Raw genomic sequence first — 57,671 nt, 5'->3', positions numbered from 1 at the left:
ACTCGTCGCGGTCGCCCTCATCACGGCCGGCTGCGTCGAACTGGCGCGCTCTCCCCTGGCGTCGGGCGCCTCGCCGCGCAAACGCCGCACGCGCTGACGGATGCCGGGCAGCGCCCGCGGCGTTCAGGTGCCCTGGGCGATGTCGGTCAGAGCGTCGAGACGCGTGGGCACCCAGCCGAGTTCACCGCGGGCCCGGTCGCCGGAGAGCTGCTGGTCGAGCGCGAACGCCTCCGCGATCGGACCCATCCGCCGCACGGCCTCCTCAAGGGTCAGCGGCTCGATCTTCCCCGGGACTCCGGCGGCCCGGCTGAGAGCCTGGACGATGTCCGCCAGCAGGGGGTTCTGGCCGCCGGCACCGATGTAGACGGAACCCGCGGGGGCGTTCAGCGCCAGGACGTACAGCTCGGCGATGTCGTCCACATGGACGATGGCCCAGTGGTTGGAGCCGTCCCCGATGGAAGGCACGGCGCCGGCGGCCCGCCCCGGCTCGACGAAGTACGCCTGCGACAGCCCGCCGTGACGGCCGTAGACCAGTCCCGGCATCACCACCACAGGGCGCCCCCCGGTCTCGGCACGGGCGAGCACGCGCTTCTCGTTCTCCAGCCGCCAGGCGGTGACGGGCGGCGGGTTCATCGGGGTGTTCTCGTCCCCGGTCCCGTCGGTGTCGCCGTACACCCACGCCCCGCCGGTGTGCACGTACGGGCGGCTGCCCGCACCGTCCTGGAGTGCCTCCGCCGCGGCGCGGTCGATGCCGGCGGTGTCCTCGGTGTACTCCACCCCCAGGTGGATCACCCCGTCGGCCTCGCCGGCCGCCCGCCGGAGGATGTCGGTGTCGCTCAACGACCCCGCGACCGGGGTGGCACCCAGGTCGGACACGGTGCGTGCGGAGTGCTCGCTGCGCGCGAGCGCCGTCACCTCGATGCCGTGCCGGATCAGGGCCTGGATGGTGGGGCGGCCGAGGTAGCCGGAGCCGCCTGTGATGAAGACCTTCATCGTCCTCACGGTCCTTTCGGGTGGTGGCGGGAGATCCGCCGGTCCTCAAGGCTCAGCCGGTCGTGGAGGTCACGCCACTCGGGGAAGGCGTGGCACCAGGCTGGTTCCTCCGTTCGCGGGACCGGTGCGTGACAACCCCGGCGACAGGGAACGCTGGAAGCTGACCGCCGGGCACGAGACCACAGCACACCGGAACACGGGGGAAAGATCATGACGGCGACGACTTCCGTACGCACGCCGCGAGGACGGCATACGAACCGGTGGCGAGCGGGCATCCCGCTCGCCGCGCTGGCAGCTCTGACCGTGGCCGGGTGCGGCGGCTCCGACAAGACCGATGGGGCGGGCGGGACGGGCGGGGCCGACACGGCTCCCTCGGCCGAGCCCGGGACCTCGAAGTCCCCTTCCGCCCGGCCCACTTCCGCGCGGCCGTCGGTGTCGGCGGCGGACGGGAGTGATGTCGGGGCCTGCGAGGACGGCAACTGCGAGATCGCGGTGAGCGAGCCGGTGACGTTCCCGTTCAAGGGGCAGAGCGGTCCGGCGACACTGGCCGTGACCGAGATCGGCAAGAACAAGATCGAGTACACGATCAAGTCGGGCAACGGCCGGTCCCAGGGCGGGGCGACCGGCCCGGGGCAGGGCTGCATCACGGTCCTGCGCCCCAACGGCAGCGGAAACTCCTGCGGCGGACTCGGTGCGGCCGAACGGCCGGACAAGGAGCCCGGCGCCGTGGTGATCCAGGTGGCGACGGGCGAGAACGGTACGGCGATCGTGCACATCGTGTCCGGCTGACGCGGCATTCCGGCCGGCCCGGTCCCTTCCGGGATCGCCATGTCCCGTGATCGCGGCGTCAGTCCAGCGTCGCGTAGACGATCAGGTTGTTCACCGGGTGGCCCTCGGCGTCGAACTCGCCGTCGCAGGTGATCAGTCGCAGGGCGTGCTCCTGTGTCGGGCCGTAGACCTTGTCGGTGGGGAACGAATCCTTGCTGACACTCTCGGAGCCCGTGACGGTGAACCGCGCGGACTCCCCGAGGCTGTTGCCGACCACGATGTCGGCGCCTTTGGCGACCTTCTTGAGGTCGTGGAAGACGGCCCTGCCGAACCGGGTGTCGTTGTGGCCGATGATGACGGCGGCGCCGGGCTCACCGGGCGCGGCACCGCCGGTGTACCACCCGGCGGTCATGCCCTTGTCGGGCGGCGGCACTTCGACCGTACCGTCGGTGTTGAGACCCAGCTCCATCAGTGAACTCCGCACGCCGATGGAGGGGATCTCGACCTCCACCGGAGCCGCGGGCCGTCCAACTGCGGCCGGGGTACGGGGAGAAGCGGATCCGGTGCGCGCGGCCGATTCCTCGGAGGCCGTGCCGGGTACGGACGAGCAGCCGGTCAGCAGCAGGGCAAGGACCGCGGGTACGACGCGGGTGAGGCGGGCGACGCGGGCAGGGGACACAGGGGGCTCCAGAACAGGACCGGTGGGACTGGGGGGCCTGTCGTCGGAACGGACCCTCGGTACTTACGAGATGGCGCCGCCCGGCGAAGGACGGCGCCACTGTCGTGCCTGGTCAGACTTGGCGCCGCCCGGCGGAGCGGCGGCGCACCACGAAGGTGCCGGCGCCCGCGAGCAGCAGCGCTCCGGCGGCCGAGCCGACGAGGGTGGTCGTTCCGCTGTCCGCGGCCGGGGCCTCGCCCGCGGCCACGCCGCCCCTCGGGGCGGGCTTCTCGCCGGCCGAGGCCCTCTTCGCGGCATCCTGTTTCGCCTTCTCGTCGGCGGTGAGCTCCCGCGGCCCGCCGTCCTTCGCGGCCTCGGCCTTCTTCTCCGCGAGGGCCTTGTCCTCCGCCGCCTTCTTCTCGTCGGTGGGCGGCTCGTCGGCCGCCGACGTGAACGGCCTCTGGGCCGCCTCGGAGGCGACGGCCGTGGAGACCGGGACGAACATCGCGCCGGCCACGACGGCCGGCAGGACGGCGAGACTCAGGTAGTGACGATGTGACATGTATAGCTCCAGTTCCAGCCCGGAATCGGTGGTACCTGGGCGCCGAATCGCGTCAGGTTCCGGGCAGGGCTCCAGGCTGTCCGCCACCTGTGAAGAAGCTGTCAGAGCGTCATGTCGATCGCATCAGGGAGCGGCGGGGCGAGCGTCCTGGCCGTCCGGGGGCGCGGCCGGCAGCCGCAGGGTGAAGACCGACCCCTGCCCCTCCGTGCTCACGACCTCCGCCGTACCGCCCTGCGCCTCCGCGAGCTTGAGCACGATCGCCAGGCCGAGGCCGCTGCCGCCGGTGCTCCGGCTGCGGGACTTCTCCGCCCGCCAGAAGCGGTCGAACACATGGGCGACGTCCTCCGCCGGGATACCCGCGCCGGTGTCGGCCACCTCCAGCGCCACCTCGTCCCCGGCACCGGTCACGTACGAACGCAACGTCACCCGGCCCCCGGACGGCGTGTGACGTACGGCGTTGGAGACAAGATTGCTGACGGCCTGGCGCAGCCGTACGGGGTCGGCGTACAGCGACGGCCCGGGTCCGCCGCTCTCCGCCGGGGCGACCGTGAGCGCGACCCCGGCGGTCTCCGCCGGGCCCTGGTACGCCGCTGCCACCTGGCCGAGGAGTTCGCCGGCGTGCACCGGCTCCGGATGCAGGCGCAGCGCGCCCGCGTCCGCCGCCCCCAGGTCCTGGAGATCGTCGATGATGTGCTGGAGCTGGACCGCCTCCTCCAGGAGGGAGGAGACGAACGCCGGGTCGGGGTCGGCCAGTCCGTCCTGTGCCGCCTCCAGCCAGCCGCGGATGTTGCTCAGCGGCGTACGCAACTCGTGGGCGACATCGCTGACCATCACCTTGCGCTGCTCTTCGAGCCGGGCACGGTGTACGGCCATGTCGTTGAAGGCGGCGGCCAGCCGTCCGATCTCGTTGTCCGGGCCGACCGGCACCGGTGCCGAGTCCAGGCCGTCCCGCATCCGCTGTGCGGCGCCGGTGAGAGCGTGCAGCGGCCGTACGAGCCGGGCTCCGGCGATCACCGAGACACCTACGGTGAGAGCCAGGACGAGGGCAGTGACGCCGACGATACGTGCGGTGTTGGCCGGGGAGAGGTCGAAGCCGGGCACGCCGACTGTGTCGGTGCCGTCGATGAACAGCAGTGCGGGCGCCGCGACATAGGCCGTGAGCTGCTCGCGGCGGGCACTGCCGACGCACGAGGCGATGGCCCGGTCGTACGCGCTGTCGTGGGCTCCGGCCACCTGGTCCTGAGGGCCGGCGGCCTCGGCCGCCCTCTTCTTGTCGGCCAGCATCTTCTCGGCGGCGGACAGTTCGGCCGGCGTTTCGCCAGGCGTTCCGGCAACGCCGGTGCCGGTGCCGGGTTTCCGCTCGGCGATCCCCGCCTGGTCGCGGCCCCGGTCCCAGGACAGGTCCAGGTTCAGCGTCACGCCCGTACGCCCCTGGCGTTTCAGGCAGGCGTCGGCCAGTTCGTCGAGCTCGTCGAGGGCCTTCTTCTCGGTCGGGGTGGTGCCCGACTCGGCTGCCAGGCACTTGAGTTCCAGGGAGCGGTCGGTGTCGTTGCTGACGAACTCGATACGGGGCCGCCCGCTCGGGCTCTCGACCACGTCGGCGGCGATGCCCACCGCGCTCAGGCACGCGACGCTCCTGGCGGTGGTCTCCCGCAGTTCGGTACGTTCCGCCGCGGGGAGCAGGAAGGGGCCCACCGCCCGTGGATCGACCCGGTCAGCACCGGCTGGCACGGCCTCGGGCACCAGCACGGTGTCGACGGACAGCGGGTCGACAACCGCCGAAGCCTGGGCGGGCAGAGGCGGGACGGACGCGGTACCGGCGGAGGAATCGCCAGCCGAGTCGAAGAGCAGGCGCCGGTCCTCGGTGGTCAGCGCGATCCGGCGTTCGGACTTGGCGGCCAGTTCGCGCACGGTGTCCTCGACTCCCGCCCAGCCGGGGTGAGTTGCCGCGTACCCCAGCAGCGTGTCGTAGATCTTCGCGTCGGAGGTGAGGTCCTGCCCCTGCTCCTGACGGATCGCCCCGGAGGTCGTCTGGACCGCGAGCCAGGCGGTGGCGGCGACCGAGCACGAGGCCACCAGTACGGACACGGTCAGCAGTCTGCCGAGCAGACTCCTGCGAAGCGGCGGGCGCGGCCTGGCACGTGCTCGCAGCCGCTGCCACCGGCGCTCCGGTCGCGGCTGCGACAGCGGCTGTTCAGGGCCGGGCATGGCGTACGTTCTTCGCGGGGTCCGTGAGTTTGTATCCGACGCCGAACACCGTCAGCAGCCGGGTCGGTTTCCGTGGCGCGTGCTCGATCTTCTTGCGCAGATTCATGATGTGCACGTCGACCGTGCGATCACTGATGTACTTGTCGAAGCCATGCAGTTCCTCCAGGAGCCGCTGTCTGGTGAAGACCCGGTCGGGCTCCATGGCCATGGCGGTGAGTATGCGGAACTCGCCGGGGGTGCAGACGACCGGCGCTCCCCCGACCGACACCTCGTGCCGGGCCTGGTCGATCCTGAGCGTGCCCACGGACAGCGCCTCGTCGACGGCGGGCGGCGGGGCAGCGGGGGCGGAACCGGTGGAACGTCGGTTGCGGCGCAGCAGTGTACGTACCCGGGCCGCCAACTCCCGTGGGCTGAACGGCTTGGTCATGTAGTCGTCCGCGCCCAGATCGAGACCGAGCAGCAGATCGTCCTCGGTGCTGCGGGCCGTCAGCATCAGCACCAGCACGTCGCGGGACTCTGCGCGCAGGATCCGTACCACGTCGAGGCCGTCGGTGCGGGGCATCATCACGTCGAGGACGAGCAGATCGGATGCCCCGCGCCGTACCTCTTCAAGAGCCGCACGGCCGTCCCCGACGACCGTGACCGTATGTCCCTCGTGCTCCAGGTAACGGCGCACCAACTCGGACTGTTTCACGTCGTCTTCGGCGACCACGATGTTTGCGCGCACACCGGCGATGTTAGCGACAGTGTTGCCTGCCGGGTGCCCGCGGTCAGCCGGTGCGCTCGCTCAGGGGACGGCGGCGCAGTGCCGCGTCGCGCAGGGCCGGGGCCACATGCTCCTGGTCCAGGGAGCCGATCTCGGTGCCCGGCGGGACGATCCTGTCGATTCTCGCCGGGCGCCTTCTCAGGCGCGTTCGCGTTGGTGGGCCGCGAGGAGGAAGAGCCAGATCTCGCTGACCGTCGGGAAGCAGGCGATGGCGTGCCTCAGCCGCTTGAGCGGGACTTCTCCGGCGACAGCGACCGTCGCCGAGTGGAGCAGTTCGCTGATCCCCGGGCCCACGAAGGTCACTCCGAGGAGGACATCGCGGTCGAGGTCGACCACCATCCGGGCGTGGCCCTGGTAGCCGTCCGCGTGGAGGTTGGCGCCCTGGGCGGCGTTGAAGTCGACGTCGACGGCCTTGACGCGGTGACCGGCGTCGGCCGCCTGCTGGGCCGTCAGACCGACCGCGGCGGCTTCGGGGTCGGTGAAGAAGACCTGGGGGACGGCGTGTTGGTCCGCGGTGGTCGCGTGGTCGCCCCACGGCGCGTCGTCCAGGGTGTGCCCGGCGGCACGGGCGGCGATGGCGTCGCCCGCGGTCCGGCCCTGGTACTTGCCCTGGTGGGTGAGGAGGGCGCGGTGGTTGACGTCGCCGAGCGCGTACAGCCACCCGCCGTCGGCGCCACGGACCAGACACGTGGTGTCCACGTCCAGCCAGGCGCCCGGCGTGAGGCCGACCGTGTCGAGGCCGATGTCGTCGGTGTTGGGGGCACGGCCGGTGGCCAACATGACCTCGTCGGCCTCCAGTTCACCGCCGTCGTCGAGGGTGAGTGTCACGGGCCCCTCGGGATCCGGCCGGCGCAGCGCGGTGAGCCCCGCGCCGGTCCGTACGTCGACGCCGGCGTCGGCGAGGCTGCCCGCGACCCGTTCACCGGCGAAGGGTTCCATACGGGGGATGAGGCGGCGGCGGGCGAGCAGGGTGACCCGGGAGCCCAGCCCCTGCCAGAGGGTGGCCATCTCGACACCGACCCCGCCGCCGCCGACGATGGCGAGCCGCGCGGGTACGGCGCTGGAGTCCGTACCCTGCCGGTTCGTCCAGGGCCGGGCCTCCTGGAGGCCGGGGATGTCGGGCAGGGCCGGCCGGCTGCCGGTCGCGACGGCGACCGCGTGCCGGGCGGTGAGGGTGAGGTGTGCGCCGTCGTCGCGGGTGACCGTGACGCGGCGGGGGCCGTCGATCCGGCCGTGGCCGCGGAAGAGGTCGGCGCCCATGGACTTGACCCCGTCGGCCTGCCCGGAGTCGTCCCAGTCGGTGACGTAGCGGTTACGGCGGGCGAAGACCCGGCCCGTGTCGATCGTGCCGCTGACGGCCTGCCGCGCACCGTCGACGCGGCGGGCGTCGGAGACCGCGATCACCGGCCGCAGGAGCGCCTTGCTGGGCACGCAGGCCCAGTAGGAGCACTCGCCACCGACGAGTTCACGCTCCACGACGGCCACGGTGAGACCGGCGGCGCGGGCGCGATCGGTGACGTTCTGGCCGATGGGACCGGCGCCGAGCACGATCACGTCGTAGGTGGTACTGCCTTGGTTCTGGGTTGTCTCAGTCATTGCTCCCTCGATTCCCGACCGGGCGCGCCACATCTCCACGGAACCACCGCTCCGAGCCCCACGCAGCTTTTCCCGGACGCGCCCGCCGGGGCGCCGAATCCCCTGGAAGCCCGGCGGTTACGGGCTGTCGCCCTCCCAGTCCCATCGCCACGGATCACCGACGCGCGGCCCGTAGCCCGCCCGGCCTCCTGGGCCGTACGCTCCGATCTCCGTCACCAGCATCGCGCCGGTGCCGAGCTCGTCGTCCGTCCAGCCGGTCACGTCGAGCAACAGCCCGTCCAGCGGCCCCGCGCACAGCTCCCGGTACACACGGCCCGGCCGTGGCCCGGGGTCAGGATCTTCGTGGTCGGCGCCGTACACCCGCCGCCGTATCAGTTCGTCCATCAGGGCAGCATCCCAGCCACCACTGACAATCCCGGGGGGAGCATCCGGCTCCGGCGACGCGTACCGATCCTCAGACCCGGGCGATGAACTTCACCTCGACCAGCAGCTCCGGGAAGGCCAGCCGGGGGGTGCCGATCATGGTGCTCGCCACCATGGGGTCCGGGCGGCCGTAGGCTTCCTTGCGGACCGGGCCCGCCGCGGCGTCGCCCGCGTCGGCGTTCACGACGTAGAGGACTTCCTCGACCACGTCGTCCAGCGATGCGCCGAAACGCCCCAGCAGCTCCGCCGCGTTGGCATAGCACTGGCGCAACTGCCTGCCCATGTTGGTGAAATCGGTGACCTGGCCGTCTTCATTGACGGGCGCGGGGGCGACCAGTTTCTTTCCGCTGTGTGCCACTTGGCCGGAGAGATAGATGGTGTCGCCGCGCTTGACCGCCTGGGCGTATCCGTAACTCTCCTCCCAGGGGACTCCGAAGCTTTCGACCTTGTTGGCGTTGCTCATGGCGCTCCGATCATCAAATGGTGAGTTCCTTCAGAACGTTATTGGCGGCGGTGGGGGCGGGCCAGACCTGGTCGTGCCACTTACAGCAAGGATCGTGCCGGACGGACGCCACGGCTGATGGCCTCGCGCGTGGGCTACCCTGGGCGTGGAACGCGGAGACAGGGGAGAGCAATTGCTGTCCGGAGATGCCAAGATAGTTGTCGCCATCCTTGCGGTACCGCGACTGTATGCGCTGGACGTCAGTATTCCGGCGCATGTTTTCGGTCAGCACGCCGGCTATCAGGTGATCGTGTGCGGAGAAGACGACTTCGAATCCGCCGACGCTTCGAGCGACAGTTCGCCGTACGTCGATGTCGCCGCCGACATCAGGCCGACCCACTCGCTGGCCGATATGGAGCGCGCCGATATTGTCTTGATTCCCGGTTATGAGGACCCGCATCACCCGATCCCGGAAAGCTATCTCAAGGCGCTGCGTGCTTCCGTCGAACGGGGCGCGCGTATCGTCGCCGTCTGTACCGGGGTTTTCGCGCTGGCGGCCACCGGGACGCTGAGCGGGAAAACGGCGACGACTTACTGGAAATATACCGATCTTCTTCGGACGACGCACCCCGGGGTCGATGTCGTCGAGAATCGGTTGTTCGTCGAGGACGGGGCGATTCTCACGTCCGCCGGCGCGGGCGCGGGACTTGATGTGTGTCTTCATGTCGTCCAGACCGACTTCGGTGTCGCCGCCGCCGACGAGGTGGCGAAGGATGTGGTCGCCACTCCCGCCCGTACCGCGGACCAGCCGCAGTACGCGGACACGGTCAGCCCTTCTCGCGACGATCTGCGTGCGACACGGGAATGGGTGATCAGGAACATCGGTTCGCCCATCACGGTCCAGCAGATGGCGGACCGCAGTCTGCTTTCACGCAGAACCTTCATCCGCCGTTTCGCACGTGAGACAGGCATGCCTCCCATGCACTGGGTCGCCCTGCAGAGACTGACCGGTGCGCGACGGCTCCTTGAGGAATCCGACTGGTCGGTGGAGAGGATCGCCGGGGCGACGGGTTTCGGCACGGCCGCGAATTTTCGGAGCATCTTCCGGCGGGAAGTGGGACTGACCCCGACCGGCTACCGGAAGCTGCACACCCGGAGCCGTCAGCACAGTCGTTGAGGTGTCGGTCCGGGCTGCGGCCGGTGTGCGGCCACCACCCCGGAGACGCCGTCAGACGCTCGGACCGTCCCGATCCCCCCTGTGGACACGTGATCACCGTTGTCAGTGGTCGCCAGTAGGTTGATTCGTGTTCCGCCGTTCTGGCGGCGCCCAAGTCCCCCCTGCGAAAAAGGAGATGGTGCGGTGTCGGATTGGGAGAGGTCGAGCACGGCACGGGTGGTGCCACCCGCGCGACCGCGCAAGCTCGCCAAGGTCCCGTTCGTCGAGCTGGCCGACGGACGTGTGCAGGGTGTGGTGTCCAGTGGGTCGGACATCGAGCGGGTCTACGTGTCGTCGGTCGCGGCCGGTACGTACGCGTTCGCGTGCAGCACCAACAACAACCGCCCCTGTGGTGGCGCGCGCGGTGGGTTCTGCAAACACATCCGGACCCTGGTCGGCGAGGCTGCGCTCCAGTACGGCACCGAGCGCGTCGCCCGCTATCTCCGGCTCGACGCCGAGGTCGAGAGGACGAGCGGGGACGCCCTCGCCATGGCCATGATCGCCACCAATCCGCCGCAAGGAGGCAACGAGGCAGCCGCTTCCGTCTTCAGCCGGTTCCTGCGGCACCTGGCGTATCTGGAACTCGCCCCAAGCACCGCGCCGTTGCCGGAGATGCAGTGGTTCCCGCCCACCAGGGCGGTGGCGTGATGCGCGTCGACCTGCTCACCGAGACCGTCGCGGGCCTCGACGAGGCCCTCGCGGCCGTCGACTCCTTCGACCGGGCTCTGGTCGTCGGGCTGCTCCGCCCCCACGCCGTCCAGGCCGCCGGTCTGGCCGAGCTGGCCAACGCCGTCGCGGGGACGCCGTTGGCCGGCAGAGTCGCCGAGGCGGCCGAGAAGGCGGCGGCCGGTGCCGCCGGCGAAGACCACTTCATGGCGCTCGCCGCCGCCCGCGCCGCCCTCGTCGGCTCCGTCCATGACGCGCTGGCGGAACGCGTCGAGGAGGCGACCGGCCGGTCCCGCTCCGGGGAGAGCACCGGGGAGACCGTCCCGGAGCCGGCCGCGCGGCAGGCGGCGAACCTGCTTGCCGCAGCCCGTTCCTGGCTGGCCGATCTGGCGCGCTGCGGCTGGAAGGGCATCGATCACGACGTGGTCTCCGGGGCGGCGACCGTCGTCTCCGCGATGCTGCCGGATCCGGACCTGCGCCGCCTGGCGACGGTTCTCGACGGCTTCGCCGCCGAACTCGCCGCCTCCTGTCCGGGCTCCGCGCTGGACCGGGTGCCGGTGCGCCGCTGGGCCGACCTGTGGTCGCGTGCGATGGTGCTGACGGTGCCCGGCGCTGCCGATGTTCCCGTGACCGGTACGGCCACCGGACGGCTCCTGCCTCTGGGTGTCGACGTGCAGGAGCACGCGACCGCCGTGCAGGCCCAGGTCCACGCGGTGTTCGAGCCCGCCGACGGTGCCGCGTCGCGCCTGGTGCGCGCGAATGTCTCGGTGCCGAAGCCGGACACGGTCGTCGGCGCCGGGCTGTGGCAGCTGCTGCGACCGCACATGTCGCTCCTGGCGGCCGTGAGCGAGGGCCGCTCGATGGATCTCACCGACATGCCGGTCACCTCCGAGGGCGACCTGCTCTGGAGCGACGCGCGGGCACGTTCGGGCACGCCCGCCGACCCCTTCGCCACCGCCCGCGTCGCGCTGTCCACCGCCACGGCCTTCGCGACCGCACCCCTGGACCGGCATCCCGCGCGGATCGCGGCACCGGTCTTCCTTGAGGGATACAGGGCCCAACAGGACGACGACGGGCTGACGTTCACCGTCGCGGGACATCGCCTGGCCGTGGACACGGACCGTATTCCGACGGCCGGACCGCTCACCCCCGAGGCCGTCGCCGCGTCGCAGGCGTGCGTCGGGCTGCTCCGCTGGGACGCCGGGGTGTTCGTCGTCCAGCCGCTCGCCGCCGAGACCACCGTGCGGAAAAAGCCCGTCGCGGTCCACGCCGGGGCCTGGGCGGGCGGCACGACCGACAAGGCCGGTGCCAGGGCCGAGAAGGCCGCCACCGACGCGGGGGCGGTGCTGCGCGAGCGGGCAGGAAGGCTGTTGCGGAAATGACCGGAGACAACACCGAGGTGAGTTCGCACGACAACCGCCGCCAGGTCCTCTACTGGCGTCTCCTCGCCAACCTCTTCGACCCCGAGGAGCAGGCGGCGCTGGAGTCGGCGAGCCTCGCCGTCGTCGAGGACATCGGGCTGCCGTCGGCGTTGCTCGACCCGAAGGTCTCGGTGGGCTCGACCGTACAGCGCCACCCCGAACTGGCCGCCGAGTTCGACGGTCTGATGGTGCCAGGCACCGACGCCACCCCGGAGCCCGGCGAGGACGACAGCGAGGGTGACAGCGACGACGAGCGACGTGACCGGGCCGCCGAGGTACGGCGCGCGGCGCTGGTGTCGAAGGTGCTGCTGAACATCTATGCCACCGGCTCGGGCACGGTCACCGCCGACCAGCTCTCGCGGTGGCAGTCCGACGCGGGCTGGCTGGAGCGTGCCCTGGGCTGTGAGCCCGGCGCGCTGCGCGGAGGCCGCCCCGCCCAGGGCGGAGAGGGACGCGGCGACAGCCCGTACGGCTCCGGTGGTGGTACGACACCGGACCTGAGCCGGCTGATTCCGACGATCGGTCCCGAACTGGGCGCCATCGAGGCCGACTTGGTCAGGCGGATGCATCTGCGTGAGGTGCTCGCCGACCCGGAGCTCGCCGCGCGGCTCACCCCGAGCATGTCGCTGATCGAGCAGTTGCTGCGCGACAAGGACAATCTGTCCGGCGTGGCGCTGGCCAACGCGAAGGCCCTCATCAAGCGCTTCGTCGACGAGGTCGCCGAGGTGCTGCGTACGCAGGTGGAGAAGGCCTCGGTCGGCGCCCTGGACCGCTCGGTGCCGCCCAAGCGGGTGTTCCGCAACCTCGATCTGGACCGCACGATCTGGAAGAACCTGACCAACTGGAGCCCCGAGGAGGAACGGCTCTATGTCGACCGCCTCTTCTACCGCCACACCGCGCGGAAGACGACGCCCCAGCGGCTGATCGTGGTGGTCGACCAGTCGGGTTCCATGACGGACTCGATGGTCAACTGCACCATTCTGGCGTCGATCTTCGCCGGGCTGCCGAAGGTGGACGTTCATCTGATCGCGTACGACACCCGGGCGATCGACCTGACTCCCTGGGTGAAGGACCCGTTCGAGATGCTGCTGCGCACCAAACTCGGCGGCGGCAACGACGGTCCGGTCGCGATGGCCATGGCGCTCCCGAAGATCACCGATCCCCGCGACACCGTCATGGTGTGGATCTCGGACTTCTACGAATTCGACCGCTCCCAGCCGTTGTTCGAGGGCATCGAGGCGGTCCATCGGTCCGGGGTGAAGTTCATTCCCGTCGGCTCGGTGACCAGCTCGGGCCGCCAGGAGGTCAATCCCTGGTTCCGGGAGCGTTTCAAGGCGCTCGGTACGCCGGTGATCTCCGGTCACATACGCAAGCTCGTCCACGAACTCAAGACGTTTCTCGCTTAGAAAGGCCCTGCCATGTCTGACCTGTTGCGCGCTCCCGCCGAGATCAAGTACGCCGAGGAGCTGGACTGGCTGGAGTCGGTCGACGACGGTCCCAAGCCGTTCTCCTGGCGCCTTTCGCCGAAGATGGTCCGTCTGTTCATCCTGGGGTCCGAGCGTTCCGACGGTCTCGACCGGGAAATCCCGCAGAAGTGGTTCGGTGACCGCAGCCTGGTCGAGCGCGCCGTCGTCACGCTGGCGTCGGACCGCGGGCTGCTGCTGATCGGTGATCCGGGAACGGGGAAGAGCTGGCTGGCCGAGCTGCTGGCCGCCGCGATCTGCCGCAGCTCGACCCTGGTGGTGCAGGGCACGGCCGGCACCACCGAGGACCACATCAAGTACTCGTGGAACGTGTCGATGGTGATCGCCAAGGGCCAGTCCCGTGAGTCGATGATCCCCTCGCCGATCATGACCGCGATGGAGACGGGCGCGATCGGCCGGTTCGAGGAGCTCACCCGTTCCACGAGCGACGTCCAGGACGCCCTGATCTCGATCCTGTCGGAGAAGTACATCTCGGTGCCCGAGCTGGACAGCGACAGCATCGTCTTCGCCAAGCCCGGATTCTCGGTCATCGCCACCGCCAACAGCCGCGACAGGGGCGTCAACGACCTGTCGTCGGCGCTCAAGCGCCGGTTCAACTTCGTCCGTATCCCGGTGGTGACGAACAGGAAGAGCGAGGCGGAGATCGTCCGCTTCCGTACGGAGGAACTGCTGCGCCGTCACCAGATCGAGCTGGACGTGCCGCCGACCCTGCTGGACGTGCTGCTCCAGAGCTTCGCCGATCTGCGCGCCTCCGCGGCCGCCGCGGGCAGCGACGACGAGAAGCTGGAGTCGGCGCTGTCGAGCGCCGAGCAGATCGGCGTACTGGAGGACGCGATCCTGCACAGCAACTTCTTCGGCGAGCGCGAGCTGACCGCGCGTGCCCTCGCCTCCTCGCTCGTGGGATCCCTGGCGCGTCGCGAGCCGGAGGACCTGGCCATCCTCAACAAGTACCTGCACGGTGTCGTGGAGCCGCGCAGCAAGGAAAAGGGCGGGTCCTGGCCGGAGTTCCTGGAGGGCGGTCGGGACGCGATCGCCACCCTCTCATGAGCCCCGTGCGGGAAGGAGCGGCCTTCGAGGCGCTGCGGACGCAGTTGCAGGAGGCGGCGACATCGCTGGCCGACGGGCCGGAGGCGCTGGAGGGCATCCTCCTCGGCATCGTCGACGACGTCGACCGCGCGGTACGCGAACCGCTGGAGATCTTCCCCGTCTGCCACCACTCGCCGGCCTCGGCGATCGCCATGGCGCGGCGGCTGCGGGAGAAGCGGCCGAAGGTCGTCTATCTGGAGCTGTGCGAGGACATGGCCCCGCTCCTGTCGGAGTTGCGCAACTGCCGCCTCCCGGTGGCGGTGCAGGCGTTCGCCAGTGAGGTCGACGGATTCCCGGCGGAGTGGGCGCCGCTGTCGGTCGTCGCTCCGATCACGGAGGCGTCGGCCGAGTATCAGGCCATCGCCTACGCGCTGGACACACCCGGCGTGGAGCTGGTCCTCGTCGACCGCTCGTCGGACCATGTGTTCCAGTGGCAGACGGCCAAGACGGAGCCGACGGATTCCGAAACTCGGACGCAGCCGGCCGAGGAGGAGGCGGGGCTGCACGGCGACGCGGTCGGTGTGGAGATCGGGGATCTCCGCCCGCGCTTCGCCGAACTGGAAGGGCATCTGCTGCGCCACGGCCGGGTGCGGCACTGGTCGGAGTGGTGGCACCAGTACGTGGAGCTGCCGCTCGGCGACAGCGACCACGACACCTACCGGCAGGTCATGCTGCTGATCGGCAGCCTCTTCCGGCGGCTGGCGCCCGGCGACGCGGACCGGGTACGGGTGGACGAGGAGCGCGAGCGCTACATGTGGACCAGGATGCGCGAGCATCTGGCCGCGTCCGGCACCGATCCCGGGGACTGTCTCTATGTCTGCGGCGCGTTCCACGCGGCCAGCCGGGTCGCGGAGTTCGGCGTCGAGGGCACCGACACCTTCGAGATCGGCCCGCCGAGTGCGAGCGTGTGGCAGCACGGTCTGATTCCCTCCAGCCACGCGGCGATCGAGGCGCAGTTCGGCCTCGCCGCCGGCTCGGTGTCCATCGCCGCGACCCAGTGGGCGAAGAACCTCAAGCGCACACGGGTTAAGCCGTTCCGGCTCGTGGGGCAGGCGGGTGCGAAGAAGGCGGCGAAAACCGCGAAGGCCGCGGTCCCGGCCGTCCCGGAGGCCGAGGACGCCCTGTCGGACAAGCTGTCCGGGTTCCTGCGGCGTGCGCCGGTCCTCGATCCGCTGGACGAGGCCGAGTTGCTCGGCTGGTCGGTGGAGGTCGTGCGCGCGGCGCGCCGCAACGGCTATCTCGCCTCCACCGCCGACGCCATCGCCGTGTTCGAGACGTCGATCCTGCTGGCCGCTATGCGCGACCGCGCCAGGCCGACTCCGTACGACTTCCAGGACGCGGCGATCACCTGCATCGAGAAGGACTCGGTGCCGGGCCGGCGCGACGTACGCCGGATCGTCGAGATCATGATGGGCGGCGACCGCATAGGACAGGTCGGGTACGACGCCCTGCCGCCGCTGGCGCGCGATGTCCACGACCGGCTCGCGCCACTGAATCTGAAGCTCCAACAGCGCGGTGTGCAGCGGGCGTTGCTGGACATGGCCGCCAATCCGGAGCTGGGGCGGTGCTCCGACGTGCTGTGGATGCTGCGCCATCTGCTGCCGTGGGGCGCCGCGCGGGCGATCATGGGCGAACGGCGGCTCGGCGAGCAGCCCATCCAGGAGTCGTGGGACCTGGCGCTCGGCACGCACCAGCGGGCGCTGATCGAGCTCGGTTACGAGGGCGTCAGCATCGAGCAGGTCCTGGAGCAGCGTCTGCGCCGCCGGGCGTACGACCCGCAGGCGACCACGGCGGCGGTCCTGGAGGCCGTCGAGGACGCGACGCTGTATCTGCGCAGCCGCCGCCTCGCCGACGAACTGGGCACGCGCGCCCTGGAGGTGCTGGCGACCGAGCGGAGCGTCGACGGTGCGCCGGAGGTGCTGCGCCGGGTGCGCCGGCTGCTCGCGTACTACCGGACCAGCGAGCCGGTGCTGCCGCCGTGGATCGAGTCCTTCGTCAAGACGGGTTACGCGCACTACTGCACCCTGCTGCCGACGGCGTTCACCGACGAGGACGCGACCGTCCGGCAGGTCGCGGCGACGCTGGGCTTCCTGTTCAGCATGGAGAGTCTGGCGCTGTCTCTCGGCTGCGACCGGACGCAGTTGGAGCTCGCGTTCGCGCAGTCGCATCCGCGGGAGCCGGCCAAGCTGGCGCTGCTTTGGGCGGCTCAGGTGCAGCTCGGGCAGCTGTCCCGGGGGGAGTTGCGTACGCGGTGCGACGAACTGCTGGGCAACCCTCTGGTGGTGCCGGCCTATCCGCGCTATCTCAGCGGGTTCCTGCACGCGCTGGAGCCGGTGCCGCAGCTGGCGGACTTCGTCGTTGAGGCAGTGTCCAACGCCTTCGCGCGGCTGCCGGATCCGGTGCTGCTGCCGTGGCTGCCGACCCTGATCGGCACACTGCGGTCCGACGGGGCCGACTTGGCTCCGCTGCTGATCCGGGAGGCGGGACGGATCTTCCCCGGCCGGCTCGCGGAGCTGGACGAATGGGTGCCGCCCTGGCGGGAGTCGACGGAGGCGGGCGCCGCGCCCCTGTCGGCACGCGCCGATGGCGGGGGCGCGAGCGGTGCCGCGCTGCTGGCCGCGTACCCGGCGACGTGCGACGCGGTCGCGGATCTGCTGGGCTGCGAAGGTACGTGGGAGAGGGCGGACGTCCCCTCGGGCGCGGTGCTCACCGTCCGCCACCCCGAAACGGCCACAGCGCTGGAGGTGCTGCTGGCGGGCTCATGACGGAGGCCGACGGCCCGCGAGACGCTGCCGGGCCCTGTAGGGGCCCGGCAGGATTCCCGCTTCCGGAAAGCCGTCAAGTCCGGCCCCCGAGCGTGCGCGCGAAGGAGTCGAGCGCCCGGAAGTCGGGGTCCAGCAGGCCGAGCCGTGGGTCGATGTGAAGCAGGAGCGCGGACCCCTCGTGATGCCCGGCGACGTAGGCCCGGTCGGCGTCACCCAACTCGTCGTCGACCCATGCGAAGGGCCGGCCGGCGGCGTACGCGACGAGGTCCCGTGTCTTCCAGAACGTGTCTTCCGCTCCGGCCTCGTATCTCACCGGCCAGTCCACCGCGGGGAGTTCGGGCAGTCCGAGAACGGGCCCGATGAACTCGTTCGCCTCTGTCCCCCACGTGGTGGCCCACACCAGGTCGTACAGTCCGGCGAGCTCCCTGAGCCTTCGCCCGTGGTCGGGGTTGAGCCAGACCCGCAGGGGCCTCACGTACGCCGCCGGCATGCCCGGGTGCTGGGCGATCCAGCCCTCGGGCTTCATCCGGTGGGTCCTGTAGCCCATCGGGCGCCGATGGGGCTTGGCGGCGTACGGGTTCAACGGGCCGTCCACGTCGAGATAGAGAAGGGGGCGGCTCATCAGGGGTCCTCTCGGGGCACTCGCCAGTGCGGTGAGAGTAGCCCCGATCGATGCGGCGATCCCGCGCATTCTCCGGCGCCGGACAGGGAGAACGGGCCGGGGGCGGCGTCACGCCTCACACGCTTCGCGCGCCCCCGGCCCGCTCGGATCACGCGTTCGGGTCGAACGGGATACCGGCCGGCTTGGCCTTCACCAGGTGGCCGTTGAAGTTGCCGTCCTTGAGGCCGAAGACGGCGCTGCCGAAGTTGGCCTGGCTCAGCTTGTCGCGCAGACCGGCCGGGTAGCCCTCCCAGCCGACCAGCCTCGGGAACTGCCAGGTCCCGTAGTGGTTCTCCGGCGGGTCGTCGTTGCTGTTCGCCGCGCGGAAGGCGTGCGTGCCCGCGCCGTCCTTGTGGTAGACGACCTTGGCGTGCGTCCCGTCGAACCGCATCTGGTCACGGGTGTGGATGTCGAAGTTGCCGTGGGCCGAGGTGGAGACGTACTGCACCTGGTCGTTCTGCACCCACACCACGACATGTTCCCAGTCGTTACGGTGCCCGCCGAGCCCGCTGCCGATCACGGCCTGGTCCTTCTCGAAGTACAGGCCGTACATGATGGCGCACCAGCCGTTGTTGCACTTGGCGCGCGAGTATCCGTTGGTGTTGTCGAGGTCCCAGGAGTCCCGGCACTGGCCGTTGAGGGCACCACTCGGGTTGAGGCCCGGGTTGATGGTGCCGTCGGGGCCGATGGCCGGAGTGGGGTAGCAGCCGTCCGTGTCGTAGTCGAACGCCGGCTGGAATGTCTGCTCCAGACCGTCCGCGTTCGCCGGAAGGGCGCTGGGGGGATCGGCGAGCGCGCTGCCGGGAAACGCGATGACAAGCGCGAGGGCGCTGCCAAGGGTGAGTGAGACATTCCGGATGCGCGAGGTTTTCTTCACTGCGTCCTCCTGATCGACCGCAACGTGGGGGCGTCGGTCATTTTGACATGCTCGGATCAGCCTCTAGGCCGTTGTTGACATACCGAGCGTCAGGAGATGTCAGCGCGATGAAAGATCAACCAATAGCGGGTGCAGGCGAGTTGGGCCCCTCGGGGAGCCCGGCCGGCGGACGCACCGCCGGACCACCGCCGAACGCGCTCCGGCTCCCCCGGCCGCCGCCGGCGCTTCGCCCGCCGCGAACCCGGCGCACGTTCAGCGCCATTCGCAGGTTCGGCGCCCTTCGCATTCCCGAAGGAAGCCCTTCGGGTGACGACGCGCGGAAACGGACGGGGGAGAGGGCGCTCAGGACTTCAGAGCCTGCGCGACCGACTCGGCCAACGGGGTCGTGGGCCGGCCCACGAGACGGGAGAGGTCGCCGGTCGTACCCGCCAGAAGGCCGCGTTCGATGGCCTTGTCCACATCCACGAGGATCGCGGCCATCGGCTCGGGCACTCCGGCGCCCGTGAGAATGCCCAGCAGCGTCTCGCCGGGGACGTTGCTGTAGACGATCGTGCGGCCGGTCTGCCGCGACAGCTCCGCCGCGTACTCCGCCAGGGACCACGCCGTGTCGCCGCTGAGTTCGTACACCTTGCCGAGGTGGCCGTCGCCGGTCAGCACGGTGGCCGCCGCCGCGGCGTAGTCCGCCCGCGCGGCGCTGGCGATCCGGCCCTCGCCCGCCGCGGCGAGCACCGCGCCGTGCTCCAGCACGGGGGCCAGGTTCTCGGTGTAGTTCTCGGTGTACCAGCCGTTGCGCAGAAACGTGTACGGCAGCCCGGAGTCCAGGACCAGTTGCTCGGTGACCTTGTGTTCGGCGGCCAGTTCGAAGTCGGCGTCGGGGCCGCCCAGTACGCCGGTGTACACGAGTTGCGCCACGCCCGCCGCCCGCGCGGCGTCGATGACGGCGGTGTGCTGCGGTACGCGGCGGCCGACCTCGTCGGCGGAGATGAGCAGGACCCGGTCGCCCGCCCGGAAGGCGTCCTTCAGTGTCGCGGGGGTGTCGTAGTCGGCGATCCGCACCTCGACACCGAGCGCCGCCAGGGACGCCGCCTTCTCACTGTCCCGCGCGACGGCGGCGATCCCGCCGGCCGGCACACCGGCGCTCAGAAGGGATTCGATGACGAGACGGCCGAGGTGTCCGGTCGCTCCGGTGACGACGATGCTCATGAAGTTGCTACCCATTTTCTGTGAATTGCCCTGCTTGGGGCTGTTTCGTAATGCGCGAGATCAACGATATGCATCACACTAACTCAGAGGAAGTACCCACCTTGAAGTAAGGTACCTGAATGGACGAAAGCAGCTCCTCCCCCAACGTCAACCGGCGGATGTGCCCCTCCCGGCTCGTACTGGAACACATCACGAGCCGCTGGGGCGTGCTGGTGCTGGCCGCCCTGCTGGAGCGCTCGTACCGCTTCAGCGAGCTGCGCCGCGAGATCGACGGGGTCAGCGAGAAGATGCTCGCCCAGACCCTCCAGACCCTTGAGCGCGACGGCTTCGTCCACCGCGACGCCAAGCCGGTGATCCCGCCGCGCGTGGACTACTCACTGACGGACCTGGGCCGCGAGGCGGCCGAGCAGGTGTGGCGGCTGGCGCGCTGGACGGAGCGACAGGTGGACACGGTGCTCACGGCCCGCGAGGCGTACGACGAGGGACGCGCGCCCGCGCCGCAGGCCGGGACCCGCGCCGGGGCGCGGACGATCCACCAGTAGGCCGGACCCGCCGGACCGCCGGGCTGACCTCGCCGGACCGCAACCCGCCTGTCGCCGGAGTGCGTTGACGCCGAGCACCTGCTTCGCGACCGCGAACACCGTGGCCCGGCGCCGACGTTGTGCGCCCTCCCCCACCCATCGCGCACTTTATCGCCCTCTCCATCAATCCTTCACGTCTTTTGATGAATCATTAGAAAGTTCCAGAGATTCCTACCGAACCTCTGGACAGTCCCCACGCGGCGCTCTAATGTCTCGGCCCACCGAGACATGTGTTTCGTCGCGGTAACCCCGCAGCCCACCGGCGCTCACCCGAACGCCCTTGACCCCACCAGCCTTTCCACGTCTCTCCCCCCATGGCCGGGCCACCGCCCGTCACGAGGCGCCGCGCGACCGCCGTCACGGCGGTCGTCGCTCACGCACCGTGCAGCACCCCCGTTGGACGACGGGGTAACCGGCCGGGTCACCGACTCTGCCGTGACCGCAGCGGAAGGGAAGCGACATGAAGATCCGTACGTTCATCGCCACGGCCTCACTGGTGGCATCCGGGAGCCTGGTGGCCTTCTCCGGCTCCGCCCAGGCCGCTCTCTACACCACCTGCGTCGGTGACGGCGGGGCTGTGACCGTCACCAACGACCTGGTCGTACCGGCCGGGAAGTCATGCACCCTCACCGGAACCAGAGTCAAGGGCACGGTGACCGTCGAGGCCGGCGCCGACCTCGTCGCCGCGGGCGCCACCTTCAACAGCGCGGTCACCGTCGAGGAGGACGCCTACCTCGACCTCACCGACACCACCGTGAAGGGCACGCTGACCACCGAGTCCGCGTTCGGCGCGCACCTGGAGAAGTCGAGCCTCAAGTCGGTCGAGACCACCGAGGGATTCCTCTACACGGTCGACTCGACCGTCGGCGGGAGCATCAACAGTGAGGCCGGCGAGCTGTACGTCTCCGGCAGCACCCTGACCGGCTCGGTGACTGGTGAGGGCAACCAGTACACCGACGTGTACGACTCCACCGTCAAGGGCGCTCTCACCGTCAACAACAACACCCTCGGCGGCGTGTTCTGCGCCGGCGAGGTGTACGGCGCAGCGAAGTACTCGGGCAACGCCGACGTTCTCCAGATCGGTGGCGAGGGCCTGCTCGGCAACTGCACGGGCGCCTCGTACTTCGGCGGCAACCTCACCGTCACCGACAACACCGCCAACGCCGTGCTCGACAACTCGATCGTGCGCGGCTCGCTCACCGCGACCGGCAACAACCCCGTCCTGGTCGTCGGCGAGTCGGCGCGTGTCCGTGGCACGGTCACCGGAGAGACCGCCGACGCCGGCGCGTCGGCCTCCCGTTCGGCCCAGAAGGCCGCGCCGCAGGACCGTGGCGCCGACCTCGCCGAGAAGGCCGCCGAGCGTGCCGCCGCCGCTCGGGCCGACGCCCACGAAGCGGGCAAGTCCAGGCTCTGACACCGGACCGCACACGCGGCGCGGCACCGAACCGGCGCGTCTCCAGGCGCACTCAGAGGCGGCATTCCAACCGCACACCCGCACGCACCACCGTCCGTACCGCGATTCGCATCACCATCCGCACCGCCAACGGCACCCGTAGCGACACACCCGGCAGGAAACGGCGACCGCCCCCGTCGCCGTTCCTCCTCCCCCACCGCTCGGCGACCTTCCCCCTCCCGCCGGTCAACCGGCCGGAACATCCGCCGACGCGCACTCGCCACGCCGCCCCTCCGCCGTCGCGGCGCGCGCACCGCAGAGCTGCCGCTCCGGTCGCGCGCGCCCCCGGTCCTACCCTCTTCTCCTCATTCCCAGGAGTGACCGTGAGCCATATTCGCAAGTCCTTCGACCGCAGGGACTTCCTGCGCGCCACCGCGGGCACGACCGTCGCCCTCGCCGCCGCCTCCGTCGCCGGAGCCGCCACGGCGTCCGCGGCCCCGGCCCCCGCCGCCGGGCGGAGCAATCTGTCCATCCCCAAGGACCGGATCGGCATCCAGCTCTACAGCATCCGCGACAAGGTCAGCTCGCTCGGCTTCGCCGTCGTCCTCGCCGAGCTGGCGCGGATCGGCTACCAGGAGATCGAGTTCGCCGGATACACCCAGAGCACCTCCATCCTGGGCCGGCAGATCACCCTCCCGGAGATCCGCACACTGCTCGACGACAACGGGCTGCGCGCGGTCGGGAGTCACGTCGGCATCGGCAACCTCCGCTCGAACCTCCAGGGCGAGCTCGACGCCGCCCAGATCCTCGGCATGCCCCACCTGGGCACGGCCAACGCGCCGTCGAACATCAACACCGTCGCGGGCTACCGTGCCGCCGCGGATGAGTTCAACGTCTGGGGCGCCGCGGCCACCGCGCGCGGTCTGAAGCTCTACCAGCACAACCACGCGGGCGAGTTCGCGTTCGCGACGGACCAGCCGTCGGTCCGGCTGTACGACGTGTTCCTCAAGAACACCGACCCGCGCCATGTCTATCTGGAGCTGGACATCTACTGGGCGTACGTGGGCCAGTACCGCTGGCCCGGATTCGACCCGGCCGCGTACGTGCGCAACCAGCCTTACCGCTACCCGCTGTTCCACATGAAGGACGGCGACGCCAACTCGGCGAACGCCAACGGATTCGACATCGTCGAGTTCGGTGCCGGCGACCTCCCGTACGAGAAGTTCGTCCGCGACATCGGGCCGCGCGCCTCGCACGTGGGCATCTGGGAGCAGGACACCGCGCCCAACACCCTGCCCAATCCGCCGGGTTCGCTCGGCGCGGCGGAGCGCAGCTTCACGGCGCTCAAGGGACTGCTCGGCTGACCCGAGCCTCCCCCCGGACAACGGGCCGGGCGCCTCCGCGCGTTGAGGCTCCTGGCCCGTTCCGTCCACCCTGCCTCCCGCACTCCTTACCGCCAGCGACCGAGGAGACGCATCACCGTGCACCGCACACTGAGACGCCTGATGACAGGGGTCCTGCTCGTGGCACTGCCCGCGCTGGGCGGTGTGGCCGTCGCGCCCGCCGCCCAGGCGCACCCGGGCCACGAACACGCCCTGGACTGGTCGAACTACGAGAAAGTCACCCTGACGAAGGACACCGGCGAGCCGATCGACCTCGCCGTCCTCCCCGACAGCCGAGTCCTGCACACCGCCCGCAACGGCGATGTCCGGCTCACCGACCCCGGTACCGGTGTCACGAAGGTCGTCAACCACGTCGACGTCTACCAGAACTCCGAGATGGGGTTGCAGACGGTCACGCTCGACCCGGACTTCGCCACCAACAAGTGGGTCTACCTCTACTACTCGCCGCCGCTGAACACCCCGACCGGCTCCGCGCCGCAGCAGCTGCCCGCCGGGCAGACCGACGCGTACTGGAAGCAGTGGGAGGGGTACGACACCCTGACCCGCTTCAAGTGGACCGGCGACAAGCTGGACCTCTCCACCGCGCAGGAGATCATCCGCGTCGACTCCAACCGTGGCCAGTGCTGCCATGTCGCGGGTGACGTGGACTTCGACAGCAAGGGCAATCTCTACCTCGCGACGGGCGGCAACACCCCGGCGTCGGGCCCGAACGTCAACGGCTACACGCCGATCAACGACGCGGCCGGCTACAACCCGGGGCTGGACGAGCGCCGTGGCGCGGGCAACACCAACGACCTGCGGGGCAAGATCCTGCGGATCGACGTCCAGGAGGACGGCAGTTACCGGATCCCGGAGGGCAACCTCTTCGCGCCGGGCACGGCCAAGACGCGTCCCGAGATCTTCGTGATGGGTCTGCGCAACCCGTTCCGGCTCGCGGTCGACCAGAAGACCGACGCCGTGATGTGGGGCGACTACGGCCCCGACGCCGGTACGGCCGACCCGAACCGCGGCCCGATGGGGTACGTCGAGTGGCAGACCACGACCAAGCCCCTGAACAGCGGCTGGCCGTTCTGCACGGGTGACAACACCAAGCCCTACCGGGACTTCGACTTCGCCACCCTCACGCCCGGCCCCGCCTTCGACTGCGCGAAGCCGGTCAACGACTCGCGGTGGAACACCGGTCTGACCGAGTTGCCCGCGTCCGCGCCGGCCACGCTCTGGTACGGCGACAGGGACACCGATCAGCCGTGGCCCGAGCTGACGGCTTTCCGGGGTCCGGGCGGTCCCGGCGGCCAGGCGCCGATGGGCGGTCCGGTCTACCACTACGACGCGGACAACCCCTCGCCGGGCAAGTTCCCCGAGTACTGGGACGGCAAGGCGTTCTTCGGGGAGTTCTCCCAGGACTACGTGGCCGCGCTCACGCTCGACGGTCCCGACGGACCGGTGAGCAAGCTGGAGAACGTGCTGCCCAACAGCGAGCGTTCGCAGAACGGCATCCCGCAGTGGGACAACCCGATGGACCTGGAGTTCGGTCCTGACGGCGCGCTCTACGTGCTCGACTACGGCGACGGCTTCTTCCGGCAGAACCCCGACGCGGGTCTCTACCGGATCGACTACGCCGAGGGCAACAAGGCTCCCACCGCGGTGATCAAGGCGGACAAGACGTCCGGCCAGGCCCCGTTGGAGGTCTCCTTCAGCGCCACCGGCTCCAGCGACCCGGAGAACGGCGAGCTCACCTACCAGTGGGACCTCGACGGCGACGGCACCTTCGACGCCACCGGGCCCACGGTCGACCGTACGTATCCGGACAACGGGCAGTTCCAGGCCCGGCTCAAGGTGACCGACCCGCAAGGGAAGTCCGGGCTGACGAGCCGTCAGATCACTGTGGGCAACACGGCGCCGACGGTACGGATCACCTCGCCGCCCGACGGCGGGTTCTTCAACTGGGGCGACGCCGTGCCGTACGGCATAGCCGTCGACGACCCGGAGGACGGCACCACGCCGGACTGCGCCAAGGCCGCGTGGACCTTCGGTCTGGGGCACAACCAGCACGGGCACCCGGTCAACAGCGGTACCGGCTGCACGGGCGGTGTCGCGACCCCGGCCGACGCGGGCCACGGTGACACCGAGAACGTCTTCGGCGTCCTCGGCATCACCTACACCGACAAGGGCGCGGGAGGCGTGCCGGCGGCGACCGGTGACGCCCAGGTGGTGCTCAACCCGGCGCTGACGCAGGGCGAGCACTACGACTCCGCGGAGGGTGTCACGATCACCGACGACACCACCGCGTCCGGACAGCGGAAGCTGACCTCCTTCGACGCGGGTGACTGGATCGCGTACGACCCTGTGTCGTTCGCCGGGATCAACGGGGTCAAGACCCGTGCGAGCGGCGCCGGTACGCTGGCGCTGCGCTGGGGCTCGGCGGACGCGGAGCCGTTCGCGACGGTGCCGGTACCGGCCGGCGATGGCTGGCAGACCGTCACCACCGCGCTGGACAAGGCCCCTTCGGGCACCGGAGAGCTCTTCGTCACCAGCTCCGGCGGTGTCGAGCTGGACTCGCTGACCTTCCAGGGCGCGGGCGTCGCGGACAAGACCGCCCCCAAGGTCACCGCCACACTCAACCCGCCCCGGCCGAACGGTGACGACGGCTGGTACACCAGCAACGTGTCGCTCACGGTCGCGGCGACCGACAACGGAACGGTCGCCAGCCGTCAGTACTCGGTCGACGACGGAGCCACCTGGCAGTCGGCCAACGCGGCCGTCACGCTCTCCAAGGAGGGCGCCACGACGGTCCGTTACCGGGCCACCGACAACGGCGGCAACGTCTCCGACGTGGGCTCGCTCACCGTACGGATCGACCGCACCGGTCCCACGGTGACGGCCACCGGTATCGACGCCGACGGTGTCTACGGGGACTCCAAGCGGCCGACGCCGGTCTTCTCGGCGACGGACGCGGTCTCCGGTGGGGCGACCGTGACGGCCACGGTCGACGGCAAGGCCGTCAACTCCGGCCAGGCGCTGGAACTGTGGCGGCTGCCGCTCGGGAACCACGACCTCACGGTCAGGGCCCGCGACAAGGCCGGCAACACCACCACCAGGACGGTGGCCTTCACCACCCGTACCTCCTACGCGGACATCCGCGCGCTGATCACCCAGCTGCGGGCCGACGGCCTGATCACGGCGCAGGGACAGCAGCGGCTGACCGTACGGCTCGGCCAGGCCGAGGCGCACGCCGACGCGGGACGCACCAGTCAGGCCGCGGCCGTACTGGAGTCGTTCGCCGGATACGCGGGCGACACCGCACTCGTGCCGGACAGCGCGGCGGGCGCGGCCCTCGCACGGGACGCGCGGGCCCTGAAGGGAGGCGCCATCGGCTGACGCCGGGACCGACAGGGCTGCCCCGCCTCCACGCCCCGCTCTCACCGGCGGGGCGGCTCTGTGTCCTGACTCCGCCGGGGAGCCGTTCCCCGCGCCCGCCATGACAGGTTCCGTCAACGGGGCGACAACTTTCGGCGATCTGTGAAAAAGTTGCCGGGAGTCCCCCGCACCCAGGCGTCGAGAGGAAGTGAGCCCGTGAACATCGAGTACCGCGTGCTGAGTCTGCTGCGCGACAACGGCCCGCTCTCCCGCGCCCAGCTCGCGGACCGGCTGGAGGTTCCCCGTCCGCGGCTGCTCGGCGAGCTCGACCGGATGGTCGCCGCCGGGCGCGTCCGCGAGGCGGGCCCCGCCGCGTCGCGGGGCGGGCGGCGCTCCACCCTCGTACAGCTCGATCCCGGGCTGCGGTTCGCGGCCGTCGATCTGGGCGCCAGCTCGATCGACATCGAGATCACCGACGGCGCGCTCGCGCCGGTGGCCGCCTGCTCCGAGCCCGCCGACATCCGTTCCGGGCCGGTCGCCGTGCTCGGCCGGGTCAGCGAGCTCCTGCGCGAGATGGCCGGCGAGGGGCACTACACGCGGCTCGACGCGATCGGCATCGGACTGCCGGGACCGGTCTCCTTCCGGGAGGGCGTCCCGGTCTCGCCGCCGATCATGGTGGGCTGGAACCGTTATCCCGTACGCGACACCCTCGCCAGTGAGCACGGCTGCCCCGTCGTGGTCGACAACGACGTCAACGTGATGTCCCTCGGGGAGCAGCACAGCGGGGTCGCGAAGACCGTCGACCATCTGCTCTTCGTGAAGATAGGCAGCGGTATCGGCTCGGGCATGCAGCACCACGGCCGTATCTACCGGGGCGCGGAGGGCTGCGCCGGGGACATCGGGCATGTCCAGGTGGAGGCCGAGTCGGACGGGCCCGTCTGTTCCTGTGGGAACACCGGCTGTCTGGAGGCGTACTTCGGCGGGGTGGCGCTGGCCAGGGACGCCACGGCGGCCGCGACATCGGGCCAGTCGCCCGCTCTCGCCGAACGGCTCGCCGAGCGGGGGGAGTTGACCGCCCTGGATGTCGCGGAGTGCGCGGACGGCGGCGACAACACGAGCGTGAACCTCGTCAGGGCCGGCGGACACCGGGTCGGGCAGGTGCTCGCCACACTGGTCAGCTTCATGAATCCGTCGATGATCGTGATCGGCGGCGGTCTGACCGGGCTCGGCTATCCGCTGCTCGCCGAGATCCGCAGCGTCGTGTACAAACGCTCGCTGCCGCTGGCCACGGGCAATCTGCCGATCGTCATGTCCGAGCTCGGCCCGCGCGCGGGGGTCGTGGGCGCGGCGCTGCTGGCGAGCGAGCTCGCGTACGGCGGGGAGTCCTACACGGGAGCGGCCTAGCGCCTGTCCGGCCCGTCACCCGCGTCGTCCCCCTGGCGCCTTCGAGTGGCCGCCCGTCGCGTCGTCGGTCACGATGGCGGAGCCGGGCGGGGTACACGCACGGGTGGGCCCGATCGCGAGGCCACCGGAGGAGGAGAGCCGACATGATCGATTCCGTGGACATCCGCGAGTGGCGTACGCAGGCCGTCGTCGACCCCGACGGGCGGAAGATCGGTTCGCTGGAGGCGGTCTACGTCGACACCCGTACCGACGAGCCGTCCGTCGCGACGGTGCTGGTCGGTATGCCGACCCGGCACCGCCTGGTCTTCGTCCCGCTCTCGGGAGCCGTGGTGGGGCCGGGCTACGTCAAGGTCAACTACGAGAGATCGGTCGTGAAGGGCGCACCGTCCATGGGCACGGACGATGTGCTGCCCGCCGAGGACGAGAAGGCCGTCTTCTCCCACTACGACCTCCCCTACGAGCCGGGCCCCAGCGGCGAGCGCCAGCTCGCCCGCCGCTGACCGCAACTCGCGGGCCTCACCGCTCAGCCGGGTAGTACCGGGGACAGGACGAATCCGCTGGTCAGACCTAGCGTGAACGCACAGCGACACACGTTCACGCCAGGCGCAGCGGAGGATGACATGAGCGACAACAGCGGCAGGACGGTCCTGGTGACCGGTGGATCCGGTTTCCTCGCCACCCGATGTCTGGCGCAGGCCCTTGATCAGGGGTACCGCGTACGCACCACCGTGCGGAATCCGGCGCGGGAGAGCGGCGTACGGGACCACGTCGGGGCGGCGGGCGTCACGCGCGGGGACGCGCTGTCCTTCGCCGTCGCGGACCTGACGTCGGAAGAGGGCTGGCGGGAGGCCATGGCGGGCTGCGACTACGTTCTGCATGTCGCCTCGCCCTTCCCGCCGCGACGCCCCGAGAACGAGGACGACCTGATCGTGCCCGCGCGCGAGGGGACACTCCGTGTGCTGCGCACGGCCCGCGACGCGGGTGTCCGTCGCGTGGTCGTCACCTCCTCGTTCGGCGCGGTCGGCTACGGCCACCCGCAGACCGACCGGCCCTTCACGGAGGACGACTGGACGGAGGTCGACAACGACGTCGCCCCCTACATCAAGTCCAAGACGCTGGCCGAGCGCGCGGCCTGGGACTTCATGGCCGACGAGGGTGGAGCCATGGAGCTGGCGGTCGTCAATCCCGTGGGGATCTTCGGTCCGGTGCTCGGTCCGGACCACGCGAGTTCCATCAACATCATCAGCATGTTGATGAACGGGGACCTCCCCGCCGCTCCGCGCCTGTATTTCGGGGTCGTCGACGTGCGTGACGCGGCGGACCTCCACCTCCGCGCCATGACCCGCGCCGAGGCGGCCGGCCGGCGGTTCGTCGCTTCCGCCGGGGACGCCCTGTCGATGCACGACATCGCGATGATCCTGCGCGAGCGCCTGGGTGAGGCGGCGCGGCTGGTGCCGACCGGCGTCCTGCCGGACGACGCGGTCCGCCGGGCGGCCGAGACCGACCCCGAGATGCGCGAGACCGCCGAGAACGTCGGGAAGATCCGCCACCTCAGCAGCGAGCGGGCGAGGCGCGTGCTCGGCTGGAACCCGCGCTCCAGCGCGGACACCGTGACGGCCACGGCGGAGAGTCTGCTCCGCCTCGGTCTGCTCAAGGCGGACGCCTAGCTTCCGCGCCGACGCGCAGCTTCCGCGCCTGCCCCCGGCCCACTCCGTCTACTCCGCCTTGACGAACGCCTTCACGGCCGTCTCCGCGGCCCGCTCCACCAGGTCGATGCCGGACTTGTACGTGCGCTGTCCGTCGGACAGGACCGCGACGAGCAGCGTGTGGCCGTCGTGCTCGACGCGCCCGATGCTGTTGACGTCCCACAGCCCCGTCGCGCTGCGCGCCAGCCAGCCGTTCTTCAGCGCCGGCCCGGCGGCGGACCCCTTGCCGTCGTCGGCGGCGGATATCCCCCACCGCTGGTCGGGCTCGACCGTGCTCATCAGCGCCCGCAGGTACGCGCGGGACTGGGCGGTCAGCGGGGAGTGGGCGTCGCCGAGGACGGCCTCCAGGAGGAGTGTCTGGTCGGCCGCCGTCGTGCGGGTCAGACCCCAGTGACCGTCCTTGTCGCCCTGGGTGGCCTTGAGGCCGAGACGCTTGTTGGCGGCGTTCAGGCCGTCCGTCTCGCCCACGGCCTTCCAGAGCTTCTCCGTCGCGCCGTTGTCGCTGTGCCGGATCATCGAGGCGGCCAGCTTCTTCTGGGGCGCGGTGAGGGGTTCCCCGCGGTCCTGGGCGTGGAGCAGGAGCGCCGCGAGGATGTCGACCTTGACGATGCTGGCCGTGTCGTAGGCGCCGGAGCCGCCGCCGTAGACGGCCGCTCCCCTGCCGTCGAGGTCCGCGACGGCGACCGTGTAGCGTCCGTCGCTCTTCGGCAGCGCGTCCAGCGCCTGGCGCATCGCGCCCTCGACGCCGGCGTGCGCCGCTGCGGGCGCCGCAGCGGCGGCACGGGCCGGGCTGTGGCTGTCGGGCGTCTGCGCCGCGGCGAATGCCACGCCGGGCACCGTCACGGCGAGGGCGAGCGCGGCCACGGCGTATCGCGGCGACCTACGAATCTCGGGCATAAGCGGACATTAGGCAAAACAGGTCGCCGCAGGCAACGTGCGTATCGTCACACCGACAACCGCTGTCCGGCCCTGGGGCCCACCGGGCCGGACAGCGGCGCACAGCCTTCTCAGCAGGTGAGATCGCGGCCCGGCGGGGTCCACAGTACGCGTGTGAACTGCTGGTAGAGCTCGACCCGGTGTTCCATCTGCGCGGGATTGCCACCGTTGCACTCGGCGGATCCGTTCAGGCTCCAGATCGTCTGCCCGAAGCCCTTCTTGTTCACCATCGCGTCGTGCCCGGTCATCGTGCCCGGCCCGGACTGGGTGTTCCAGTACCAGAGCGCGGTCATCCAGGCCACGGCAGGATCGGTCTCGACCAGCCACGGATTGTTGAGCAGGTCGAGACCGAGCGCGTCGCCCGCCGCCTTGTAGTTGAAGTTCCAGCTCAGCATGATCGCGCCGCGCCCGTAGTAGGCGTCCCGCCCGGCCGGGCAGCCGTAGGGCTGGGTGTCGTCGCAGAAGACCGGATACATCTCGGGGTTCTGCGACACCACATAGAACAGCCCGCCGGTCTCATGGCTGATGTTGGCGAGGAAGGCCGCCGCCTCCTGCTTGCGGGTGGTGCGGCTGCCGGTCTTCGCGAAGCCGGGGTACGCCTCCGTGGCCTCGATGAGGCCGTCGTACGTGAAGAACGGGTCCCGGTCCGGGAACATCCGCTCGAACTGGGCCTCGCTGACGACGAATCGCGGCTTGTGGTGCCCGCCTCGCGCCTCACCCGTCGCGCCCTGGCCGCTCTCGCTCCGGGAGGACTGCGCGGCGGCCGGCAGCGCGGCGACGAGCAGACCGCAGACCAGCAGCAGGGCGGCCATGACGGCCGTGGTGCCTCTTCTCAACACTGTTGCTTCACTCCTGAACGGTGTGTGGGGGACAGACGTTCATGGGACCGGCGCCCATCCACAACTGCCGCCCAGGACAGTGCGGTTACGCGGACGCCGCCGCGCAGAGGCTACGGGCAGCACACCCTCCCTGAAAAGGTCCATACCAATTCTTTGGGGAAGGGAGACCGCTCCGCGGCGGGACCCGCTCCCTCGTCCGGCCCGATCGGGAAAACACCCCCTAAGCTCGGCCAATGGCCAAGTATTTCGACGTACACCCCGAGAACCCCCAGCGCCGCACGATCACCAGCGTGGCCGAGAGCATCCGGTCCGGCGCGCTCATCGCGTACCCGACGGACTCCTGCTACGCGTTGGGCTGCCAGTTGGGCAGCCGGGACGGCATCAGCCGGATCCGGTCCATCCGGAATCTCGACGACCGTCACCACTTCACGCTGGTCTGCCAGAACTTCGCGCAGCTCGGCCAGTTGGTGCAGATCGACAACGACGTGTTCCGCGCGATCAAGGCGGCGACGCCCGGCAGTTACACGTTCATCCTGCCGGCGACCAGGGAGGTGCCGCGCCAGCTGCTGCACCCGAAGAAGAAGACGGTCGGGGTCCGTATCCCGGACCATGTCGTCGCCCAGGCGCTGCTCGCGGAGCTCGGGGAGCCGCTGCTCTCCAGCACGCTGCTGCTGCCCGACGACGGCGAGCCGATGACCCAGGGCTGGGAGATCAAGGAGCGGCTCGACCATGTGCTGGACGTCGTGGTCGACTCGGGCGACTGCGGCACCGAGCCGACCACCGTCATCGACTTCTCCGAAGGTGAGCCGGAGATCGTACGCAGGGGGGCGGGCGACCCCGCGCGATTCGAGTAGGCGCACCGCACGGTCGTGGGCCGGGTTGGGGCGGGGCGGGGTCAGGTCTCGCGTCGCCGACCCGGCCCCGCGCCCCTACGCTGGTCTGAGGCTGTCCGGACCGTGCTCCCGACCGCGCCTGTCCAGCGTCCGGGCGGAGGAAGGAAGTCCCGCCATGGCGATCATCTCGCGCGGGTTCCACGGCCGAAGGCCGGAGCCCGGCCGGAAACTGCCGCCCGGACAGTACGAGGTCCACGACTTTCCCGTCCTGTCCGCCGGACCCACACCACGCGTGACGCACGACGAGTGGGAGTTCACCCTCACCACCGAGGCGGGCGCCCGGCACACCTGGGACTGGCCCCAGCTGATGGCGATGCCCGCCGAGACGCCGACGGTCGACCTGCACTGTGTGACGAAGTGGTCGAAGTTCGGGACGCACTGGGAGGGGGTCTCGCTCGACAGCCTGATGGAGGGCGTCGAGACGGCCGCCGATTTCGCACTCGTCCACTCCTACGGCGGGTACACGACCAACCTCCCGCTGGAGGACCTGCTCGACGGCAAGGCGTGGATCGCCCACCGCTACGACGGTGAGGAGCTCGCCCCCGAGCACGGCGGCCCGGCGCGGCTGCTCGTCCCGCACCTGTATCTGTGGAAGTCCGCGAAGTGGGTGCGCGGGATCGAGCTGCTGCTCGACGACGAGCCGGGCTTCTGGGAGGGCCTGGGCTACCACTCGTACGGAGATCCGTGGCGCGAGCAGCGCTATCAGGGGGACTGATGGTGAGCGCACCGCTGCGCTGGCTGGTGGCCGAACTGGTAGACCGGCGGGCGGAGTCGGCAACGGCCCGGACGCTGGTGTTCGACGTGCCCGGCTGGCCGGCGCATCTGGCGGGCCAGCACGTGGACGTACGGCTCACGGCGGAGGACGGGTACAGCACGCAGCGCAGTTACTCGGTGGCGTCCGCGCCGGACGGTGACCGCGTGGAGCTGACGATCCAGCGCGTGGGGGACGGTGAGGTGTCGCCGTATCTGATGGATGTCATGGTCCCCGGTGACCGGGTGGAGCTGCGCGGTCCGATCGGCGGCTGGTTCGTCTGGCGGCCGGAGCAGGCCGAGCCCGTGCTGCTGGTGGGCGGCGGCTCGGGAGTGGTGCCCCTGATGTCGATGGTGCGCACACGTGGGGCAGTGGGCACGCGTGGCGCGGCGGGCGGGCGCGCGCCGTTCCGTCTGCTCTACTCCGTGCGCGAGCCGGACGATCAGCTGTATGTGCCCGAACTGCTCCGCGGGGAGCCCGGCCTCGACACGGAGTATCTCTACACACGCGCCGCGCCGCCCGGACACCACAGGCCGGTGGGCCGGCTGACGGCCGAGGATCTGGTACGCGCGGGCTGGCCCGCCGATCAGCGTCCCCTCTGTTACGTGTGCGGGCCGACGGGCTTCGTGGAGAACGCCGCGACGCTGCTGACCGGTCTCGGCCACGACCCCGCCCGGATCAGGACCGAACGCTTCGGCCCCAGTGGAGGATGACATGGACGTCAATCGCACGCGCGACGAGGTCGCCGACGAGGCCTACCAGGACGGCAACATGCTGGGCGGCCCGCTCTCCGAGATCTTCGCGGTCGATCTGACCGGGGCCGTGGGCAGCTGCGCCGGGTGCGGCCGCCGGGGTCCGGTGGCCCAACTCCGTGTCTACGACCGGGCACCGGGTCTGGTGGCCCGGTGCCCGCGGTGCGAAGAGGTGGTGATCCGGCTGGTCCGGGGGAAGGACACCGCGTGGCTGGATCTGCACGGCGCCTCCTCGCTCACGATCCCCCTCGACCCGTCGGCGACCTGAACGCCCCGGCCGACGGACCGTCAGGAACCCACCCGGCGTTTGTTCCAGACGTCGAACCCGACGGCGGCCAGCAGCACCAGACCCTTGATGACCTGCTGATAGTCGGTGCCGATGCCGACCAGGGACATGCCGTTGTTGAGGACACCGAGGACAAGTCCGCCGATGACGGCGCCGAACACCGTGCCGACGCCGCCGCTCATCGACGCGCCGCCGATGAACGCCGCCGCGATGGCCTCCAGTTCGAAGTTGACACCGGCCTGCGGGACACCGGCGTTGAGGCGCGCCGCGTAGACGATCCCGGCTAGCGCGGCGAGTACGCCCATGTTGACGAAGACCAGGAAGGTGACGCGCCGGTCCTTCACGCCGGAGAGTTTCGCCGCCGCGCGGTTGCCGCCCAGCGCGTACACATGGCGGCCGACGACGGCGTTGCGCATGACGTAGCCGAAGCCGATGAGCAGGGCGGCGAGCAGCAGCAGGACGACGGGAACACCGCGGTAACTGGCGAGCGTCATGGTGAAGGCGAGGACCGCCGCGGCGAGCGCCACGCACTTGGTGAGGAAGAGATTACGAGGCAGGACCTCCAGCTCGTACTCCTTCTGGCGGCGCCGGTCCCGGACCTCCTGGAGGAGTGCGAACGCGAGCAGTGCCAGCCCCAACAGCAGTGTCAGATTGTGGTAGTTGGTGGCCGGTCCGATCTCCGGGAGGTAGCCGGTGGAGATCTTCTGGAAGCCTTCGGGGAACGGGCCGAGCGAGCGTGAGCCGAGGAAGATCTGGGTGCCGCCGCGGAAGAGCAGCATCCCGGCGAGGGTGACGATGAACGAGGGGATGCCGACGTACGCGATCCAGAAGCCCTGCCAGGCGCCCGCCACCGCGCCGATCGCGAGGCCGAGTACGAGAGCGAGGACCCACGGGATGTCGTGCTCGACCATCATCACCGCGCACGCGGCGGAGACGAACGCGGCCAGGGAGCCGACGGAGAGGTCGATATGGCCGGCGATGATGACAATCATCATGCCGATGCCCAGCACCAGGATGTAGCTGTTCTGGAGGACCAGGTTGGTGACGTTGTTGGGCTTGAGAAGGACGCCGTCGGTCCATATCTGGAACAGCACGACGATCAGCGCGAGCGCGATGAGCATCCCGTACTGCCGCATGTTGCGCCGCGCCGCGTCCAGCAGCAGATCACGGGTGGCGGAGGAGTGCGGGCGGTCGGGCCGCGGCGGGCCGCCCGGGGCCTTGTCGCCCGGGGATTTCGAGAGGTCGGTGGTGGCCGGACCCATGTCGTCTACCTCGTGTTCCTGGTCATGTGGCGCATCAGGACTTCCTGGGTCGCCTCCGCGCGTGGAATCTCACCGGTGAGCCGGCCGGCCGCCATGGTGTAGACGCGGTCGCACATCCCGAGCAGCTCCGGGAGTTCGGAGGAGATGAAGACAACGGCCTTGCCCTGTGCGGCGAGCCGGTCGATGACGGTGTAGATCTCGTACTTGGCGCCGACGTCGATCCCGCGGGTCGGCTCGTCGAGCAGGAGCACATCGGGTCCTGCGAAGATCCACTTGCTGAGGACGACCTTCTGCTGGTTGCCCCCGGAGAGCCGGCCTGTCTGTTCGAAGACGGTCGGGGCCTTGATGTTCATGCCGGTGCGGTAGGACTCGGCGACGCGGGTCTCCTCGTGCTCGTCGACGATGCCGCGCCGCGCGACCTTCGGCAGGGCGCTGAGGGTGATGTTGCGGCCGATGGTGTCGATGAGGTTGAGCCCGTACTGCTTGCGGTCCTCGGTGACATACGCGATGCCGTGCCCCACGGCCTCGGGCACGGTTCTCGTACGGATCTCCCGCCCGTCCTTGAAGACCGTCCCGCTGATGTTGCGGCCGTAGGAGCGCCCGAAGACGCTCATGGCGAGTTCGGTGCGGCCCGCGCCCATCAGCCCGGCGATACCGACGATCTCGCCCCGGCGGACATGGATCGAGACGTTGTCGACCACCTTGCGCTGCTGGTCGATCGGGTGGTGCACGGTCCAGTCACGGATCTCCAGCGCGGGCCGCGCCCCGGGGTCGCCTTCGTGCGGGGTGCGTTCGGGGAAGCGGTGGTCGAGGTCGCGGCCGACCATGCCGCGGATGATGCGGTCCTCGGTGGTCGAATCGGCTCTGACGTCGAGGGTTTCGATGGTGCGGCCGTCACGGAGGATGGTGACGGAGTCGGCGACCTCGGCGATCTCGTTGAGCTTGTGCGAGATGATGATGGAGGTGATGCCCTGGGCCTGCAATTCCCTTATGAGAAGCAGGAGTTGGGCGCTGTCCGAGTCGTTGAGCGCGGCGGTCGGCTCATCGAGGATGAGCAGCTTCACCTCCTTGGCGAGGGCCTTGGCGATCTCCACCAGTTGCTGCTTGCCCACACCGATGTCGGCGACCCTGGTCCCCGGGTGCTCGGTGAGCCCGACCCTCTTCAGCAGCGCGGCGGCGTGCTTCAGCGTCTCGTTCCAGCTGATGATCCCGCGCCTCGCGTGCTCGTTTCCGAGGAAGATGTTCTCGGCGATCGACAAGTACGGGACGAGGGCGAGTTCCTGATGGATGATCACAATGCCGCGGGCCTCGCTGGCCCCGATGTCCTTGAAGGCACAGGGTGAGCCCTGGAAGAGGATCTCACCGTCGTAACTGCCGTGCGGATGAACGCCGCTGAGGACCTTCATCAGCGTCGACTTGCCCGCTCCGTTCTCTCCGCAGATGGCATGCACCTCCCCCGGCGCGACGGTGAGCGTGACATCGGAGAGCGCCCTGACCCCGGGGAAGGTCTTGCCGATGGAGCGCATCTCCAGGACGGGTGCGGTCACAGGTCACTCGCCTTGATGTAGCCGGAGTCGACCAGGACGGACTGGTAGTTGGCCTTGTCGACGCTGACCGGGTCCAGCAGATAAGCGGGGACGACCTTGGTCTCGTTGTCGTACGTCTTCTCGTCGTTGACCTCGGGCTTCTTGTCGTTCAGTACGGCGTCGGCCATCTGCACCGCCTGCTTGGCCAGCGCGCGGGTGTCCTTGTAGACGGTCTGCGTCTGCTGCCCGGCGATGATCGACTTGACCGAGGCGACCTCGGCGTCCTGGCCGGTGACGAGCGGGTACGGCTTGGCGGCCGTGCCGTAACCGTCCGACTTCAGGGCGGACAGGATGCCGATGGAGATGCCGTCGTAGGGCGAGAGCACGGCGTCGACGTCGTCGGAGCCGTAGGACTTGGTGAGCAGGTCGTCCATCCGCCGCTGCGCGGTGCCGCCGTCCCAGCGGAGCGTGGTGACCTGGTCGAGCTGTGTCTGGCCGCTCTTGACGACGAGCTGCTTCTTGTCGATGTACGGCTTGAGGGTCTTCCAGGCGCCCTGGAAGAAGTAGCGGGTGTTGTTGTCGTCCGGCGAGCCGGCGAACAGCTCGATGTTGAACGGGCCTTCGTCGCCGGCGCCGTCCTTCAGGCCGAGCTTGTCGATGAGGTAGGTCGCCTGGAGGACGCCGACCTTCTCGTTGTCGAACGAGGCGTAGTAGTCGACGTTCGGGCTGCCGAGGATGAGCCGGTCGTAGGAGATGACCTTGATGCCCTGGTCGGCCGCCTGGCCCAGGACGTCACCCAGCGCCCGGCCGTCGATGGAGGCGACGACGAGGACGTCGACCCCCTTCGTGATCATGTTCTCGATCTGGGAGACCTGCTGGTCGACGTCGTCCTCGCCGTACTGGAGGTCGGTCTTGTAGCCGAGCTTCTTGAACTCGGCGACCATGTTGCGGCCGTCGGCGATCCAGCGTTCCGACGATTTGGTCGGCATCGCGATCCCGACGGTGGACCCCTTGCCGCCCTTCTTCTCCTCCTTGCTTCCTCCCTCGCCGCTCTGACCGCAGGCGGTCAGCGCGAGGGCGAGCGATGTGACGACGACGGTGAGTGCGGCGCGGCTGGTGCGCATGGTCATCAGTCCTTGTCCTTAGGTGAGCGGGAAACGGTTGAGCGGGCCGGGGAGGCGGGAGCCGAGCGGCGACATGCCGCCGTCGGCGCCGTGGCGGGCGAGCAGGTCGAGTACGAGCCGGCCGCGCCGTACGCGTTCGCGGGCGGTGGCCAGGGTGAGTTCGCGCAGGTGGGCGCCGTAGGGGTAAATGCCGGGCGCCTTGGAGAGGCCGAACTTGAGGTACAGGGGCGCGCCGCGGCGGATCAGTTCGGCGGTCTCGTACATCCGGACGTAGCCGCCGAGGTCGTCGGGTGCCTCGATGTAGAGGTCCATCGGGGCGCGGCTGGCGCCGCGGATCTCGGTGAAGTGGGCGAGCGCGAGATCGGAGGGGATGTTGAGTGAGTCGGCGCCGAGGCGTTCGTAGACCGTGTACGAGGCGGGATTGACGGGCCCGATGAGTGCCGACACCTTGAGGGTCGTGTCGGCGGGCAGGTCGCCCCGCTCCCGCAGCCGGTGCAGTGACCAGAGCACCCCCTCGTCGGCGACGAGCAGGCATTTGACGCCCAACTCGGCGGCGCGCAGGGCGTCTTCGACACAGCCGGCGACGGCGTCGCGGCCCCGGGCGCGCAGGCCGGCGCCGCCGGAGTCGGTGCGGGTGGCGGCGCCGGTGTCCCAGGTGCCGCGTGGGCCGGTGAAGAGGCACAGTTCGATGTCGCGGTCCGCGCAGGCTCCGGCCATCTCGGTGATCTCGTCGTCGGTGAGCATCCAGACGCCGCTGCCCTGGCTGATCCGGTGGACCGGCACATCGAGGCGGGCGGATTCCTTGAGGACTTCGGTGAGGGCCTCGGGGCCCTCGACGGAGGGGATCTCGGTGCGCCAGGTGCCGCCGTCGGGGAAGGTGTGCGGCGACGTGTCGGCGGGGTGGTCGTCGGGGGCGGCCAGGCCGAGGGTGGCGAGGGCCCGCCCACCGGGGCGGCGGCGGGTGCCGTGGGCTGGTGCGTCGGTCAACGGACATGTCCTTCGGTCGCCGCCTGTGGTGTCCGGCGGTGCTTGCGTTCAAGGGAGTTGGTTGAGGGTGTTGGCGGGTATCGGCGAGGTATCGGCGGGTGTTGGCCGGTGTTCGAGATTTCGAACCCCGTTCGGATATTTCGACAGGAAGCGGTCAGGGCGTGCCCCGCCGGTGCGGTCAGGGGCGCAGCAGCACCTTCCCCGTGCCGGGGTCGCCGCCGCCGACGAGCGCGACCGCCTCGGCGTACCGCTCCAGCGGGAACTCGTGGGTGATGAGCGGGCCCGGGTCGAGCAGGCCCGCCGTGAAGGCGCGTACGGCGAAGGACCAGGCGGCCGACGGGGCGCCGAAGACGCTGCGTACGGTCAGCTGGCTCACCGAGAGATGGACGGGGTCGATCCCGGTCGCACCGGCCGAGAACATCCCGGTGAGTACGACCCGGCCGCCACGCCGTGCCAGCAGGCAGGACGAGGCCGCTGTGGTGGGCGCGCCCGCCGTCTCGACCACGAGGTCGTAATGGCCCCGGCGGTCCTCGGCCTCGGCCGGACCGAGGACTTCGTGCGCGCCGAACTCGGGGGCGAGGGCGGCGCGTTGCTTGCGCGGTTCGATCACCGTCAGCTCGCCCGGCGCGTACGCGGCCAGGAACTGGACCGCGAGCAGTCCGAGTGTTCCTGCGCCCACGACGGCGATCCGCTCGCCGGGCTCCGGGCAGCCGGCCCGTACGGCTCCGGCGACCACGGCGGCCGGCTCCAGGAGGGCGGCGGCCCGCAGGTCGGCGTCGTCGGCCAGGGGGTGCAACAGCCGTGCGGGGACGACGACATGGTCGGCGAACGCGCCCGGCCGGGTGAAGCCCGTCTCGTCGTAGCCGCCGGTGCACAGTGAGGTGTCGCCGGCCCGGCACCGTTCACAGATGCCGCAGGTGCGGAAGCCCTCGGCGACGGTGCGCCTGCCGACGAGTGCCGGATCGACTCCCCCGCCGACGGCCTCGACGGTGCCGGACCATTCATGGCCGGGGGTGACGGGGTAGCGGACATAGCCGGGGTCACGGCGGCCGTGGTACACCTCGCGGTCGCTGAGACAGATCCCGGCCGCGGCGACCTTCACCAGCACCTCCCCGGGTCCGGGGACGGGCCGCTCCCCCTCAGCGAGCCGGTGGACGCCGGGCCGGTCGACGACGATCGCCCGGCTCATCGGAGCCCGGCTCATCGGGGCGCCTTGGGTGCGCGCTTCTCCCAGCCCTCGGCCCAGAGGTCGAACCGGGCCTGCTGCTGCGGGAATTCGGCCGCGGCGTCGGCATTGAACTCGACACCGAGTCCCGGCGCGTGCGAGATCTCGAAGCAGCCCGTCTCCGGGTCGACCTCGGGCGCGCCCCTGACGATCTTCTTGATCTCCGCGTCGGCGAAGTCGTTGAAGTGCTCCAGGATCTTGAAGTTGGGTGTGCAGGCGCCCAGTTGGAGACTGGCGGCGGTCAGCACGGACCCGCCGACGTTGTGCGGGGCCACCAGCACGTAATGCGTCTCGGCGGTGGCGGCGAGCTTCCGTGCCTCCAGGATGCCGCCGATATGTCCGACGTCCGGCTGGATGATGTCGGCGGCCTGCGAGGCGAACAGCTCACGGAACTCGATGCGGTCGTGGATGCGTTCGCCGGTCGCGACGGGGATGTCCACCTTCCCGGCGACCTTGCCGAGCGCCTGGAGATTCTCCGGCGGTACGGGCTCCTCCAGCCACGCCGGCTCGAACGGGGCCAGTTCGCGCGCCAGCCGTACCGCCGTCGCCGGGCTGAACCGTCCGTGCATCTCCAGCATCAGCTCGGTGTCGTGGCCGATCGCGTCCCGTACGGCCTCGATCAGCGACACCGCGTAGCGGGTCCCGGCCCGGTCCAGCTCGTAGTGGCCGGTGCCGAACGGGTCGATCTTCAGGGCGCGGTAGCCGCGGGCCACGACCGCCTCGGCGGCCTGGTGGTACGCCTCGGGAGTGCGCTCGGTGGTGTACCAGCCGTTCGCGTACGCCTTGACGCGGTCGGTGACCTTTCCGCCAAGCAGCTGCCACACCGGGACGCCGAGGGCCTTGCCCTTGATGTCCCAACAGGCCATCTCCACCACGGCGATGCCCGACATCACGATCTCGCCGGCCCGCCCGAAGTCGCCGTACTTCATCCGGCGGACCAGGTCCTCGACGGCGAACGGGTCGGAACCCGCGATGTGGTTGGTCTCGGCCTCGCGCAGATATCCCACCAGCGCGTCGGTCCTGCCGAGCATCCGTGTCTCACCGACGCCGGTCAGCCCCTCGTCGGTGTGGACCAGGACGTAGGTGAGATTACGCCAGGGCGTGCCGACGACATGGGTGCTGATTCCCGTGATGCGCACTGCGGTACCCCTAGAGGTTGTTCGATATGCCGGCCGGTCGCCGCTGTTCGATATTTCGTCACGCGTTCGAAATGCTGGCGTGACCGTAAACAGCCGGACGGGGGGTGTCAATGGGGCGTGCAGCGACTAATCTGCGTTCGTCATTCCGATCAATGACCGAAGTGTCGAACAGAAGGGTGGGGTGGGCATGGGACGGCTGGTCCCCGCGGTGACGCGGGCGTTCGACATTCTCGAACTGTTCCTGGAGGGCGACGGGAAACTCTCCGCGCCGGATGTCATCCGCCGGCTGGGGCTGCCGCGCACCACCGTGCACGAACTGCTCACCACCCTCGCCGCCCGCTCGTATCTGGAGGCGATACCCGAGCAGCCCGGTCGCTACCGGCTCGGCGTGCGCGCCTACCAGCTCGGCAGCCGGTACGCGGAACAGCTCGATCTCGCCGCCGAGGGCCGGCAGATCGCCACGGACATCGCGGAGACCTGCGACGAGACCGTGCATGTCGCGATCCTCGAAGACCTCGATGTCATCTACATCGCGAAGGTGGACTCCACACACACGGTCCGCATGGTGTCGGCCGCGGGCCGCCGGCTGCCCGCGCACTGCACCTCGGTCGGCAAGATGCTGCTCGCCTCGCTCCCCGAGCCGGAACTCGACGCCCGGCTCACCGGCGCCGAACTCACGGCCATGACCGACAACAGCATCACCGACGTGGCCGTTCTGCGGACGGCGCTCGCCGGCATCAGACGGCGCGGAATCGCGGTGGAGCACCGGGAGTCCAACTCGGATGTGAGCTGTGTGGCCGCTCCGGTCCGCGACAGGCGGGGCCAGGTCGTGGCCGCGCTCTCGATCTCCGTTCCGATGATCCGCTGGACGGAGATCCGCGAGGAGGAACTGGCCCAACTGGCGGCGAAAGGCGCGGAAGCACTGTCGGTACGGCTCGGGCACCGGGCGGGGTGACCTGCGGGGCAGCGGAAAGCCCCGGAGGACTTTCTACTGGTACGTGACAAAGTATGGACGGTCTCAACAGAAGTCTCTAGTCTTTCGCTCTACGTCGACCGGTGGTGTAGGAGACAGGCCGCCGGTCGAGCCGCTGAACCGACAGAACGCCACGTACGAACCAGCATCCGCATCCGTTGCCAGACCTCCGTATCCGGTTCGAAGGGCTTGCCCCGCGGTGAACTCCGCCCCGGGGCCAGGGTGTTCTTTCTTCCCGGTGCGCGAAGTGCCAGGAGGAAGAATGGATCAAAGACCGGGCCGCCGCCTGCGCAGATCTCTGCTCAGTCTGCTCGCCGTCTCGTTCCTCGCCACCGGCCTCATGACGACCCCGGCCACCGCCGCGGATCCCGTCGCCGCCGATCCCGTCACCCGTGAAGTGCCGCCGCAGGAGCCGGGGGTCACACTGCGCGTGTTCGACGTGCAGGTACCGCTGGACAAGATCTGCGTTCTCAAACCCGGACAGACCCCGAACGTCGACAAGTTGATGCCCACGATCGACTGGTCGTCGACCGCCGACTTCGGCGGCATCGGCGACAACTTCGTGTCGCAGGTCATCGGCAACATCGACGTTCCGCAGGACGGTTCGTACGCCTTCCGGCTGACCAGCGACGACGGTTCGCGGCTGCTGATCGACGATCAGGTCGTCATCGACCACGACGGTCTGCACGGCGCCGAGCCGAAGGACGGCACGGTCACGCTGACGGCCGGTTACCACTCCCTGCGTATCGATCACTTCGACCGCACCGGCGGCCAGAACATCACCCTCGCCTGGCAGCCGCCGGGCGCCTCCGGCTTCACCGTCGTACCCAACTCCGTTCTCAGCACGGACGCCGGTGTCGTCCGCGTGACGGCGCCGGGCCGCAAGGAGTGCGAGGGGGTCAGGGACTCCCCCGGCGACGGGCTGCCCCTGAACGGCGTGCACCCCGGGTACACGCTGACCGACCTCCGGCCGAGCGGGTTCGAGCCGCAGGTCACGGCCATGGACTGGCTGCCCGACGGCCGGCTGGCCGTCACCACCTGGGGCGGGACCGACAACGTGACGGGCGAGGTCTACCTCCTCAGCGACGTCACGGGCAGCACGGGCCCCGACAAGGTCAAGGCCAAGAAGGTGGCCGAGGGCCTCAAGGAGCCCCAGGGCATCAAGTACGTCGACGGTTCGCTGTACGTGTCGCAGAAGAACGAGCTGACGGAGCTCCAGGACACGAACGGGGACGACGTCACCGACACCTACCGGAAGGTCGCCACCTGGCCGTACGGCGGGAACTTCCACGAGTTCGCGTTCGGGCTGCTCTACCAGGACGGCTTCTTCTATCTGAACCTGTCGGTCGCGATCAACCAGGGCGGCGCGACGACGAATCCGCAGCCCGCGAAGAACCGCGGCTCCACGATCAAGGTGAACAAGGAGACGGGCGAGGTCAGTTATATCGCCGGTGGGCTGCGTACCCCCAACGGCATCGGCTGGGGTCCCGAGGGCGACATCTTCGTGACCGACAACCAGGGCGGCTGGCTGCCCTCGTCGAAGCTGGTCCACATCAAGCAGGACCGCTTCTTCAACCACTACACCAACCCGGCCGGGCCGTTCGACGCCAAGCCGGTCACCAAGCCGGTGCTGTGGCTGCCGCAGAACGAGATCGCCAACTCCCCGAGCACACCCCTGCTGTTGAAGGAAGGCCCGTTCGCAGGGCAGATGATCTTCGGCGACGTCACGTACGGCGGCATTCAGCGCGGATATCTGGAGAAGGTCAAGGGCGAGTACCAGGGCGCGGTCTTCCGCATGACCCAGGGGCTGGAAGCCGGTGTCAACCGGATCAGCATGGGCCCGGACGGCGCGATCTACGCCGGCGGTCTGGGCGCCGGCGGCAACTGGGGCCAGGAGGGCAAACTCTCGTACGGGCTCCAGAAGTTGACGCCCAACGGCAAGGACGCCTTCGACATCCTGGCGATGCGGGCGAAGCAGGGCGGCTTCGAGCTGGAGTACACCAAGCCGCTCTCGGCCGAGACCGTCGCCGAACTGGTCGACCGCTACGAGGTCAAGCAGTGGTACTACGCCGCGACGCCGGACTACGGCGGTCCGAAGATCGATGAGGAGACGCTGAAGGTCCAGTCGGCCACGGTGTCCGCCGACGGCAAGAAGGTCACCCTCGCGATCGACGGCCTCAAGTCCAACAGGGTGGTGCACGTACGCTCGCCGCGGCCGTTCAGCGCCGAGGGCGGCGAGACGCTGTGGAGCACCGAAGCCTGGTACACCCTCAACTCGCTGGTCGGTGCGGAGCCGACCAAGACGCTGTACGAGGCGGAGGAGGCGGCGCTGACCGGCGGTGCGCGGGTCGACACCGAGCACGCGGGCCACTCGGGCGGCGGCTTCGTCGACAGCTACGGGACACAGGGCGCCACCACCACGTTCGACGTGAAGACGACCAAGGCGGGCAAGTACGACGTCGGGCTGCGGTACGCCAACGGCCCGAACCCGTTCGTCGGCGACAAGACGATCAGCCTCTATCTCAACGGCCGCAAGATGAAGCAGGTGACCCTGCCCAGTACCGGCAAGTGGGACGGCTGGGCGACGGTGACCGAGACGCTGCCACTGAGCCGCGGGGCCAACACCATCGCGTACCGGTACGACGAGGGCGACACCGGCCATGTCAATCTCGACCTGATCACCGTCCATCCCAAGGACAGCCGCGTCACGCTCTTCAACGGGAAGGACCAGTCGCAGTGGCAGCACACCAACGGCACCGACGTCCGGTGGCCGTTGACCGACGAGGGAGCGATGGAGGTCTGCTGCGGCGACATCCGCACCAAGCAGGCGTTCAAGGACTTCAAGCTGCATGTCGAGTTCCGGGTGCCGAAGCTGCCACCGGACGTGACCGGCCAGGACCGCGGGAACAGCGGCGTCTATCTCCAGGAGCGGTACGAGATCCAGATCCTGGACTCGTTCGGTGTCGAGAAGCTCGCCAACAACGAGGCGGCGGCTATCTACACCAAGAAGGCGGCGGACCACAACGCCTCGACGGCGCCTGAGACTTGGCAGACGTACGAGATCACGTTCCGGGCCGCCCGCTTCGGCGCCGACGGGAAGAAGACGGAGGACGCCCGCGTCAGCGTGGTGTGGAACGGCAAGCTCGTCCACGACAACGTCGCGATCGACGGTCCGACCGGTAACGGCGCGCCGGAGAGCACGGCGACGGGCGCCATCCGGCTCCAGGACCACGGCAACAAGGTGCGTTACCGCAACATCTGGATCGAGCCCCAGGCGTAGGACGTGCTGTAGACGTCCCGTCCCAGGAGGTCCTCTTCCCGCTCCCCCCGGCCGGTCACGGCCGGGGGGAGCGGGCCCGTCCAGCCCTTTCGTCAGGTTGACGATATAGCCTTCGCCTCGATATCGTCATGCCGACGAGAAGAGGTCATCGTGGCTGACATCACCAAGCGTCTCGGCCGGCGCCATCTCCGGTCCGCGCCCACCGCCCATATCCGTCACCACCGGCGGGGCCGGCTCGTCCACGACGGTCCCGGGATCAGCTTCTGGTTCCGGGCGCTGTCCGCCGCACTCTCCGAAGTCCCCGTCAACGACCGCGAGTTGGCGATGGCGTTCCATGCCCGCACCGCCGACTTCCAGGACGTCACCGTCCAGGCCACCGTGACGTACCGGATCAGCGATCCCGCCCTCGCCTCGGCGCGGCTCGACTTCTCCCTCGACCCGGACACGGGCGTCTGGCGCGGCGCCCCGCTCGAACAGATCGCGACCCTGCTCACCGAGACTGCCCAGCAGCACGCGCTCGACGTCCTGGCCCGTACGCCGCTGGCCGCCGCGCTGTCCGACGGAGTCGCCGCCGTACGCGACCGGATCGACGGCGGGCTGGCGGCCGAGCCCCGGCTGCCGGCGACCGGCCTGGAGGTCGTGACGGTACGGGTCGTCGCCGTCCGCCCGGAGGCGGAGGTGGAACGCGCGCTGCGCACGCCCGCGCGCGAGCAGATCCAGCAGGAGGCGGACCGGGCGACGTACGAGCGCCGCGCCGTCGCGGTGCAGCGGGAGCGGGCCATCGCGGAGAACGAACTCGCCAGCCAGATCGAACTGGCCCGCCAGGAGGAGCAGTTGGTCGAGCAGCGCGGCACCAACGCCCGTCGCGAGGCCGAGGAGAGCGCGGCGGCGGATGCCGTGCGTACGGAGGCCGAGGCGGAGCGGCGCGTACGGCTGGCCACCGCCGACGCCGAAGCGGCCCGCAGGACCGGCGAGGCTCGGGCGGCGGCACGGGCCGACTGGCTGCGGGTGCACGGCGAGTCGGACAAGGCGACGCTGCGCGCGCTCGCCGTCGACCGGCTCGCCGCGAATCTGCCCCGGATCGACAGCGTCACGCTCTCCCCCGACGTACTGACCGGTCTGCTGGCCTCACTTGGGCGCCAGGGCGGTCAACGGCAGGGCGAGGAGCGGGGGTGACGCTCGCGCCGCGGGCGGTACTCGTCCATCGCACCACGGAGTACGAGGAGTTGCTCGCCCGGCACGGCACCCACGGTCAGGCCGCCTTCTTCCTCTCCTCCCGTGACCGGGACATCCGTGAGGTCGCCGAGCGGCACCACCGCACGCGGCAGGCGCTCACCGATGTGGCAGCGGCCGTGCCCCACCGATGGCGGCAGAGCCGCGTCGAACGCGCGGACCTCGACCGGTTCCTCTTCGGTCCGGAGGACGTCGTGGTCGTGGTCGGCCAGGACGGGCTGGTCGCGAACGCCGCCAAGTACCTCTCGGGACAACCGGTGTTGGGCATCGACACCGATCCCGGCCGGAACCCCGGCGTGCTGGTCCGCCATCGCGCCCCGGACGCGGCCACGCTCCTGAGGTCCGCCGTCGCCGTACGCGGCGGGGCCGACGAACTCACCATGGTGGAAGCCGTGGCGGACGACAGCCAGCGGCTGCTCGCGCTCAACGAGATCTGCCTCGGTCCCGCGGGCCACCAGACGGTCCGCTACCGGCTGAGCTCCGACGGCCAGGTCCCGGCGCCGGAGGCCCAGGCGTCGTCGGGCGTGCTCGTCGGCACCGGCACCGGCGCCACCGGCTGGCTGCGCTCCCTGTGGCGGGAACGCGGCAGCACGCTCGCACTCCCCGGCCCCGCCGACCGCCGGCTGCTCTGGTTCGTACGGGAGGCCTGGCCATCGCCGACGACCGGAACCTCGCTGGTGGCGGGCGCACTCACGCCGGGCGAACGGCTGTGCCTGACGGTCGAGTCGGACCGTCTGATCGCGTTCGGCGACGGCATGGAGTCGGACGCGCTGACGCTGACCTGGGGCCAGACGGTCCACGTCGGCGTATCGGCGACGACTCTGCGGCTGCTCTGAGGTGTGGGCCCGGACCCGGGATTCCGGGTCCGGGCCGCCGATCAGTCACCTCGGGGATTCACTCCGCGTACACGCTCAGCCCGGACAACTGGCCCGCCGGCCAACCGGTGTTGCCGGTGATCTGCACCCGTACGTATCGGGCGGACGCCGGCGACGCGAGGGTGACCGTCGCCGTGTTCCCGCTCGCCGGGTCGAAGACGCGGGCCGCCGGCGCGCTCAGCGTCGCGAAGCTGGTCCCGTTCGTGGAGCCGAGGACGGACAGCGTCTGGGTGCGTGCGCCCCAGGCGGGGTTCGGCGGCAGCGACAGGACGAGCCTTCGTACCGGCAGGGCGGAGCCGAGGTCGATCTGGATCCACTGCGGGAACGCGTTGTTGGCGCTCTCCCAGTAGCTGTCCGCGTTGCCGTCGACGGCGTTGCCCGGACCGTAGCTCTGCGTCTGGCTGCTCGCGCTCGCGGCCCTGCGCAGGGCCAGGTCGCCCGTCGGCGGGTCGGGGTTCCCGCCGCCGACGACGGGCGGTGTCGGGCGGGTCGGGGTCAGCGCCAGCTGGCCCTTGAGCATCCGGCCCCCGTCTCCGGTGAGCCGCAGGTAGTAGTCCGCCGAGCAGGCCGTGCCGTCCTCGTCCAGCGCCCTGATGCCGGAACCCACCGGGACCTGGGCGGAGGTCTCGGCGGTCTTGGCGATCTGGTTGCCCTCGTTGTACTCGTCGAACATCGAGATGTAGATGCCCTGCACGCCGATCCGGCACATGTTGTAGAACTGCCGCCACATGAAGTCGCCGTGCGCGCGGTGCCCGGACTGGAGGTCGCCGGGCAGGACACAGGGCTGGTAGTCGATCCCGTTGGCGTCGCAGTGGGCCTGGTCGGGTGTGTTGACGTTGGCGTAGAAGTTGTCGGCGCCCGCGATGTCCCCGATCCGGCCGACCATCCAGGGCGAGAGCATGTCGAAGGCGAGGTACACGTCCATGTACCCGGGCCGTGAGTCCTCAATGCCCCTGCGCCAGTGCGTGGGCACGCCGCCCATCACGTAACACCCCTGCGCCTTGAACCAGTTGACGACGTCCAGACAGACGGCGGCCGACCAGGTCTTGTTGGGCTCGTTGAAGCCGAAGCCCCAGATGCCGACCACCGGTTTGCCGTTCTGCCGGGCGTAGGCCGGGGACTCGGTGTTCGCCTTCATCTTGGCGAGCCAGTCGGCCTTCATCTCCGGCTGCATGTTCGTCCAGGCGGTGGCGTCGTACATGATGTAGTACTTGCGCCCGTACTTCTCGGCCGAGCTTCGTACCTTCACCGCCATGTCGTCGCGCGTGGGGCCCTCGCCGCCGTTGGGGTTGAAGCGCTGGAGGGCGGCGGTGTCGATGCCGTGCTGCTGCATCCACGAGAAGTGCGTGTCGACGGTCTGCTGGTCGTACGAGGAGAACAGCGACGCGGGCTGCCCGTTGCCGAGCGCCGGGTAGGCCGTCCGGTAGGTGTGGGTGTAGTCGCGTACGTCGGGCCAGCTCACGATCGCGGTGTTGCCCGGGGACGGGGACTGGCCCCAGTTCTGCGACCAGTGCCACCAGCCGTTGATCGGCGCGCCGTCGCCTGAGCAGGCGAACCAGCCCTGGTAGCCGACGGTGATCTTGCCGACGACGTCTCCGGGCGGGGAGGCGGCCGCCTGTGCGGTCCCGGCCTGGGCGGCCAGACCTGCCGCCGCTCCGGCGCCGGCTATCGCGGACGCGATGACGGTGCGTCTGGAAAGTGCCACGTGGTTCCTCGCAATCGGCTCTGTGTGTGGAGGTGCGGGGAAGTGCGGCATGCGGCGGCATGCGGAGTCGATCGTGCGGTGCGGCACCCCAACGTAGGGACAGGACGGGCAACGGGCAAGACAGAAGGATGGAAATTCTTGACCGTTCAGCGTCATGATCTGAAGACTGAAGAGAAATTCCCACCGCCCGGGTCACCGGCCGCAGGGGGCGCGGTCCACGATGTGGTCGATCAGTCCGTACACCCGGGCCTGCTCGGGCGCGAACTCCCGCTGCGGATCGGCCTTCCAGGCCGCGTGGACGAACTCCGGATCGCGTCCCATGTGCAGAGCCGCGAGTTCCGCGACCCGCTGCCGCGTACTCGCCGGCAGCGCGTCCGAGTGCGCTCCGCCGCCGTCGGCCCGTACCTCCACCATCACCATACGGGCGTCCCGCTCGGCGAACCGTTTGCCCAACGCACCCGCCGTGAGCAGGAACTGGCCCATTCCCGCCGCGAGCCCGACCGCGCAGGTCGCCACGTCGTTGGAGACGTACTCCATCGTGTCGTAGATGGCCAGCCCCGCGCCGAGCGAGCCCCCGGGCGAATCGATGAGCAGCAGGATGTCCGACCGTGCGTCGGCCGCGAGCAACAGCAGCTTCGCCACGACCTCGTTGGCCAGATCGTCGTCCACCGTCCCGTACAGCCGGACGACCCGGGACTCGCGTACTTCCCCGTACTCCACCGATACCCCTGTGTCTCTTGCGAATTGGCCTTTCCAGACTGTCAAAAAGGCGGTGCGCCCGCCGCACCGCTCTCAGTACACTCACCTCGACATCGCGCGCCGCACACACCGTCGCGGCGCGCTCCGTGACCAGTGAGGGGAGACCGGCCGTGCGCTACCGCACCGCTGTTGTCGTTCCCCCGGCACGGTTCGAGGTGATCCTGGTGTCTCCCGGCGCCCGGCGCCGGCTGCGCGGCCGGTCTCGGACGATCTCCGCGACGAACATCTGACGCCCAGGAGCGCTCTCGCGCCCCGCGTTGGTTCGTCCCGGCAATCGCGTCGCCCTTTTCCCTTGATCACCCGAAAGGCCCTGGGCCGTGCGTACCGATCTGCACCGTCAACCCGGTCGACCCACCACCGCACTCACCAACCCGCTCACCGCCGTCCGGAACCTGGGCATCCTCGCCCATGTGGACGCCGGCAAGACCACCGTCACCGAGCGGATCCTCTACCTCACCGGCACCACCCACAAGCGTGGCGAGGTCCATGACGGCACGACCGTCACGGACTTCGACTCCCAGGAGCGCGACCGCGGCATCACCATCTTCGCCGCGGCCGTGAGCTGCGCCTGGGCCGGTCACCGGATCAACCTCATCGACACGCCGGGCCACGTCGACTTCGCCGACGAGGTGGAGCGTTCGCTGCGCGTACTCGACGGCGCCGTCGCGGTGTTCGACGCGGTCGCGGGGGTCGAGCCGCAGAGCGAATCGGTGTGGCGGCAGGCGGACCGGCACGGCGTGCCCCGGATCGCGTTCGTCAACAAGCTGGACCGCGCCGGGGCCGATCTCGACGCGGCCGTCGAGTCGATACGCCGGCGGCTGCATCCGGCGCCGCTGGTGGTGCAGTTGCCGATCGGCAGCGAGGACGGCTTCACCGGTGTGGTGGACCTGCTCCGCATGCGCGCGCATCTCTGGTCGGGCGACGCCACCGACTCCTACGAGGAGGGCCCCGTGCCCGACTCCCTGGTCGCGGAGGCGCTGCGGCGCCGCCGGGTGCTGGAGGAGGCGGTCGCGGAGCTGCATCCTCTCGCGCTGGAGGAGTTCTGCGCGGAATCGACGCTCTCCGCAAGGACGTTGGCCCGCGCGCTGCGTGACCTGACCCGTACCGGCGAGGGTGTTGTGGTGCTGTGCGGTTCGGCGTACCGCAACCGCGGGATCGAACCGCTGCTGGAGGCGGTCGTCGCCTATCTGCCGTCGCCGCTGGACGTACCGGCGGTCCGCGGCACGCTGGGCGGCGAGGAGCAGGAGCGGGCCGCCGACCCGGCGGGGCCGTTCGCGGCGCTGGTGTTCAAGGTCAACTCGACCTCCACGGGCCGGCTGACGTATCTGCGGGTCTATTCGGGAACGGTCGGAAAGGGAGAGGCGGTGCTGGACGTGGGCACGCGGCGTACGGAGCGGATCAGCCGGATCCTGCGGGTCCAGGCCGACCGTCACGCGGAGGTGGACCGGGCGGTCGCCGGGGACATCGTCGCCGTGATCGGGGTGAAGGCCGCCCGCGCGGGTGCCACCCTGTGCCTGCCGTCGGCTCCCCTGGTCCTCGAACCGCCTGCCGTCGCGGATCCGGTGGTCTCCGTCGCCGTCGAGGCGCGCAGACGCACCGACGTCGACCGGCTGGTGACGGCGCTGGTACGGCTGGTCGAGGAGGATCCCTCGCTGGCCGTACGGACCGATTCCGAGACCGGCCAGACGGTGCTGTCGGGAATGGGTGAGCTGCACCTGGAGGTCGCGGTGGAGAAGATCCGCCGCGCCCACGGGCTGGACGTCGGAGTCGGCCGGCCGCGGGTGGCCTACCGGGAGACGGTCGGGCGCGGGGTGTCGGGTCTGGTGTACCGGCACGTCAAACAGGACGGCGGCGCCGGGCAGTTCGCGCATGTCGTCCTCGACACCGAGCCGTTGGAGGCGGCGGCTCCGGACGACCGGGGCGGCTTCGAGTTCCGGTCGGCCGTCGTCGGCGGACGCGTGCCGCAGGAATACGTACGGGCGGTCGAGGCCGGCTGCCGGGACGCGCTCGCCGAGGGGCCGCTCGGCGGTCACCCGGTGACCGGGGTACGGGTCACCCTGACCGACGGGGCGACCCATCCGAAGGACTCGTCGGAGATGGCGTTCCGTACGGCGGGACGGCTCGCGCTCCGCGAGGCACTGCGGGCCGGCACGATGGTGCTGCTGGAACCGGTGGTCGAGGTCACCGTGACCGTCCCCGACGACGCCGTCGGCGGGGTGCTCGGCGACCTGGCGGCCCGGCGCGGCCGGGTCTCGGACTCGACGGCACGGGCGGGTACGGCGGTGGTCACCGCGACGGTGCCGCTGGCCGAACTGTTCGGCTACGCGACGCGGTTGCGCAGCCGCACGCAGGGCCGTGGCACGTTCACGGCCCGCCCGACGGGCTACGCCCCGGCCCCGGCCGCGCCGTCCCAACCGGCCGCGCGCCGCTAGGGCGTGTTTGAGAAGTCCCGTCTGGCCCAGTGGGCGGACGACGCTACTTCTCAAACACGCCCTGGCGCCTGAAAGCGGTGGCCCCGCCCGTATGGTGTACGGGCGGGGCCATCCTGGCGTCCAACGGGATGGGAACCCCCGGTCAGCGCACCGGCGCTCCCGGACCCAGCGGTATGCCGAGCGCCCACCACGCCAGGAACAGCAGCGTCCAGGCCACCGTCATCACGACGGCGAGCGGCAGCGTGTACGAGGCGAGCGTGCCGATGCCCGCGCTCTTCCGGTACCGCTGGAGGAAGCCGAGCGCCATGATGAAGTACGGGCTCATCGGGGTGATGGCCGTGGACCCGGAGTCCGCGATCCGGAACAGCGCCTGCGTCGTCTCCGCCGGCACGCTCACCAGCATCAGCATCGGGACGAGCACCGGCGCAGCCAGTGCCCACATCGCCGAACCGCTGGTCACCATCACGTTCACCAGCGTCAGCAGGAGCAGGATCAGCAGGAAGACCACCACGATCGGCAGTCCGCTGGACTGGAGCGCCTCCGCCGCCCTGACCGCGAGCACATCGCCCAGGTGGGTCCAGTCGAAGTACGCGAGGAACTGGGCGATCGCGAAGAAGAGCACCAGCACGGGCGCCATCTGCTTGATGCCCTCGCCCATCAGCCTCGGTACGTCGGCGGCCTTCTTGATCGAGCCGGAGCGCAGGCCGTAGACGATGCCCACCAGTCCGAAGAGGAAGGCGACGACGGCCGCGATGCCGTCCAGGAAGGGGGATTCCACGATGCTGCCGCCGTCGCCCCGCAGCGGCGATGAGGTCGGCAGCAGCGCCGCCGTCAGGACCACGACGGCCGCGAGCAGCGTGCACACGGCGCGGCGCAGCGCGGAGCGTTCCCGGTCGCTGAGGGTGAGTTGGCCCAGGTCGTCCAGGTCGGCGTCGGGATCGGCGTCCAGGTCGGGCCGCTTGCTGAGCACGTACTTGGTCACCAGCGTGATCACGACGGCGAGCAGGAACGAGGAGGCGATGTTGAAGAACCAGTTGCTCAGCGGCGACACGTACGCGTCGTCCCCGCCGACGATCTGCGCGGCGGCCGTGGTGATGCCCGCGAAGATGGCGTCGTTGGGCGTGGGCAGCGGACTGGCGTCGTACCCGGAGGCGATCGCGGTGTACGCGACCACGATGCCGAGGATCGGCGACCGGCCCACCGCGCGGAAGGCCAGACCGCCGAGCGGCACGAGGATGATGTAGGCGGCGGCGGAGGCGACATGGGCGACCGTGCCCGCGAAGGCCACGGCGAACACGACCCACGAAGCCGGTACGCGCGAGACGCCGACCCGCATCAACGCGGCGAGGAATCCGCTGCGTTCGGCGACGGCCACACCCATAATGACGACGACGATGGTCGCCATGGGCGGGAACGTGGCGAAGTTCTCGATCATCGTCGAGACGGCCATGGCGAGTCCGTCGCCGCTGAGCAGGTTCTGCACGGTGACCGTCTTGTCGTCCGCCGGGGAGACGACGGAGACGTCCGCCGCCGCGAGCACGGCGCTGATGACGGCGAGGATCCCGGACAGGATCCAGAACAGCCAGAAGGGGTGGGGAAGGGCGTTGCCTGCGCGTTCGATGACGCCCATGGCACGGATGATCAGGGGCAGCCGGGGCTCGGCGGTGGTCTCGCCCGGTGTGCCGGGGGTACCTGGTGGTGCGGGGTTCTGAGTACTCATGAGCGGCTCTCCTTACTCGGTTCCCGCTGTCAGCGGCCGGCTGATCTCGGGGTCCGGTGCTGGCGCAGGAACTGCCACATCACCTCGTGCGCCTCGATGGTCTCGGTGACGTAGCCGCCACCGCTGTAGCTGTCGGCGCCGGGCCAGGTGTGCCCGCCGTCCGTGACGGCGACATGGCGCACATCGGCGCCCCGGTCGCAGCCGGTGTAGGTGGTGATCGTGATGTCGGGCTCGATCGTGCGCGTGTGCGGCCGGGTGCGGCAGTCGTTGCGGTCGGCCCACTCGGCGGTCCAGTCCGGGATGGCGGGCAGGCCGCGCTCGGTGTCCCCCGCGTAGGGGATCGTGACGTCGCCCGTGCCGTGGAAGTCGATGACGGGGACGGGCCGCGAGGGGCGGCAGTTCTCGCCGGTCTCGGGGTAGAACGCGCCGGCCACGGGGGCGATGGCGGCGATCCGGTCGGCCATCCGGCAGGCGAGCAGACCGGTGAAGCCCGCACCGTTCGACTTGCCGGTGGCATATACGCGTCGTGAGTCGACGCAGAGGGTGGCCTGCAACTCGTCGATCAGGTCACCGGTGAAGGCGACGTCGTCGACTCCGGCCGCGGCGTACGGCGCGCCCTGCCAGGCCTGCCGGTCGCCGTCGCCGGTCCCGATGACACCGTTGGGGTACGCGACGATCGCGGGCAGGTTCGACAGCCCGGAGAACTCCTCCGTACCGACCCCGGTGTTGCCCCGGCCGTGGAAGGCGAGCACGACGGGCCAGTCACGGCGCGGGGTGTAGTCGGCGGGCAGATGGAGCTGATACGTACGGGAGAGCCCGCCGCTCGCGACGGTGCGCGGTTCGCTGGTGCCCGGCTGCTGCGGCGCGGGCTGCCGGCAGCCCTTGGCCGAGGCGGAGTTCGATGCGGAGGCGGTGGCCGTGGGCGCGGCGGCGGTCGCCGTGACCGGCGCCAACGCCGAGCCGACGAGGGCGAGTCCGGCCGCGGCCACCGAGGTACGGAACAGGGCGCGGGCACGGCCCGGAGTCAGGCGTCGGCCGCCGAACGGGGACTGCTTCATTGCAGGCTCCTTCTGCCGTACGGCGCGGGCGCGCGTACGGCTGGGTGGAATGACGGGGCGGGAAGTGAAGGTGGGGACGGGAGTACGGGGACGGTGACGCGGGGACGGAGGTACGGGAAATCAGCGCGCGGAACCACGCGCGGGGTACGGGGGGGGTGACGGGTGAGGGGCGTGCGCCGCCGGTGGCGGGGGACGGCGCACGCGGGAAGTGGTGGATGCGCGGATGCCGGAGGGGGCTTTCCGGACCTCAGGGTCTGTCGTTTGGATCTTGCCGGGCTCGCGGTCCCTGGCACGCACGCTCTCCCCCGTAGCCCCCAAGGGGGCACACGGGAGGTGCCCCCTCCGCGTTGTCTCCTTCCTCCGCCTTGCGACCGCACGCACCAACGGGACATCAGCCGCTGCCGCAGCGGGCGCTCCCTGATCCGGCCTGATCCAAACGACAGACCCTAGGCGTCCAGCCACTCCTTGACGAAGGACACGATGCGGGACACGGCCGTGTCCACGATCGCCTGCCCCGCGGCGGCGGTGGCCCGGCGCGGGTCGCCGAGCACGCCGATGGAGCTCAGCCGGTCGTAGCTCACCGCGAGCGCGGGGTGGCCGCGCCTGGAGAGCCGGGAGAGCGGATCGAGATCGGCGGTGGCCGTCGATCCGGGTGTGAGCAGGTCGTTGTGCACGAGATGAGGCGCGAGGTACAGCATCTGAGCCGTCTCGGCCTCACCGCTGTGTCCGTGCACCTCGCCGACGCGCATGTCCGCCACGGCCTCGGGCGCCAGCGCGGTGAGCGGCGTCCACGCGAACTCGAGGTCGGGCCGGGTGACGAGCAGATCCTGCGCGACCGTGGACAGGGTGGCGTTGTTGCCGCCGTGGCCGGTCACGACGAGGATCTTCCGCCAGCCGTGCCGGTACAGGCTGTCGACGTACTCCCTTACGACGGCGGCGAACGTCGTCGTGGAGAGCGTCACCGTACCGGCGAACGCCAGATGGTGGGGCGAGACCCCGACCGGCAGGGAGGGGCCGATCACCGCGCGCCCGCCGAGTTCGGCGGCCACCAGGTCGACCACGGACTCCGCGCGGAGGGTGTCCGTCGCCATCGGCATCCCCGGGCCGTGCTGCTCGAAGGCGCCGGCCGGCAGGATCACCACCGGGCTGGACGTCACGGCTTCGGCCGCCTCCAGGGTCGTCATCTCGCCGAGCCGCGCGGAGTGTTGGGGGGAGGACGATACGGAGCTCACAGCCGGCCTCCTTCCGGGAGCGCGAGACCGGCGTCCGGCTCGTCCGCCGGGAAGTCGGCGGTGAGGACCGCGTCCCGGATCGCCGCCAGATGCATGCGGGTCAGCCGCTCGGCCGCCGCCGCGTCTCCGTCGCGGACCGCGTCGAGGATCTCCAGGTGCTCGGCGTGGTCCCGGGCCCGGTCGTTGTACCGGTGCCGGATCTCCACCTGGTCCCTGGCGCGGACCTGGAGCAGGGCCTCGACGGCCTCACGCAGAAGGGAGTTGCCGCTCGCCGCCGCCAGCGCCACATGGAAGTGCACGGACTGCCGCAGCGATTCCTCCGGCGGATGCAGCGCGTTGGAGGCCGCCGACTCCAAGTCCCGTACGGCTTCGGCCATCCGCACGTTCGCCGCCGCGGCTGCGACGGCCGGCTCCAGGACCAGCCGGGCCTCGACCAGTTCCAGCACCGACGAGCGGGTGCTGCGCGGCAGATGGGGGTTGGCCATCAGCCGGCGCCCGATACCCGGGCCCACGTACGTGCCGGAACCGTGCCGGAACTCCACCACACCGGTCGCCTCCAGTCTGCGCAGCGCCTCGCGCACCGTGGGTGTGGTGACGCCGAAGCGGCGGGCGAGGTCACGGGAGGACGCCAGGGCGTCTCCGTGACCAAGGCGTTCCGAGCGGATGATCTCGACGATGTTGTCCGCCAGGCGCTCGGACAACGACAACTCACTGCGACTCATGAAGTGAATAGATCACTTGATCTCTCACGGTGTCAATGCTCGTGACAACGACTTTTGGACGCTTCGATCATTCTCGGCCTGTGGTGGCAGCGGTATCAGTGGTAGCTTCACGGCCATGAGCGAATCCAAGGCCGCGGCCATGAGCCTGCGCTTCCCCGATCCCGGACAGCGGGCCGCGATCGTCGCCGCGGCCAAGGCCGCGGGTGTCAGCCTCCAGGAGTACATCCTGTCGGCCGCGTACGACCGCGCCACCGCCGTGGAGAACACCTTCCTCGAAGGCTTCAAGGCGTCGATGGAGCGCGCCGGCGACGCGTTCGACGCCG

The 57,671-nt window shown here is 70.2% G+C and carries 50 protein-coding genes (2 of these 50 only partly in view); 25 read left to right on the top strand and 25 right to left on the bottom strand.

What is annotated here, in order from left to right; all coding sequences use genetic code 11:
* Positions 1 to 97, top strand: the end of a protein-coding gene (locus ACFWV8_RS14465; protein ID WP_384200945.1) for a DMT family transporter. The gene continues 776 nt to the left of window position 1, outside the view; the window shows 97 of its 873 coding nt (coding positions 777–873); the start codon falls outside the window, past its left edge; it ends in the stop codon at positions 95 to 97.
* A gap of 26 nt (positions 98 to 123) precedes the next feature.
* Here ACFWV8_RS14465 and ACFWV8_RS14460 read toward each other — a convergent pair whose 3' ends face one another.
* Complete coding sequence (locus tag ACFWV8_RS14460; protein ID WP_384200943.1) at positions 124 to 993, bottom strand: NAD-dependent epimerase/dehydratase family protein; 870 nt, start codon at positions 991 to 993, stop codon at positions 124 to 126.
* Positions 994 to 1,203: 210 nt separating this feature from the next.
* On the opposite strand from ACFWV8_RS14460, the gene ACFWV8_RS14455 reads away from it, so the two are divergent.
* Entirely contained in the window at positions 1,204 to 1,782 is a 579-nt protein-coding gene (locus ACFWV8_RS14455; protein ID WP_384200941.1) for a hypothetical protein, read from the top strand.
* A 58-nt stretch (positions 1,783 to 1,840) separates the two neighbouring features.
* Here the strand turns inward: ACFWV8_RS14455 and ACFWV8_RS14450 are convergent, their stop codons facing one another.
* The 7 genes from ACFWV8_RS14450 to ACFWV8_RS14420 all read right to left on the bottom strand — a co-directional run bounded on the left by ACFWV8_RS14450 (position 1,841) and on the right by ACFWV8_RS14420 (position 8,437).
* Positions 1,841 to 2,440 carry a class F sortase gene (locus tag ACFWV8_RS14450; protein WP_384200939.1) on the bottom strand — a complete coding sequence of 200 codons (600 nt, stop codon included), beginning with the start codon at positions 2,438 to 2,440 and terminating at the stop codon, positions 1,841 to 1,843.
* 112 nt (positions 2,441 to 2,552) lie between these two features.
* Positions 2,553 to 2,981, bottom strand: coding sequence for a hypothetical protein (locus ACFWV8_RS14445; RefSeq protein ID WP_384200938.1), 429 nt, complete (start codon positions 2,979 to 2,981; stop codon positions 2,553 to 2,555).
* 123 nt (positions 2,982 to 3,104) lie between these two features.
* Positions 3,105 to 5,189, bottom strand: a complete 2,085-nt coding sequence (locus tag ACFWV8_RS14440) for a sensor histidine kinase (RefSeq protein ID WP_384200936.1) — start codon at positions 5,187 to 5,189, stop codon at positions 3,105 to 3,107.
* A complete protein-coding gene (locus tag ACFWV8_RS14435) occupies positions 5,176 to 5,916 on the bottom strand; it encodes a response regulator transcription factor (RefSeq protein WP_384200934.1) in 741 nt (246 codons plus the stop codon). Before ACFWV8_RS14435 ends, ACFWV8_RS14440 begins: the two co-directional genes overlap by 14 nt.
* Before the next feature lie 177 nt (positions 5,917 to 6,093).
* Positions 6,094 to 7,551: a dihydrolipoyl dehydrogenase family protein gene (locus tag ACFWV8_RS14430; protein ID WP_384200932.1), complete on the bottom strand. Its 1,458-nt coding sequence runs from the start codon at positions 7,549 to 7,551 to the stop codon at positions 6,094 to 6,096.
* Between the two features lie 117 nt (positions 7,552 to 7,668).
* Positions 7,669 to 7,935: a hypothetical protein gene (locus ACFWV8_RS14425; RefSeq protein WP_384200930.1), complete on the bottom strand. Its 267-nt coding sequence runs from the start codon at positions 7,933 to 7,935 to the stop codon at positions 7,669 to 7,671.
* Positions 7,936 to 8,005: 70 nt separating this feature from the next.
* Positions 8,006 to 8,437: a Rid family hydrolase gene (locus ACFWV8_RS14420; protein ID WP_384200928.1), complete on the bottom strand. Its 432-nt coding sequence runs from the start codon at positions 8,435 to 8,437 to the stop codon at positions 8,006 to 8,008.
* A gap of 145 nt (positions 8,438 to 8,582) precedes the next feature.
* Between ACFWV8_RS14420 and ACFWV8_RS14415 the strand changes: the two genes are divergently transcribed.
* From ACFWV8_RS14415 to ACFWV8_RS14390, 6 genes are all read left to right on the top strand, one after another.
* Positions 8,583 to 9,593: a GlxA family transcriptional regulator gene (locus ACFWV8_RS14415; protein ID WP_384200927.1), complete on the top strand. Its 1,011-nt coding sequence runs from the start codon at positions 8,583 to 8,585 to the stop codon at positions 9,591 to 9,593.
* Positions 9,594 to 9,776: 183 nt separating this feature from the next.
* Complete coding sequence (locus ACFWV8_RS14410) at positions 9,777 to 10,280, top strand: hypothetical protein (protein ID WP_384200925.1); 504 nt, start codon at positions 9,777 to 9,779, stop codon at positions 10,278 to 10,280.
* Positions 10,250 to 11,680: a hypothetical protein gene (locus tag ACFWV8_RS14405; protein ID WP_384200923.1), complete on the top strand. Its 1,431-nt coding sequence runs from the start codon at positions 10,250 to 10,252 to the stop codon at positions 11,678 to 11,680. Before ACFWV8_RS14410 ends, ACFWV8_RS14405 begins: the two co-directional genes overlap by 31 nt.
* Positions 11,677 to 13,125 (top strand): VWA domain-containing protein, encoded by a 1,449-nt coding sequence (locus ACFWV8_RS14400; RefSeq protein WP_384200921.1) that lies wholly within the window; start codon positions 11,677 to 11,679, stop codon positions 13,123 to 13,125. The genes ACFWV8_RS14405 and ACFWV8_RS14400 overlap by 4 nt, the downstream gene beginning before the upstream one ends.
* A gap of 12 nt (positions 13,126 to 13,137) precedes the next feature.
* Positions 13,138 to 14,250 (top strand): AAA family ATPase, encoded by a 1,113-nt coding sequence (locus ACFWV8_RS14395; protein WP_384200919.1) that lies wholly within the window; start codon positions 13,138 to 13,140, stop codon positions 14,248 to 14,250.
* Positions 14,247 to 17,054 carry a hypothetical protein gene (locus ACFWV8_RS14390; protein WP_384200917.1) on the top strand — a complete coding sequence of 936 codons (2,808 nt, stop codon included), beginning with the start codon at positions 14,247 to 14,249 and terminating at the stop codon, positions 17,052 to 17,054. Before ACFWV8_RS14395 ends, ACFWV8_RS14390 begins: the two co-directional genes overlap by 4 nt.
* Positions 17,055 to 17,127: 73 nt before the next feature.
* Here ACFWV8_RS14390 and ACFWV8_RS14385 read toward each other — a convergent pair whose 3' ends face one another.
* From ACFWV8_RS14385 to ACFWV8_RS14375, 3 genes are all read right to left on the bottom strand, one after another.
* Positions 17,128 to 17,676: a hypothetical protein gene (locus tag ACFWV8_RS14385; protein ID WP_384200915.1), complete on the bottom strand. Its 549-nt coding sequence runs from the start codon at positions 17,674 to 17,676 to the stop codon at positions 17,128 to 17,130.
* Between the two features lie 148 nt (positions 17,677 to 17,824).
* Positions 17,825 to 18,592, bottom strand: coding sequence for an NPP1 family protein (locus ACFWV8_RS14380; protein ID WP_384200913.1), 768 nt, complete (start codon positions 18,590 to 18,592; stop codon positions 17,825 to 17,827).
* Positions 18,593 to 18,934: 342 nt separating this feature from the next.
* Positions 18,935 to 19,795: an SDR family oxidoreductase gene (locus tag ACFWV8_RS14375; protein ID WP_384200911.1), complete on the bottom strand. Its 861-nt coding sequence runs from the start codon at positions 19,793 to 19,795 to the stop codon at positions 18,935 to 18,937.
* Positions 19,796 to 19,914: 119 nt separating this feature from the next.
* Between ACFWV8_RS14375 and ACFWV8_RS14370 the strand changes: the two genes are divergently transcribed.
* The 7 genes from ACFWV8_RS14370 (at position 19,915) to ACFWV8_RS14340 (ending at position 29,600) form a co-directional block, all read left to right on the top strand.
* On the top strand, positions 19,915 to 20,337 hold the full coding sequence (locus ACFWV8_RS14370; RefSeq protein ID WP_384200909.1) for a winged helix-turn-helix transcriptional regulator: 423 nt from the start codon (positions 19,915 to 19,917) through the stop codon (positions 20,335 to 20,337).
* A gap of 499 nt (positions 20,338 to 20,836) precedes the next feature.
* Positions 20,837 to 21,790 carry a hypothetical protein gene (locus ACFWV8_RS14365; protein ID WP_329391866.1) on the top strand — a complete coding sequence of 318 codons (954 nt, stop codon included), beginning with the start codon at positions 20,837 to 20,839 and terminating at the stop codon, positions 21,788 to 21,790.
* A gap of 362 nt (positions 21,791 to 22,152) precedes the next feature.
* A complete protein-coding gene (locus ACFWV8_RS14360) occupies positions 22,153 to 23,133 on the top strand; it encodes a sugar phosphate isomerase/epimerase family protein (protein ID WP_384200907.1) in 981 nt (326 codons plus the stop codon).
* Positions 23,134 to 23,250: 117 nt separating this feature from the next.
* Positions 23,251 to 26,550, top strand: a complete 3,300-nt coding sequence (locus ACFWV8_RS14355) for a PQQ-dependent sugar dehydrogenase (protein ID WP_384200905.1) — start codon at positions 23,251 to 23,253, stop codon at positions 26,548 to 26,550.
* Positions 26,551 to 26,745: 195 nt separating this feature from the next.
* Positions 26,746 to 27,933 (top strand): ROK family protein, encoded by a 1,188-nt coding sequence (locus tag ACFWV8_RS14350; RefSeq protein ID WP_384200903.1) that lies wholly within the window; start codon positions 26,746 to 26,748, stop codon positions 27,931 to 27,933.
* A gap of 143 nt (positions 27,934 to 28,076) precedes the next feature.
* Entirely contained in the window at positions 28,077 to 28,433 is a 357-nt protein-coding gene (locus ACFWV8_RS14345) for a PRC-barrel domain-containing protein (RefSeq protein WP_384200901.1), read from the top strand.
* Between the two features lie 120 nt (positions 28,434 to 28,553).
* Positions 28,554 to 29,600, top strand: coding sequence for an SDR family oxidoreductase (locus tag ACFWV8_RS14340; protein ID WP_384200899.1), 1,047 nt, complete (start codon positions 28,554 to 28,556; stop codon positions 29,598 to 29,600).
* Between the two features lie 48 nt (positions 29,601 to 29,648).
* On the opposite strand, the gene ACFWV8_RS14335 is transcribed toward ACFWV8_RS14340, so the two are convergent.
* Both ACFWV8_RS14335 and ACFWV8_RS14330 read right to left on the bottom strand, forming a co-directional pair.
* On the bottom strand, positions 29,649 to 30,536 hold the full coding sequence (locus ACFWV8_RS14335; protein ID WP_384200897.1) for a serine hydrolase: 888 nt from the start codon (positions 30,534 to 30,536) through the stop codon (positions 29,649 to 29,651).
* Positions 30,537 to 30,646: 110 nt separating this feature from the next.
* Positions 30,647 to 31,411, bottom strand: coding sequence for a chitinase (locus ACFWV8_RS14330; protein WP_384200992.1), 765 nt, complete (start codon positions 31,409 to 31,411; stop codon positions 30,647 to 30,649).
* 236 nt (positions 31,412 to 31,647) lie between these two features.
* Here ACFWV8_RS14330 and ACFWV8_RS14325 point away from each other — a divergent pair, with 236 nt between their 5' ends.
* The 4 genes from ACFWV8_RS14325 (at position 31,648) to ACFWV8_RS14310 (ending at position 34,078) form a co-directional block, all read left to right on the top strand.
* A complete protein-coding gene (locus ACFWV8_RS14325) occupies positions 31,648 to 32,268 on the top strand; it encodes an L-threonylcarbamoyladenylate synthase (RefSeq protein ID WP_189105857.1) in 621 nt (206 codons plus the stop codon).
* Positions 32,269 to 32,422: 154 nt separating this feature from the next.
* The gene (locus ACFWV8_RS14320; RefSeq protein ID WP_384200895.1) at positions 32,423 to 33,022 is read left to right on the top strand and encodes a sulfite oxidase-like oxidoreductase; all 600 of its coding nucleotides are present in this window, start codon (positions 32,423 to 32,425) and stop codon (positions 33,020 to 33,022) included.
* The gene (locus tag ACFWV8_RS14315; RefSeq protein ID WP_384200893.1) at positions 33,022 to 33,771 is read left to right on the top strand and encodes a ferredoxin reductase; all 750 of its coding nucleotides are present in this window, start codon (positions 33,022 to 33,024) and stop codon (positions 33,769 to 33,771) included. The genes ACFWV8_RS14320 and ACFWV8_RS14315 overlap by 1 nt, the downstream gene beginning before the upstream one ends.
* Before the next feature lies 1 nt (position 33,772).
* The gene (locus tag ACFWV8_RS14310; protein WP_384200891.1) at positions 33,773 to 34,078 is read left to right on the top strand and encodes a DUF6510 family protein; all 306 of its coding nucleotides are present in this window, start codon (positions 33,773 to 33,775) and stop codon (positions 34,076 to 34,078) included.
* Positions 34,079 to 34,098: 20 nt separating this feature from the next.
* On the opposite strand, the gene mmsB is transcribed toward ACFWV8_RS14310, so the two are convergent.
* The 6 genes from mmsB to ACFWV8_RS14280 form a co-directional block, all read right to left on the bottom strand.
* The gene (gene mmsB, locus ACFWV8_RS14305; RefSeq protein ID WP_384200889.1) at positions 34,099 to 35,358 is read right to left on the bottom strand and encodes a multiple monosaccharide ABC transporter permease; all 1,260 of its coding nucleotides are present in this window, start codon (positions 35,356 to 35,358) and stop codon (positions 34,099 to 34,101) included.
* A gap of 5 nt (positions 35,359 to 35,363) precedes the next feature.
* Positions 35,364 to 36,905: a multiple monosaccharide ABC transporter ATP-binding protein gene (gene mmsA, locus ACFWV8_RS14300; RefSeq protein WP_384200887.1), complete on the bottom strand. Its 1,542-nt coding sequence runs from the start codon at positions 36,903 to 36,905 to the stop codon at positions 35,364 to 35,366.
* Entirely contained in the window at positions 36,902 to 38,008 is a 1,107-nt protein-coding gene (gene chvE, locus ACFWV8_RS14295; protein WP_384200990.1) for a multiple monosaccharide ABC transporter substrate-binding protein, read from the bottom strand. The genes mmsA and chvE overlap by 4 nt, the downstream gene beginning before the upstream one ends.
* A gap of 18 nt (positions 38,009 to 38,026) precedes the next feature.
* Positions 38,027 to 38,995, bottom strand: coding sequence for a hypothetical protein (locus tag ACFWV8_RS14290; protein WP_384200885.1), 969 nt, complete (start codon positions 38,993 to 38,995; stop codon positions 38,027 to 38,029).
* Between the two features lie 178 nt (positions 38,996 to 39,173).
* Positions 39,174 to 40,199: a zinc-binding dehydrogenase gene (locus ACFWV8_RS14285; RefSeq protein ID WP_384200883.1), complete on the bottom strand. Its 1,026-nt coding sequence runs from the start codon at positions 40,197 to 40,199 to the stop codon at positions 39,174 to 39,176.
* The gene (locus tag ACFWV8_RS14280; RefSeq protein ID WP_384200881.1) at positions 40,196 to 41,359 is read right to left on the bottom strand and encodes a mandelate racemase/muconate lactonizing enzyme family protein; all 1,164 of its coding nucleotides are present in this window, start codon (positions 41,357 to 41,359) and stop codon (positions 40,196 to 40,198) included. Before ACFWV8_RS14280 ends, ACFWV8_RS14285 begins: the two co-directional genes overlap by 4 nt.
* A 187-nt stretch (positions 41,360 to 41,546) precedes the next feature.
* On the opposite strand from ACFWV8_RS14280, the gene ACFWV8_RS14275 reads away from it, so the two are divergent.
* From ACFWV8_RS14275 to ACFWV8_RS14260, 4 genes are all read left to right on the top strand, one after another.
* Positions 41,547 to 42,314 (top strand): IclR family transcriptional regulator, encoded by a 768-nt coding sequence (locus ACFWV8_RS14275; RefSeq protein WP_329391820.1) that lies wholly within the window; start codon positions 41,547 to 41,549, stop codon positions 42,312 to 42,314.
* 280 nt (positions 42,315 to 42,594) lie between these two features.
* Positions 42,595 to 45,612, top strand: a complete 3,018-nt coding sequence (locus ACFWV8_RS14270; RefSeq protein ID WP_384200879.1) for a family 16 glycoside hydrolase — start codon at positions 42,595 to 42,597, stop codon at positions 45,610 to 45,612.
* A 150-nt stretch (positions 45,613 to 45,762) separates the two neighbouring features.
* A complete protein-coding gene (locus ACFWV8_RS14265; RefSeq protein ID WP_384200877.1) occupies positions 45,763 to 46,788 on the top strand; it encodes an SPFH domain-containing protein in 1,026 nt (341 codons plus the stop codon).
* The gene (locus tag ACFWV8_RS14260; RefSeq protein WP_384200875.1) at positions 46,785 to 47,681 is read left to right on the top strand and encodes a hypothetical protein; all 897 of its coding nucleotides are present in this window, start codon (positions 46,785 to 46,787) and stop codon (positions 47,679 to 47,681) included. The genes ACFWV8_RS14265 and ACFWV8_RS14260 overlap by 4 nt, the downstream gene beginning before the upstream one ends.
* A 58-nt stretch (positions 47,682 to 47,739) precedes the next feature.
* Here ACFWV8_RS14260 and ACFWV8_RS14255 read toward each other — a convergent pair whose 3' ends face one another.
* Positions 47,740 to 49,425 (bottom strand): discoidin domain-containing protein, encoded by a 1,686-nt coding sequence (locus ACFWV8_RS14255; RefSeq protein WP_384200873.1) that lies wholly within the window; start codon positions 49,423 to 49,425, stop codon positions 47,740 to 47,742.
* Positions 49,426 to 49,617: 192 nt separating this feature from the next.
* On the bottom strand, positions 49,618 to 50,145 hold the full coding sequence (locus ACFWV8_RS14250) for a ClpP family protease (RefSeq protein ID WP_384200871.1): 528 nt from the start codon (positions 50,143 to 50,145) through the stop codon (positions 49,618 to 49,620).
* 356 nt (positions 50,146 to 50,501) lie between these two features.
* On the opposite strand from ACFWV8_RS14250, the gene fusA reads away from it, so the two are divergent.
* Positions 50,502 to 52,616 carry an elongation factor G gene (gene fusA / locus ACFWV8_RS14245; protein WP_384200869.1) on the top strand — a complete coding sequence of 705 codons (2,115 nt, stop codon included), beginning with the start codon at positions 50,502 to 50,504 and terminating at the stop codon, positions 52,614 to 52,616.
* 142 nt (positions 52,617 to 52,758) lie between these two features.
* On the opposite strand, the gene ACFWV8_RS14240 is transcribed toward fusA, so the two are convergent.
* From ACFWV8_RS14240 to ACFWV8_RS14225, 4 genes are all read right to left on the bottom strand, one after another.
* On the bottom strand, positions 52,759 to 54,336 hold the full coding sequence (locus tag ACFWV8_RS14240) for an AbgT family transporter (RefSeq protein ID WP_384200867.1): 1,578 nt from the start codon (positions 54,334 to 54,336) through the stop codon (positions 52,759 to 52,761).
* Between the two features lie 29 nt (positions 54,337 to 54,365).
* On the bottom strand, positions 54,366 to 55,394 hold the full coding sequence (locus ACFWV8_RS14235; RefSeq protein WP_384200865.1) for an alpha/beta hydrolase family esterase: 1,029 nt from the start codon (positions 55,392 to 55,394) through the stop codon (positions 54,366 to 54,368).
* 446 nt (positions 55,395 to 55,840) lie between these two features.
* Entirely contained in the window at positions 55,841 to 56,626 is a 786-nt protein-coding gene (locus ACFWV8_RS14230; protein ID WP_384200863.1) for a creatininase family protein, read from the bottom strand.
* The gene (locus ACFWV8_RS14225; protein WP_384200861.1) at positions 56,623 to 57,348 is read right to left on the bottom strand and encodes a FadR/GntR family transcriptional regulator; all 726 of its coding nucleotides are present in this window, start codon (positions 57,346 to 57,348) and stop codon (positions 56,623 to 56,625) included. Before ACFWV8_RS14225 ends, ACFWV8_RS14230 begins: the two co-directional genes overlap by 4 nt.
* Positions 57,349 to 57,463: 115 nt before the next feature.
* On the opposite strand from ACFWV8_RS14225, the gene ACFWV8_RS14220 reads away from it, so the two are divergent.
* On the top strand, positions 57,464 to 57,671 hold the 5' portion of the coding sequence (locus ACFWV8_RS14220; RefSeq protein ID WP_384200859.1) for a DUF1778 domain-containing protein. It continues 95 nt past the right edge of the window; only the first 208 of its 303 coding nucleotides appear in the window; its start codon is at positions 57,464 to 57,466; its stop codon lies beyond the right edge, outside the window.

It is taken from the genome of Streptomyces sp. NPDC058665 (assembly GCF_042714995.1).
Lineage (GTDB): Bacteria > Actinomycetota > Actinomycetes > Streptomycetales > Streptomycetaceae > Streptomyces.
This window is presented reverse-complemented; position numbering and strand designations above follow the sequence as displayed.

What these genes read in the sequence shown, in the direction of transcription:
- ACFWV8_RS14390 (WP_384200917.1), top strand. Translation starts at nt 14,247, where the DNA reads ATGAGCCCCGTGCGGGAAGGAGCGGCCTTCGAGGCGCTGCGGACGCAG.
- ACFWV8_RS14320 (WP_384200895.1), top strand. Translation starts at nt 32,423, where the DNA reads ATGGCGATCATCTCGCGCGGGTTCCACGGCCGAAGGCCGGAGCCCGGC.
- ACFWV8_RS14385 (WP_384200915.1), bottom strand. Translation starts at nt 17,676, where the DNA reads ATGAGCCGCCCCCTTCTCTATCTCGACGTGGACGGCCCGTTGAACCCG.
- mmsB (WP_384200889.1), bottom strand. Translation starts at nt 35,358, where the DNA reads ATGGGTCCGGCCACCACCGACCTCTCGAAATCCCCGGGCGACAAGGCC.
- ACFWV8_RS14395 (WP_384200919.1), top strand. Translation starts at nt 13,138, where the DNA reads ATGTCTGACCTGTTGCGCGCTCCCGCCGAGATCAAGTACGCCGAGGAG.
- ACFWV8_RS14430 (WP_384200932.1), bottom strand. Translation starts at nt 7,551, where the DNA reads ATGACTGAGACAACCCAGAACCAAGGCAGTACCACCTACGACGTGATC.
- ACFWV8_RS14370 (WP_384200909.1), top strand. Translation starts at nt 19,915, where the DNA reads ATGGACGAAAGCAGCTCCTCCCCCAACGTCAACCGGCGGATGTGCCCC.
- ACFWV8_RS14420 (WP_384200928.1), bottom strand. Translation starts at nt 8,437, where the DNA reads ATGAGCAACGCCAACAAGGTCGAAAGCTTCGGAGTCCCCTGGGAGGAG.
- ACFWV8_RS14400 (WP_384200921.1), top strand. Translation starts at nt 11,677, where the DNA reads ATGACCGGAGACAACACCGAGGTGAGTTCGCACGACAACCGCCGCCAG.
- ACFWV8_RS14440 (WP_384200936.1), bottom strand. Translation starts at nt 5,189, where the DNA reads ATGCCCGGCCCTGAACAGCCGCTGTCGCAGCCGCGACCGGAGCGCCGG.
- ACFWV8_RS14310 (WP_384200891.1), top strand. Translation starts at nt 33,773, where the DNA reads ATGGACGTCAATCGCACGCGCGACGAGGTCGCCGACGAGGCCTACCAG.
- ACFWV8_RS14275 (WP_329391820.1), top strand. Translation starts at nt 41,547, where the DNA reads ATGGGACGGCTGGTCCCCGCGGTGACGCGGGCGTTCGACATTCTCGAA.
- ACFWV8_RS14335 (WP_384200897.1), bottom strand. Translation starts at nt 30,536, where the DNA reads ATGCCCGAGATTCGTAGGTCGCCGCGATACGCCGTGGCCGCGCTCGCC.
- chvE (WP_384200990.1), bottom strand. Translation starts at nt 38,008, where the DNA reads ATGCGCACCAGCCGCGCCGCACTCACCGTCGTCGTCACATCGCTCGCC.
- ACFWV8_RS14235 (WP_384200865.1), bottom strand. Translation starts at nt 55,394, where the DNA reads ATGAAGCAGTCCCCGTTCGGCGGCCGACGCCTGACTCCGGGCCGTGCC.
- ACFWV8_RS14315 (WP_384200893.1), top strand. Translation starts at nt 33,022, where the DNA reads ATGGTGAGCGCACCGCTGCGCTGGCTGGTGGCCGAACTGGTAGACCGG.
- ACFWV8_RS14460 (WP_384200943.1), bottom strand. Translation starts at nt 993, where the DNA reads ATGAAGGTCTTCATCACAGGCGGCTCCGGCTACCTCGGCCGCCCCACC.
- ACFWV8_RS14325 (WP_189105857.1), top strand. Translation starts at nt 31,648, where the DNA reads ATGGCCAAGTATTTCGACGTACACCCCGAGAACCCCCAGCGCCGCACG.
- ACFWV8_RS14225 (WP_384200861.1), bottom strand. Translation starts at nt 57,348, where the DNA reads ATGAGTCGCAGTGAGTTGTCGTTGTCCGAGCGCCTGGCGGACAACATC.
- ACFWV8_RS14285 (WP_384200883.1), bottom strand. Translation starts at nt 40,199, where the DNA reads ATGAGCCGGGCTCCGATGAGCCGGGCGATCGTCGTCGACCGGCCCGGC.
- ACFWV8_RS14425 (WP_384200930.1), bottom strand. Translation starts at nt 7,935, where the DNA reads ATGGACGAACTGATACGGCGGCGGGTGTACGGCGCCGACCACGAAGAT.
- ACFWV8_RS14340 (WP_384200899.1), top strand. Translation starts at nt 28,554, where the DNA reads ATGAGCGACAACAGCGGCAGGACGGTCCTGGTGACCGGTGGATCCGGT.
- ACFWV8_RS14455 (WP_384200941.1), top strand. Translation starts at nt 1,204, where the DNA reads ATGACGGCGACGACTTCCGTACGCACGCCGCGAGGACGGCATACGAAC.
- ACFWV8_RS14365 (WP_329391866.1), top strand. Translation starts at nt 20,837, where the DNA reads ATGAAGATCCGTACGTTCATCGCCACGGCCTCACTGGTGGCATCCGGG.
- ACFWV8_RS14375 (WP_384200911.1), bottom strand. Translation starts at nt 19,795, where the DNA reads ATGAGCATCGTCGTCACCGGAGCGACCGGACACCTCGGCCGTCTCGTC.
- ACFWV8_RS14270 (WP_384200879.1), top strand. Translation starts at nt 42,595, where the DNA reads ATGGATCAAAGACCGGGCCGCCGCCTGCGCAGATCTCTGCTCAGTCTG.
- ACFWV8_RS14345 (WP_384200901.1), top strand. Translation starts at nt 28,077, where the DNA reads ATGATCGATTCCGTGGACATCCGCGAGTGGCGTACGCAGGCCGTCGTC.
- ACFWV8_RS14240 (WP_384200867.1), bottom strand. Translation starts at nt 54,336, where the DNA reads ATGAGTACTCAGAACCCCGCACCACCAGGTACCCCCGGCACACCGGGC.
- ACFWV8_RS14445 (WP_384200938.1), bottom strand. Translation starts at nt 2,981, where the DNA reads ATGTCACATCGTCACTACCTGAGTCTCGCCGTCCTGCCGGCCGTCGTG.